At 54.4% G+C, this 57671-nt stretch carries 49 protein-coding genes, 8 tRNA genes and 2 riboswitches (1 of these 59 running past the window's edge); of the genes, 6 read left to right on the top strand and 51 right to left on the bottom strand.

Going from position 1 to position 57671, the window contains the following annotated elements; all coding sequences use genetic code 11:
- From rnr to HRQ63_RS25085, 5 genes are all read right to left on the bottom strand, one after another.
- On the bottom strand, positions 1–3001 hold the 5' portion of the coding sequence (gene rnr / locus HRQ63_RS25105) for a ribonuclease R (RefSeq protein ID WP_172247850.1). The gene continues 143 nt to the left of window position 1, outside the view; only the first 3001 of its 3144 coding nucleotides appear in the window; its start codon is at positions 2999–3001; the stop codon falls past the left edge of the window.
- Between the two features lie 252 nt (positions 3002–3253).
- A complete protein-coding gene (gene secG / locus HRQ63_RS25100) occupies positions 3254–3487 on the bottom strand; it encodes a preprotein translocase subunit SecG (RefSeq protein ID WP_172247849.1) in 234 nt (77 codons plus the stop codon).
- A 508-nt stretch (positions 3488–3995) separates the two neighbouring features.
- Positions 3996–4166, bottom strand: a riboswitch (cyclic di-AMP (ydaO/yuaA leader).
- A 672-nt stretch (positions 4167–4838) separates the two neighbouring features.
- Positions 4839–5612: a glutamate racemase gene (gene murI / locus HRQ63_RS25095; RefSeq protein WP_172247848.1), complete on the bottom strand. Its 774-nt coding sequence runs from the start codon at positions 5610–5612 to the stop codon at positions 4839–4841.
- A gap of 161 nt (positions 5613–5773) precedes the next feature.
- On the bottom strand, positions 5774–6628 hold the full coding sequence (locus HRQ63_RS25090; RefSeq protein ID WP_172247847.1) for an aminoglycoside adenylyltransferase domain-containing protein: 855 nt from the start codon (positions 6626–6628) through the stop codon (positions 5774–5776).
- Positions 6629–6663: 35 nt separating this feature from the next.
- Positions 6664–7548, bottom strand: a complete 885-nt coding sequence (locus HRQ63_RS25085; RefSeq protein ID WP_172247846.1) for an acetate and sugar kinases/Hsc70/actin family protein — start codon at positions 7546–7548, stop codon at positions 6664–6666.
- Between the two features lie 163 nt (positions 7549–7711).
- A riboswitch (purine riboswitch) is annotated at positions 7712–7809 on the top strand.
- A gap of 107 nt (positions 7810–7916) precedes the next feature.
- On the opposite strand from HRQ63_RS25085, the gene HRQ63_RS25080 reads away from it, so the two are divergent.
- Positions 7917–9128 (top strand): MFS transporter, encoded by a 1212-nt coding sequence (locus HRQ63_RS25080; protein ID WP_172247845.1) that lies wholly within the window; start codon positions 7917–7919, stop codon positions 9126–9128.
- Between the two features lie 215 nt (positions 9129–9343).
- Here the strand turns inward: HRQ63_RS25080 and eno are convergent, their stop codons facing one another.
- The 6 genes from eno to HRQ63_RS25050 all read right to left on the bottom strand — a co-directional run bounded on the left by eno (position 9344) and on the right by HRQ63_RS25050 (position 16996).
- Positions 9344–10642, bottom strand: a complete 1299-nt coding sequence (gene eno / locus HRQ63_RS25075; protein WP_172247844.1) for a phosphopyruvate hydratase — start codon at positions 10640–10642, stop codon at positions 9344–9346.
- A 120-nt stretch (positions 10643–10762) separates the two neighbouring features.
- The gene (gene gpmI, locus HRQ63_RS25070; protein WP_172247843.1) at positions 10763–12313 is read right to left on the bottom strand and encodes a 2,3-bisphosphoglycerate-independent phosphoglycerate mutase; all 1551 of its coding nucleotides are present in this window, start codon (positions 12311–12313) and stop codon (positions 10763–10765) included.
- Entirely contained in the window at positions 12313–13065 is a 753-nt protein-coding gene (tpiA, locus tag HRQ63_RS25065; protein ID WP_172247842.1) for a triose-phosphate isomerase, read from the bottom strand. Before tpiA ends, gpmI begins: the two co-directional genes overlap by 1 nt.
- Positions 13066–13450: 385 nt before the next feature.
- Positions 13451–14635, bottom strand: coding sequence for a phosphoglycerate kinase (locus HRQ63_RS25060; protein WP_172247841.1), 1185 nt, complete (start codon positions 14633–14635; stop codon positions 13451–13453).
- 206 nt (positions 14636–14841) lie between these two features.
- Complete coding sequence (gap, locus tag HRQ63_RS25055; protein ID WP_172247840.1) at positions 14842–15852, bottom strand: type I glyceraldehyde-3-phosphate dehydrogenase; 1011 nt, start codon at positions 15850–15852, stop codon at positions 14842–14844.
- Between the two features lie 106 nt (positions 15853–15958).
- A complete protein-coding gene (locus HRQ63_RS25050; RefSeq protein WP_172247839.1) occupies positions 15959–16996 on the bottom strand; it encodes a sugar-binding transcriptional regulator in 1038 nt (345 codons plus the stop codon).
- Positions 16997–17301: 305 nt separating this feature from the next.
- Here HRQ63_RS25050 and HRQ63_RS25045 point away from each other — a divergent pair.
- From HRQ63_RS25045 to HRQ63_RS25035, 3 genes are all read left to right on the top strand, one after another.
- Positions 17302–17376 (top strand) — tRNA-Arg (locus HRQ63_RS25045).
- 226 nt (positions 17377–17602) lie between these two features.
- Positions 17603–18205, top strand: coding sequence for an ATP-dependent Clp endopeptidase proteolytic subunit ClpP (clpP, locus tag HRQ63_RS25040; RefSeq protein ID WP_308809929.1), 603 nt, complete (start codon positions 17603–17605; stop codon positions 18203–18205).
- A 669-nt stretch (positions 18206–18874) separates the two neighbouring features.
- Positions 18875–19660 carry an AIM24 family protein gene (locus tag HRQ63_RS25035; RefSeq protein WP_172247838.1) on the top strand — a complete coding sequence of 262 codons (786 nt, stop codon included), beginning with the start codon at positions 18875–18877 and terminating at the stop codon, positions 19658–19660.
- A 215-nt stretch (positions 19661–19875) separates the two neighbouring features.
- Here the strand turns inward: HRQ63_RS25035 and HRQ63_RS25030 are convergent, their stop codons facing one another.
- Both HRQ63_RS25030 and HRQ63_RS25025 read right to left on the bottom strand, forming a co-directional pair.
- A complete protein-coding gene (locus tag HRQ63_RS25030; RefSeq protein WP_172247837.1) occupies positions 19876–20340 on the bottom strand; it encodes an Rrf2 family transcriptional regulator in 465 nt (154 codons plus the stop codon).
- A gap of 142 nt (positions 20341–20482) precedes the next feature.
- Positions 20483–21574 (bottom strand): branched-chain amino acid aminotransferase, encoded by a 1092-nt coding sequence (locus HRQ63_RS25025; protein WP_172247836.1) that lies wholly within the window; start codon positions 21572–21574, stop codon positions 20483–20485.
- Between the two features lie 110 nt (positions 21575–21684).
- On the opposite strand from HRQ63_RS25025, the gene HRQ63_RS25020 reads away from it, so the two are divergent.
- Positions 21685–22587: a LysR family transcriptional regulator gene (locus HRQ63_RS25020; protein WP_172247835.1), complete on the top strand. Its 903-nt coding sequence runs from the start codon at positions 21685–21687 to the stop codon at positions 22585–22587.
- 140 nt (positions 22588–22727) lie between these two features.
- Here HRQ63_RS25020 and HRQ63_RS25015 read toward each other — a convergent pair whose 3' ends face one another.
- The 5 genes from HRQ63_RS25015 to HRQ63_RS24995 all read right to left on the bottom strand — a co-directional run bounded on the left by HRQ63_RS25015 (position 22728) and on the right by HRQ63_RS24995 (position 28519).
- The gene (locus tag HRQ63_RS25015) at positions 22728–23840 is read right to left on the bottom strand and encodes a PdaC/SigV domain-containing protein (RefSeq protein WP_172247834.1); all 1113 of its coding nucleotides are present in this window, start codon (positions 23838–23840) and stop codon (positions 22728–22730) included.
- 169 nt (positions 23841–24009) lie between these two features.
- On the bottom strand, positions 24010–24633 hold the full coding sequence (locus HRQ63_RS25010) for a DUF4262 domain-containing protein (protein ID WP_172247833.1): 624 nt from the start codon (positions 24631–24633) through the stop codon (positions 24010–24012).
- A gap of 246 nt (positions 24634–24879) precedes the next feature.
- The gene (locus HRQ63_RS25005) at positions 24880–25635 is read right to left on the bottom strand and encodes an SIMPL domain-containing protein (RefSeq protein WP_172247832.1); all 756 of its coding nucleotides are present in this window, start codon (positions 25633–25635) and stop codon (positions 24880–24882) included.
- 202 nt (positions 25636–25837) lie between these two features.
- The gene (locus HRQ63_RS25000; RefSeq protein WP_229714245.1) at positions 25838–27961 is read right to left on the bottom strand and encodes a serine hydrolase domain-containing protein; all 2124 of its coding nucleotides are present in this window, start codon (positions 27959–27961) and stop codon (positions 25838–25840) included.
- A 288-nt stretch (positions 27962–28249) separates the two neighbouring features.
- Positions 28250–28519, bottom strand: coding sequence for an HPr family phosphocarrier protein (locus HRQ63_RS24995; RefSeq protein ID WP_018978064.1), 270 nt, complete (start codon positions 28517–28519; stop codon positions 28250–28252).
- 17 nt (positions 28520–28536) lie between these two features.
- On the opposite strand from HRQ63_RS24995, the gene HRQ63_RS24990 reads away from it, so the two are divergent.
- A complete protein-coding gene (locus tag HRQ63_RS24990) occupies positions 28537–28890 on the top strand; it encodes a hypothetical protein (protein WP_172247831.1) in 354 nt (117 codons plus the stop codon).
- Positions 28891–29035: 145 nt separating this feature from the next.
- Here HRQ63_RS24990 and whiA read toward each other — a convergent pair whose 3' ends face one another.
- The 33 genes from whiA to HRQ63_RS24820 all read right to left on the bottom strand — a co-directional run bounded on the left by whiA (position 29036) and on the right by HRQ63_RS24820 (position 57558).
- Positions 29036–29965 (bottom strand): DNA-binding protein WhiA, encoded by a 930-nt coding sequence (whiA, locus tag HRQ63_RS24985; RefSeq protein WP_172247830.1) that lies wholly within the window; start codon positions 29963–29965, stop codon positions 29036–29038.
- A 7-nt stretch (positions 29966–29972) separates the two neighbouring features.
- On the bottom strand, positions 29973–30968 hold the full coding sequence (locus tag HRQ63_RS24980) for a gluconeogenesis factor YvcK family protein (RefSeq protein ID WP_172247829.1): 996 nt from the start codon (positions 30966–30968) through the stop codon (positions 29973–29975).
- Positions 30969–31016: 48 nt separating this feature from the next.
- Positions 31017–31922, bottom strand: coding sequence for an RNase adapter RapZ (rapZ, locus tag HRQ63_RS24975; protein ID WP_172247828.1), 906 nt, complete (start codon positions 31920–31922; stop codon positions 31017–31019).
- Positions 31923–31950: 28 nt separating this feature from the next.
- Complete coding sequence (locus HRQ63_RS24970) at positions 31951–32898, bottom strand: ROK family glucokinase (RefSeq protein WP_172247827.1); 948 nt, start codon at positions 32896–32898, stop codon at positions 31951–31953.
- 663 nt (positions 32899–33561) lie between these two features.
- Positions 33562–35223 carry a DUF438 domain-containing protein gene (locus HRQ63_RS26100; protein ID WP_229714246.1) on the bottom strand — a complete coding sequence of 554 codons (1662 nt, stop codon included), beginning with the start codon at positions 35221–35223 and terminating at the stop codon, positions 33562–33564.
- 51 nt (positions 35224–35274) lie between these two features.
- The gene (locus HRQ63_RS24955; protein ID WP_172247826.1) at positions 35275–35502 is read right to left on the bottom strand and encodes a DUF1858 domain-containing protein; all 228 of its coding nucleotides are present in this window, start codon (positions 35500–35502) and stop codon (positions 35275–35277) included.
- A gap of 186 nt (positions 35503–35688) precedes the next feature.
- Positions 35689–36474 (bottom strand): AAA family ATPase, encoded by a 786-nt coding sequence (locus HRQ63_RS24950; RefSeq protein WP_172247825.1) that lies wholly within the window; start codon positions 36472–36474, stop codon positions 35689–35691.
- A gap of 124 nt (positions 36475–36598) precedes the next feature.
- The gene (gene trxB / locus HRQ63_RS24945) at positions 36599–37558 is read right to left on the bottom strand and encodes a thioredoxin-disulfide reductase (protein ID WP_172247824.1); all 960 of its coding nucleotides are present in this window, start codon (positions 37556–37558) and stop codon (positions 36599–36601) included.
- A gap of 69 nt (positions 37559–37627) precedes the next feature.
- Positions 37628–39352: a tetratricopeptide repeat protein gene (locus HRQ63_RS24940; RefSeq protein WP_172247823.1), complete on the bottom strand. Its 1725-nt coding sequence runs from the start codon at positions 39350–39352 to the stop codon at positions 37628–37630.
- A gap of 142 nt (positions 39353–39494) precedes the next feature.
- Positions 39495–40442 carry a ribose-phosphate diphosphokinase gene (locus tag HRQ63_RS24935; protein ID WP_172247822.1) on the bottom strand — a complete coding sequence of 316 codons (948 nt, stop codon included), beginning with the start codon at positions 40440–40442 and terminating at the stop codon, positions 39495–39497.
- 723 nt (positions 40443–41165) lie between these two features.
- Positions 41166–41990 carry a histidinol-phosphatase HisJ gene (gene hisJ, locus HRQ63_RS24930; RefSeq protein ID WP_172247821.1) on the bottom strand — a complete coding sequence of 275 codons (825 nt, stop codon included), beginning with the start codon at positions 41988–41990 and terminating at the stop codon, positions 41166–41168.
- A gap of 167 nt (positions 41991–42157) precedes the next feature.
- Entirely contained in the window at positions 42158–42898 is a 741-nt protein-coding gene (hisIE, locus tag HRQ63_RS24925; RefSeq protein ID WP_172247820.1) for a bifunctional phosphoribosyl-AMP cyclohydrolase/phosphoribosyl-ATP diphosphatase HisIE, read from the bottom strand.
- On the bottom strand, positions 42895–43653 hold the full coding sequence (gene hisF / locus HRQ63_RS24920) for an imidazole glycerol phosphate synthase subunit HisF (RefSeq protein WP_037285833.1): 759 nt from the start codon (positions 43651–43653) through the stop codon (positions 42895–42897). The genes hisIE and hisF overlap by 4 nt, the downstream gene beginning before the upstream one ends.
- Positions 43654–43697: 44 nt before the next feature.
- Entirely contained in the window at positions 43698–44432 is a 735-nt protein-coding gene (gene hisA, locus HRQ63_RS24915) for a 1-(5-phosphoribosyl)-5-[(5-phosphoribosylamino)methylideneamino]imidazole-4-carboxamide isomerase (RefSeq protein ID WP_172247819.1), read from the bottom strand.
- Positions 44433–44484: 52 nt separating this feature from the next.
- Positions 44485–45105, bottom strand: a complete 621-nt coding sequence (gene hisH / locus HRQ63_RS24910; RefSeq protein ID WP_172247818.1) for an imidazole glycerol phosphate synthase subunit HisH — start codon at positions 45103–45105, stop codon at positions 44485–44487.
- Between the two features lies 1 nt (position 45106).
- A complete protein-coding gene (hisB, locus tag HRQ63_RS24905; RefSeq protein ID WP_172247817.1) occupies positions 45107–45715 on the bottom strand; it encodes an imidazoleglycerol-phosphate dehydratase HisB in 609 nt (202 codons plus the stop codon).
- Between the two features lie 65 nt (positions 45716–45780).
- Complete coding sequence (gene hisD / locus HRQ63_RS24900) at positions 45781–47070, bottom strand: histidinol dehydrogenase (protein ID WP_172247816.1); 1290 nt, start codon at positions 47068–47070, stop codon at positions 45781–45783.
- A gap of 116 nt (positions 47071–47186) precedes the next feature.
- The gene (gene hisG / locus HRQ63_RS24895; RefSeq protein WP_037285842.1) at positions 47187–47825 is read right to left on the bottom strand and encodes an ATP phosphoribosyltransferase; all 639 of its coding nucleotides are present in this window, start codon (positions 47823–47825) and stop codon (positions 47187–47189) included.
- A 68-nt stretch (positions 47826–47893) separates the two neighbouring features.
- Complete coding sequence (locus tag HRQ63_RS24890; protein WP_172247815.1) at positions 47894–49081, bottom strand: ATP phosphoribosyltransferase regulatory subunit; 1188 nt, start codon at positions 49079–49081, stop codon at positions 47894–47896.
- A gap of 636 nt (positions 49082–49717) precedes the next feature.
- Complete coding sequence (locus HRQ63_RS24885; protein ID WP_342355264.1) at positions 49718–50938, bottom strand: acyltransferase; 1221 nt, start codon at positions 50936–50938, stop codon at positions 49718–49720.
- Positions 50939–51176: 238 nt separating this feature from the next.
- A complete protein-coding gene (locus HRQ63_RS24880; RefSeq protein ID WP_172247813.1) occupies positions 51177–51668 on the bottom strand; it encodes an acyltransferase in 492 nt (163 codons plus the stop codon).
- The gene (gene ppaX / locus HRQ63_RS24875) at positions 51665–52324 is read right to left on the bottom strand and encodes a pyrophosphatase PpaX (RefSeq protein WP_172247812.1); all 660 of its coding nucleotides are present in this window, start codon (positions 52322–52324) and stop codon (positions 51665–51667) included. Before ppaX ends, HRQ63_RS24880 begins: the two co-directional genes overlap by 4 nt.
- A 7-nt stretch (positions 52325–52331) precedes the next feature.
- On the bottom strand, positions 52332–53360 hold the full coding sequence (gene lgt, locus HRQ63_RS24870; RefSeq protein ID WP_172247811.1) for a prolipoprotein diacylglyceryl transferase: 1029 nt from the start codon (positions 53358–53360) through the stop codon (positions 52332–52334).
- Positions 53361–53376: 16 nt separating this feature from the next.
- Entirely contained in the window at positions 53377–54315 is a 939-nt protein-coding gene (gene hprK / locus HRQ63_RS24865) for an HPr(Ser) kinase/phosphatase (protein ID WP_172247810.1), read from the bottom strand.
- A gap of 157 nt (positions 54316–54472) precedes the next feature.
- Positions 54473–55600 carry an ABC transporter ATP-binding protein gene (locus tag HRQ63_RS24860; RefSeq protein WP_172247809.1) on the bottom strand — a complete coding sequence of 376 codons (1128 nt, stop codon included), beginning with the start codon at positions 55598–55600 and terminating at the stop codon, positions 54473–54475.
- A 119-nt stretch (positions 55601–55719) separates the two neighbouring features.
- Positions 55720–56844 carry a PucR family transcriptional regulator gene (locus tag HRQ63_RS24855; protein ID WP_172247808.1) on the bottom strand — a complete coding sequence of 375 codons (1125 nt, stop codon included), beginning with the start codon at positions 56842–56844 and terminating at the stop codon, positions 55720–55722.
- A gap of 92 nt (positions 56845–56936) precedes the next feature.
- Positions 56937–57009 (bottom strand) — tRNA-Lys (locus HRQ63_RS24850).
- 7 nt (positions 57010–57016) lie between these two features.
- Positions 57017–57101 (bottom strand) — tRNA-Tyr (locus HRQ63_RS24845).
- Between the two features lie 12 nt (positions 57102–57113).
- Positions 57114–57186: transfer RNA gene (locus tag HRQ63_RS24840), tRNA-Phe, on the bottom strand.
- A 31-nt stretch (positions 57187–57217) separates the two neighbouring features.
- A tRNA-Asp gene (locus tag HRQ63_RS24835) sits at positions 57218–57293 on the bottom strand.
- 12 nt (positions 57294–57305) lie between these two features.
- Positions 57306–57381: transfer RNA gene (locus tag HRQ63_RS24830), tRNA-Thr, on the bottom strand.
- A gap of 7 nt (positions 57382–57388) precedes the next feature.
- Positions 57389–57464: transfer RNA gene (locus HRQ63_RS24825), tRNA-Val, on the bottom strand.
- A 20-nt stretch (positions 57465–57484) separates the two neighbouring features.
- Positions 57485–57558, bottom strand: a tRNA-Met gene (locus tag HRQ63_RS24820).
- Positions 57559–57671: the final 113 nt, after the last annotated feature.

Here is a 57671-nt window from a genome sequence, read left to right as displayed (position 1 = left end):
CGCGGCTGCTGTCCGCGTCGCTGCCGCTCGACCCGCGGCCCGCGCCTTTGCTGGGCGCGCGCCCGCTGTCCGCGCCGCTTCTGCCTTCGGCCCCGCCGTTCCCGCCGCCTGCGCGGCTCGAACGGCCTTTCCGCCCGCCGGCTGCGCCAGGCGGCCGATTGCTCCACTCGCCCGCATCGCCCGGCGAGCCGTTAAACGCATCTCCGCCGCTTTGCCCGGCTTCGATATGAATGCCGCCGCCTTTACGCTTGCCGCGAGCCGGCTTTCCGGCTTCGCCGCCCGGCGCGACCGTGTCCGCGCCGCTTCTGCCTTCGGCCGCTACGCCGCCGAACGCCCAACCGCCATTCGCGCCGTTACCGTCGCCGCTTTTGCTTCGGCGCGGCGCACTTTGCGGCTCCGCTCCGGTCGCGGCTTCGCCGCCGCGTTTGCCTTTGCGCTTACGGCCTGCGCTTTCGACGCCTTCGGCTTGCGGCACCGCAGTCGTGCCGGCATCGCCGGCACTGCCTTTACGCTTCCGCTTGCGACCGCCGACCGGCGAAGCGCTCTCGCCGCTTTGCGCTTGCGGAACGCCCGCAGCTGCGACGACGTCGCCGTTTCCGCCTTTGCGCTTGCGCTTCCGTTTGCCGGAAGACTGCGCCGATCCCGTCTCCGAACCTACCGCGCTTGCTCCGGCAGCAGGAGCCGCTCCCGACGCGTCATTCGGACGGAACACTTCCGGCCGCTTCTTCTTATCCTTTTTCTTGCCTTTGCCTTTGTCGAACTTCTCTTTGCCGGTCTTGTCGCCGCGAGGACCGCGTTTGAACGCGTCGCCGCTTCCTCCGCCGTCGCGACGGCGTCCGCCGCCTCCGCGGTTGTTGCTCTTTTTCATATCGACCAGTTCGAAATCGATCGTATGCTCTTCCATGCTTACCTTCGCCACGCGGATCTCGACCACGTCGCCGATCCGGAACGTGCGCGACGTGCGCTCGCCGATCAGGGTCAGGCGCGATTCGTCGTAGTGGTAATAGTCGTCGGTCAGGTTGCTGATATGGATCAGGCCCTCGATGGTGTTTTCCAGCTCGATGAACAGGCCAAAGCTTGTCACGCTGCCGATTACGCCTTCGAATACTTCGCCGACCTTGTCCATCATATACTCCGCTTTTTTCAGCTGCGCCGTATCGCGTTCCGCGTCAACCGCCACGCGTTCGCGGATCGACGACTGCTGCGCGTAATCCGACATGCGGGCCGCCAACTGCTCTTCGCGCTGCTGGGTCAGTTTGCCCCCGTTTTCCGCCATCTCCCCGATCACCCGGTGAATGACCAAATCGGGATAACGGCGAATCGGCGAAGTGAAATGCGTATAATACTCGGCTGCCAGACCGAAGTGACCCAGGTTCACCGAGTCGTACTTCGCCTGCTTCATCGAGCGGAGCAGCAATGTGCTGATCGCTTTTTGCTCGGGCGTGCCTTGCACGTCGTCCAGCAGCGATTGCAGCTCTTTCGGCTGAATGGTGCCTCCGCGCGTGCCTTTGACCTGATGCCCCAGGTTGGCCGCGAAGGCCGCGAACAGCTCCAGTTTCTCCTGATCCGGGTCTTCGTGGATGCGGTACAGGAACGGTACTTTGGCTTTGCTGAAATGCTCGGCCACCGTCTCGTTCGCCGCCAGCATGAACTCTTCGATCAGACGCTCGGCCACCGAACGCTCGCGCGTCACGATATCGATCGCTTTGCCCTGGTCGTCGAGCAGCACTTTCGCTTCTTCGAAATCGAAGTCCACCGCGCCGCGCTTCATGCGGCGGGCGTTCAGCTTCAGAGACAGATCGCGCATCGTGCGGAACGTGTCGACCAGATAGCCATACCGCTCCATCAGCTCGGGATCTTCTTCCTCCAGAATCAGGCGCACGTTTTTGTACGTCATCCGCTCGACCGTTTTGATCACGCTTTTGAAAATGTCGTAACGGACCACGTTCATCGACGCGTCGAATTCCATTTCGCACGACAACGTCAGACGGTCCACGCGCGGATTCAAGCTGCAAATGCCGTTGGACAGACGCGGCGGCAGCATCGGAATCACCCGGTCCACCAAGTACACGCTGCTGCCCCGATTATAGGCTTCCTGGTCCAGCGCGGAGCCTTCCGGCACGTAGTACCCCACGTCCGCGATATGCACGCCCAGCACGTAGTGGCCGTTTTCCAGACGTTCCACGTTGACCGCGTCGTCCAGGTCTTTGGCGTCTTCGCCGTCGATCGTGACGATCTGCTTGCCCCGCAGGTCGCGGCGTCCCTGGCTGGTGATTTCTTCTTCCGTGATGCTTTCCGGCGCCGCTTCGGCTTCCGCGATCACTTCGTCCGGGAACGACTCCGGCAGTTGGTGTTTGCGGATGATCGACAGGATATCGACGCCCGGATCGCTGTTGTATCCGAGCACCTCGATCACTTCGCCTTGCGCCGCCGCCCGGCCGTCCGGGTACGAGATGATGCGCACGACGACTTTTTGCCCGTTGATCGCCCCGCCCGCGCGTCCGGCCGGGATAAAGATATCGCGCGTGATGCGCTTGTCGTCCGGCAATACGAATCCGAACGACTCTTCGTCCTGATACGTGCCGACGATCTGCGTGACCGCCCGTTTGACGATCCGAACGACCTCGCCTTCCATTCGGCCGTTCGAGGAACGGCGGGACGCGATGCGCACCAGCACCGTATCGCCGTTCATCGCGCTCAGCATATCGCTCGCGTTGATGTACACGTCAGCATGAGTGCGATCCTCGGGAATCAGGAACCCGAATCCTTTCGCATGCGTTTGCAATCTGCCGCGCAGCAGGTCCATCCGTTCGGGCACGCCATAGCGCTGGGTACGCGTGAGCACAACTTCGCCCGCTTCTTCAAGCGCGTTCAACATATTCATAAATTCCCGGAAAACTTCTGCATCCTCGATGCCGAAATGTTGTTCCAGCTCCTGATACGTCATCGGCTTGTATGCGTCTTCGCGCATGAAGCCCAGCAGCATCTCTTGCGTTATCATGATTATCACCTCAAAATGGCTCCGGCTGCCGGCAGACCGCTTGGATCGGCTTGCAGATCGCGAATGCTCGATTTTTTGCTTCTTCTACAACTCCATTATACGTTAAAAGTACCCGTGTCGGAGCCTGCTTAATCCGATGCCTTGCTCACTATCTTGATCCCATCCGCAGATACGCAAAAAAGCCTCCGTATCCCTTGAGTCCAAGGATCAACGAAGGCTTCCCCGAGCAGAAAAGCTGCCCGCAACGCGCATTTAGTTGGTCAGAGCCGTAGTCAGAAGCGCCATAACGACGAATCCTGCACCCAATACGATCGTAATACGCTCAAGCACCAAGTCCATACCGCGAGCTTTGGTTTTGCCGAACAAATGCTCCGCACCGCCGGAGATGGCGCCTGCCAAGCCTGCGCTTTTCCCTTTTTGCAACAGCACGACCGTGATCACACCGACGGAAAAGATCAAAAGAAGTACCTTCAGAAAGATTTCCATTGTAATTCCACCTCCTAAGCGTAAACCGCATATCCTGTATAATAAGTGGGTTACCCCTGTTGCTGCACTCTCAATGTCATTTAAACAAAACACCACTCTTATCGTATCACAAACGCCGTTATTTGGCAATCTGCTGCCTTGTCGGATTTAAATGGATAACTCCCGGCGCCAACTGAAGATCGAATACGTTCAACATGCAAGCAAAAACGTATTTCCGACTTCCCGTTCATATTAAAAAGCCGCACCGCGGTTGAATCCTCCGCGGCACGGCTTGGGTCAATGACAATAGGGAAACATACCTTTCAGCCAGCCTTGCTGCTTAACGGCGTTGTTCTTTGGCTTGAACGGTACGGTCGGTCCACAAAATGTATCCGGCGGATACGGCTGTAAGGACCAGAATGACCATGATAACCATGGCATCCGACATGCTCTCTTCCTCCTCTGCTGGCGTGAATCTGGATGATGTGCGAAAGTTGCCTTTTTTCGAAATGAAAGTAGAACGGAAAGGTCACTCTCCTGTTTCTGCTTACGAGGTTAGCTGACGGATTAGGGCGCAAGAGTCGCCCTGCCTGCCGCAAGACCGTGACCGGCTGCGCGAAAGGCTTCACCCCGTGAGAGCCGCGTGCGGACTCCCGATCGGTTCCCCCGTTTCCGAGTACAAATTCAGCAGTTGTAACTTCATGTGCGCGATCTATTAGATCGATTAAGTGACGAATCCCATCATCCTTTCCGAAAATGTAGGCGGCATGCCGGAACCTTCGATTTCCATCCGGAAATCCGGTGCCGTCGGAGGTCGGTCTACCCATTGGATAAACCGGAATAGCCAGCGCGCTTGACAACGATTACCCGTTGCGCGTTGCTTTTATGAACCGTATCTTAACTCCTGCTGACACTTTGTGTAAAGGATGAACTTTACCTGTTTTTGGGGGTTTGAGCGTTAATAAGTGAAATGCCAATCTTCCATGAAGTCCAATCTTTGATTATCGTTAAAAATCTCCCTTTATCTTCATTTATCTTCAAAATCGCAGCAAAGAAACTACGAATTTCGGATTTCTTGAACCTTCATAGAGCCGCATTTTTCAAAAACCTTTTTTGTTAACGCTTTCAACATATTTTAACCGCCTGTCCGATCAGCTTGACCAACCTTATATTCAACTTGGTCAAGCTGCTGGACATATTAGCCGCACTCCCGTATTCCTTTTCCCTGCCCATTCCGAAGCATTCAAAAACGTTAACCCGCTCCGGCACGAATACGTCCGAAAGAACCCTTCCGAATGCGCAAAGGGTCCTACCCGAGCGGATATGCAGATTCATTCTCGAACGTTGACCAACTTATGCGCATGGGCTGTTCTTATTCCGTCGGGGAATGCAAAACAGCCCATGCCCGCTCCAGCTTCTCGTTATATGCAGCGTCGTTCGCCGAGTTCATGAATCGGACTTTACCGCTTCCTCCGCCTGTGATGCCGCGTTCGTTCAGCACCGTACTGAGCCTGCGCACCGTGCCCGCGCTTCCGTCGATCACGCGGATATGCGACGGCAGCATCGATTCCAGCAGCGGCGCGTAGTACGGATAATGCGTGCAGCCGAGCACGATCGTCCCGTACGCGTTTAGATCAAAAGGCTCGAACTTGCGCCGAAAGTATTCGCCCAGCTCGACCGGATCGAAATTCAAACGCTCGCAGTATTCCACCAATTCCGGCATCGGCAGCGAATCCACGATGCCGTGATCATCCACGCGCGATACCAACTCCATATATTTGGCCTGGCTGAGCGTCAATTCGGTAGCCAGCACCAGCACCCGCCGTCCGCCCGCTCCGTTCATCTCGACAGCGGGCTTCACGGCCGGTTCCATGCCGATCACCGGCACCTCGTAGACGCGCCGAAGCTCGGTCGCCGCTACGCTGGTGGCCGTATTGCAGGCAATGACGAGCGCTTTGACCTTTTCGCCCAAAATTCGCTCCGCCGCCTCGCATACATATTCGGTTACTTGCTGCTTGCTTTTCGGCCCGTACGGCACATGCAGCGTATCCGCGAAAAAGATAAAATCTTCATCCGGGAGCATGCGGGCCGCCTCGCGCAGCACCGTCAATCCCCCGATTCCCGAGTCAAAAAAAGCGATGCTCATGCTGGTTCCCCTGCCGTTTCGTTGATTTATTCTGCTTATACCTTTAGAGCTGACAAGGCACTCGATCTTTTACCGATTATAGACCTCTCGCCGCCAAAACGCCAAGAATCACTCTCTATGCTTAAAAAGTATCCGTTACCGTCTGCTCGTCCGATACGCTCTTATTTCGGCTCTGTTTCGATCAGGCTCGCCGCTGCATCGATCCGATTCTGCATCTCTTTCGCGAACGCGGTCAGCCCGGCTGCCGGAATCTCGATATCCTGATGAGACGTCCCTTTATAAACGGCCAGCAACGGATCAATAACCTCTTTCCATTTCGGCAACGCCTTCGTTCCCCACTCGCCGCCTTCTTTTTTCGATGCGATATATCCTTCCTGCAAAAACATCAGTACGCGGCAGAGATTAAGCGTGAGATAGATCGGATTCTCCAAAATTTCGCTCTCCGCGTTCGATACGTCATTCAGGATAGAACGCATATAAGCTTCCCGGGGGACGGGAGGATAAAGGTCGCGCATAGGCAGACCATAGAGCGGGACTCCCCGTTCGTAGGCGACCGCGACCTGCGCAGCCAAGTCCGGATCTTCCCAACCTCCGCACACATAATCCGGATCGGTTGCGTATCGTTCCCGGTGAGCGGCCGAATAGTGATAAATAAACGGTGCCGGATGCAAAAATGGACGGAGTGCCGATTCTTCGATAACCGTAAACTCGATATGGCGACCTTCCGGCAACTGCTGATGAAGATCAAGAGCCTCGAGTGTCAGCTTCTGCAATTGAGTTCGTTCCGGCTGACCCTCTGTGACGACGAGCAGATCGATATCGCTCGTTGCGGGATTGAAGCCTCCTATCGCCAGCGAGCCGTGCAGATAAACGCCGACAACGCATTCGCCGAGGATCTGCCTGCATCGCGAAGACAACTCTTCCGCCGAAGCAAAAGCTTCGCGCGTTCGGGACGAGCTGCGCAGATCGGCTGCAAGAGCTTCAGGTTTGCTATGTTTAACGAATGGTTCGTGCATGAATATTACCTCCTCAGTGATAAAAGCCTGCATGCTTAGCGTTTAGCTAAGTGAAGTGCCCCGATCGCCCCGCTATACGGTCCCTGCTTCGGAATCTTCGCCGTTGCTCCCAACATCTCCGTAAAACGCAGCGTAAGCTCGCGCAGCAGGGCGTTGTCTTGATACGAAGAACCGATATATACGACTTGGTTTGTTTTTTGCAGCCCTGCCGCCTGAACGCCGACCGTCACGACGATCTCCGCGACCATGCCGATCACGGCTGCCGCGTAATCCTGCGGCTCCGCGCCGGTCGCGGGCGGAACCGGCCGCGCGAAATTCGCGGCGGTCAGGTCGCCGGCTATCGGCGGGATCGCCGGGGCATAAATCTGCCCCACCGTCAGATCCACCGCCTCCCGGCTCCCAAGCGGGGCCAGCCGCGCGATTTCGGCGTAATCGCGCACCCCGCACAGCAGTCCCGTCAGACCGACGATCGTGCCTCCGCCCAGACCGATCCCGCCGAGCCTCAGCCGCTCGCCCCCTTCGATCACGTGCAGCGACGTCCCCGTCCCGACGTTCACCAGCACAAAACGCCCCGACGCCGCAGCCGCTTCCTCCTTCTCCGCTTCGGCCTTCAAGATCCGCACGGCGCCTTCGGCCGTCGCTTCGAATTCCGGTACGTCGACCGCGGAAGCCTCATATTCCGGCAGCAAAGCGCGCAGCCGCTGCGCCTGCCCGCCCGTAAACCCAACCACGGTATCCCGCGGAACCTGTCTCCGCACCCATTCGACCGCCGCTTCGATCCGCTCGGTCGGAAATTTGACCAAGATCGGCAGGGATGCCGATAACAAACCTTCTCCCCCGCTGTCCGCGGCCGAGCCGTCGCTCAAATAAGCGATCTTGACCAACGTGCCTCCCGCATCGATGCCGGCATACCCTGTCATAGGCGCTTCCTCCTCCCGCTCGGCTCATGCTTTTCCTTGCATGCTTTGCCGCTTTGTTCGCCTGACCGTTCTTTTCTTTCTTCCATTATAAGCGCCGTATCGCCGATCGCCATTTTTTTTGAAAGTTTCGAAATTCCCGCTTGATTTTTCTCTGTCATTCCTTTAAAATAGGCCAAGTTGACATTGTATACCTCAATAAGACGGTTTGAGGGTATCTACCGGGGACCATACCTCCCGACTACAAAGTCGCGCCGAAGGCGCCTTTGCAGTCGGGATTTTTGCGTCCAACGCAACCTTTCGACTCCTAGCGCGCACTACGAGTACCTTGACCAAGGTACCACTTCCGTGAAAAGGAGCCCTGCCGCACCATGAATATCAAAGTTCTCGTTCTGACGATCGCCGCGTTCACCGTGGGTCTCGTCGAACTCATTATCGGCGGCGTACTGCCGCAAATCGCCGCGGATCTGGGCGTATCCGTCAGCACGGCAGGCCAATTGATTACCGCCTATGCGCTCGTGTATGCCGTATCCGGCCCGACGCTGCTTGCGCTGACCTCCAAGATCGAACGCCGTAAGCTCTACTTGTTATCGCTCGTCGTCTTTATTCTCGGTGCCCTGCTCGCGTTTTGGAGCCCGAATTTCGGCGTGCTGCTGATTTCCCGCTTCGTGACGGCAGCCAGCGGATCGTTAATCACGACGCTGTCGCTGACCATCGCTGTTAAAGTCGTGCCGGAAAACTTCCGCGCGCGCGTTATCGGGATCGTCTCGATGGGGATCAGTTCCGCGATCGTACTCGGCGTACCGCTGGGCGTTCTCGCTGCCGACAAGCTCGGCTGGCGCATTCTGTTCCTCTTCATCGCCGTATTCGCGCTGCTTGCGATGTTCGTGATCTACAAGTTGATGGAGCCGATTCAACCGCAGCAGGTGATGCCTTTGCGTCAGCAGCTCGCTTCTTTGAAAAACACCAAAGTCGCCGGCGCGCACTTGGTGACGCTGCTTCTGCTCGCAGGCCATTATACGCTGTACGCATACTTCACGCCTTTCCTGGAAAACGTGATGCACCTCAGCGCTTCCTGGATCAGCATCGTGTACTTCTTCTTCGGTCTTGCGGCCGTTGCAGGCGGCATGATCGGCGGGGTCATGTCGGACAGCCTAGGCGCGAAAAAGAGCATTCTGATCGTCGTCGGCGTGTTCGCCCTGTCGCTGTTCATTCTGCCGTTCACGGCATCCATGATTCCGCTGTTCGCGATCCTTGTCTTCGTGTGGGGCGCTCTGAGCTGGGCCTTGTCCCCGGCACAGCAAAGCTACCTGATCGAAGCCGCACCGGAAACGTCGGAGATTCAGCAAAGCTTCAACTTCTCCGCCCTGCAAGTCGGTATCGCGGCCGGATCGGCCATCGGCGGCGTCGTAATCAGCCGTGCGCCTTCCGTAACGTATAACGCTTGGGTCGGCGGCATTATCGTCGTTATCGCCTTCGGCGTAGCGCTGTACACGTTCTCCCGCAAGACCTCGACTCGCCGCTCGGGCGAGCAAGGGAAAAAGAACGGTTCGAAGCTGGAGCCGAACTTCGGCGGAGATTGATCCGAAGCTTGGATATGAAACCAATAGAAATAACTTAAAAAGCTCGATAGACAGCAGAACTGTCTATCGAGCTTTTTAGCATATACGAAAATCGTTCGCTCTGATTGAACGCAAGAAAAGAGACGCCGCGTCCGGCGTCTCTTTTCTTGTGCCTTCTACTTTTTCTCAAGCGTCCTTGGGCAAAAGTTTCCGGCTATCGTTTCGGATCAAAAATTCTATTGGAATTTCTTTTGATCCAGATTGTAGAACGATTTCAGGCCGTTGTATTGAGCCAGTTCGCCCAGTTGGTCTTCGATGCGAAGCAATTGGTTGTACTTCGCAACGCGGTCTGTACGGGAAGGAGCACCCGTTTTGATTTGGCCCGCGTTTGTAGCAACCGCGATGTCAGCGATCGTGCTGTCTTCGGATTCGCCCGAACGGTGGGAGATCACTGCTGTGTAACCGGCGCGTTTAGCCATTTCGATCGCGTCGAAAGTCTCAGTGAGCGTACCGATTTGGTTAACTTTGATCAGGATCGAGTTACCGATGCCTTCTTCGATGCCGCGGCTCAGACGCTCAGTGTTCGTTACGAACAGGTCATCGCCAACGAGTTGGACTTTGTCGCCCAGTTTGTCGGTGAGCAGTTTCCAACCTTCCCAATCGTCTTCTGCGCAAGCATCTTCGATTGTGATGATTGGGTACTTTTCAACCCAAGAAGCCATCAGGTCAACGAACTCTGCGGAAGTGTAGGATTTGCCTTCGCCCGCAAGTACGTATTTTCCGTCTTTGTAGAACTCGGTCGAAGCGACGTCCATGCCCAGGAAGATATCTTTGCCTGGCGTGTAGCCTGCTTTTTCGATGGCTTCGATGATTGTAGTCAGAGCTTCTTCGTTGGACGTGAAGTTCGGAGCAAAGCCGCCTTCGTCGCCTACTGCCGTAGCCAGACCTTTGCTGCTCAATACGGCTTTCAGGTTGTGGAAGATTTCCGCACCCATGCGCAGAGCTTCTTTGAAAGTAGGCGCGCCTACCGGCAGAACCATGAACTCTTGTACGTCAACGTTGTTGTCGGCATGCTCGCCGCCGTTAACGATGTTCATCATAGGAACCGGCAGTTGTTTAGCGTTGAATCCGCCCAGGTATACGTACAGCGGCAGATCAAGAGCGTCAGCCGCAGCGCGAGCTACTGCCATCGATACGGCCAGGATCGCGTTAGCGCCCAGCTTGCCTTTGTTAGCCGTTCCGTCCAAAGCGATCATCGCTTTGTCGATGCCCAGTTGGTCGAGAGCGTCCATGCCGATAACTTCCGGAGCGATCGTTTCGTTTACGTTTTTAACTGCGTTTTCTACGCCTTTGCCCAGGTAACGACCTTTGTCGCCGTCGCGAAGCTCAACTGCTTCGTGAACGCCTGTGGAAGCGCCGGAAGGAACGATAGCGCGGCCGATCGCGCCGGATTCCAGGTATACTTCAACTTCAACTGTAGGGTTACCGCGGGAGTCAAGGACTTCGCGTGCGTAAACGTCAGAAATAATCGTCATTTTAAGTAATCTCCTTTAAATTCGTTTTATTCAGGGAGCGGCGTCCGTTTGCCGAACGCCGACTCTCCATGTTAACACTTCTAAATGAATCTCCACCGTTAACTATGCCACATTTGCGGCTTAATTAGAAGTTTTGCGTCCCGAGATAACGGAAGTGCCCGTCATTTCGGCAGGTTGCGGAACTTGCATGAGGTCGAGGATCGTCGGAGCGATATCGGCCAAGATGCCGCCTTCGCGCAGCGTCACGTCTTCGCTCGTTACGATGAACGGAACCGGGTTCGTCGTGTGCGCCGTTTGCGGGCGTCCGAACTCGTCGATTTCCGTTTCCGCGTTGCCGTGGTCGGCCGTGATGATCGCCACGCCGCCCTTGGCCAGAACCGCGTCCACGACGCGACCTACGCACTCGTCCGTCGTTTCGACGGCTTTGATCGTAGGCTCCATCATGCCGGAGTGTCCGACCATGTCCGGGTTCGCGAAGTTCAAGATGATGCAGTCTTGTCTTTCCGCTTCGATCTCGGCTACGCAAGCGTCAGCCACTTCATAAGCGCTCATCTCCGGCTGCAAGTCGTAAGTCGCGACTTTCGGCGAGTTGATGAGTATGCGCGTTTCGCCTTCCAGCTCCACGTCGCGTCCGCCGCTGAAGAAGAACGTCACGTGCGGGTACTTTTCCGTTTCGGCAATCCGCAGCTGCGATTTGTTGTTTTGCACGAGCACTTCACCCAGTGTATTCGTCAGGTTTTTCGGCGCGTACGCCACCAGACCGCGAACATTAGCACTGTAAGTCGTGAACGATACGAAACTCAAGCTTTCCGGCTGTCCGGCTCCGCGGTCGAAACCGGCGAATTCCGGATTCGTCAGCGCTTCGGAAATTTGGATCGCACGGTCAGGACGGAAGTTGATAAAGATGATGGAATCGCCCGACTCGATCTTGGCCGTCGGTTGTCCGTCCTTCGTCACGACGGTAGGCAGGACGAATTCGTCCATGACTTCCTTCGCGTACGAAGCTTCCACAGCTTCAGTAGCGCTCGCTGCATATTCCCCTTCGCCGTAAATCATAGCGCGATAAGCCAATTCAACGCGTTCCCAACGCTTGTCGCGGTCCATCGCGTAGTAACGGCCTTGCACGGTCGCAATTTGACCTACGCCGATTTCGGCGATTTTATCGACCAGCTGCTGCATGTATTTCTTGCCGCTGTCCGGTGCTACGTCGCGGCCGTCCATGAAAGCATGGATGTACACGTCGTTGAAGTTTTCTTTTTTAGCCAGTTCCAATACAGCAAACAGGTGATCGATGTGGCTGTGCACGCCGCCGTCGGACAGCAGACCCAGTACATGAAGCTTTTTGCCGTTTTCTTTGGCTGCGTTGATCGCGGACAGCAACGTTTCGTTTTCGAAAAAGTCGCCTTCGCGGATCGACTTAGTAATTTTGGTCAGATCCTGGTATACGATGCGGCCTGCACCGATATTCAGGTGGCCCACTTCGGAGTTACCCATTTGACCTTCCGGCAGACCTACGGCTTCGCCGCATGCCGTCAGTGTCGTGTGGGGATATTTAGCCATGAACCGCTCATAGTTCGGCTTCTTCGCTTGAGCGACCGCGTTGCCTTCCGAGCCTTCGCGCAGGCCGAAGCCGTCCATGATGATCAGTGCTACCGGTTTTGGAGCCGTCATTACTTCGCCCCCTCAACCAGGGCAACGAAGGAATCAGGCTGAAGGCTTGCGCCGCCGACGAGTGCGCCGTCGATATCGCTTTGGCCCAGGTATTCCGTTACGTTCTCGGGCTTCACGCTGCCGCCGTATTGAATACGGATCACGTCAGCCGTCGCTTGATCGTACAGGTCTGCCAGTACGGTGCGGATGTAAGCCGTAACTTCGTTCGCGTCTGCGGAAGTCGACGATTTGCCGGTTCCGATGGCCCAGATCGGCTCATAGGCAACGACAACTTTAGCCGCGTCTTCTTTGGACAGGCCTTGGAACGCGCCTTCGGTTTGGACTTTGCAAACTTCTTTCGTTTGTTCGGCTTCGCGCTCTTCGAGCTTTTCGCCTACGCATACGATCGGAGTCAGGTCGTTGCGGAAAGCCGCCACGACTTTTTTGTTGACGATCTCGTCCGTTTCGCCGAAGTATTGACGGCGTTCCGAGTGACCGATGATGACGTAGTCCACGCCGAGTTCTTTCAGCATAACGCCGCTGATTTCGCCCGTGAACGCGCCGTTGTCTTCGAAGTGAAGGTTTTGTGCGCCGACTTTGATGCCTGTGCCTTTAACCGCTTCGGTCAGGGCAGGAAGGTTGGTGAACGGTGCACAGATGACCGTTTCCACGCCTTCTACGACTGCGCTGCCTTTTACGGCTTCCGCAAAGGCCAGCGTTTCGGATACGGTTTTGAACATTTTCCAGTTACCAGCGATGATTGGCGTTCTCACGAAATAATCCACTCCTTTTAATGACTTGTCTTGGAAAACAGCTGTCCTCGGCGTCCTGACGAGCTTGAGTGACGCTGCGAGCGGTAGAGGCCTCCGATCGCGTGTTGAAATTCGATTCCTTGGATTGAAGCATAACAGAGGGGGGAATCGAATTTCAAAGGCGAACGCTTCGCTTCTGCGGCTCTCTACCGCTCTCCGCTACTTCAAGCGCGTACGCCGACTTCAACCGTTTTTCAGAACTTCTTTAAAACTCGCTACGCAGGGAAAGGCGGCGGGGTCGGTTGAAGCGGCCCCGCTGGCTTTTCCGGTGCAAGCCGTATAACGAATCGATCTATGGTCGGGCTTGTTTCCGCGCCGTTTGGGGCGGGCGGAAGGCAAGCGGGTTTTACTTATCGTTCAGGGCTACGACGCCCGGGAGGGCTTTGCCTTCCATGAATTCGAGGGAAGCGCCGCCGCCTGTGGAGATGTGGTTCATCTTCTCAGCCAGGCCGAATTTTTCTGTTGCTGCCGCGGAGTCGCCGCCGCCGATGATGGTGTAGCCTTCGGTTGCCGCGCAAGCTTCGCCTACAGCACGAGTGCCGTGGGAAAATGGCTCGATTTCGAATACGCCCATAGGCCCGTTCCAAACAACCAGTTTGGATTTCGCGATGATATCGGCATAGATTTCACGCGTTTTCGGACCGATGTCGATGCCTTCCCAGTCAGCCGGGATGCCTTCTTCGACGTTGATGATCTTCGTGTTCGCAGTAGCGCTGAAGTCGTCGGAGATAACGATATCGACTGGCAGGTGGAAGTTCTTGCCGAGTTTTTTCGCTTTTTCGATGAAACCGAGAGCGACGTCGAACTTGCTGTCGTCGAGCAGGGATTGACCGATTTCATAGCCTTGAGCCTTGAAGAAGGTGTAAGCCAGGCCGCCGCCGATCAGAACGTTGTCCGCGATGTTCAGCAGGTTGTCGATCACGTCGATCTTGTCTTTTACCTTCGAACCGCCGACGATTGCCGTGAACGGGCGCTCCGGGTTCGACAGGGCTTTGCCCAATACGTCAAGTTCTTTTTCCATCAGCAGGCCGGATACGGCCGGCAGATGGTGCGCGATGCCTTCAGTCGAAGCATGGGCACGGTGAGCGGCGCCGAATGCGTCGTTTACGAACAGATCGGCGAGCGAAGCGAACTCTTTTGCAAGTTCCGAATCGTTCTTCTCTTCGCCTTTGTGGAAACGTACGTTTTCAAGCACCAGCACGTCTCCGTCTTTGAGCTCGGCGATTTTAGCCTTGACCGCGTCTCCGATCGACTCATCCGTTTTAGCAACCGGTTTGCCCAGCAGTTCGGACAGGCGTTCTGCCGCCGGAGTCAGGCGCATCGAATCAACGACTTCGCCTTTCGGACGTCCCAGGTGGCTCGCCAGCAGTACTTTTGCGCCTCTTTCGGTCAGGTATTCGATCGTCGGAATTGTTGCACGGATACGAGTGTCATCCGTAATTTTTCCATCTTCGAGCGGAACGTTAAAATCGACGCGCACAAACACAACTTTGCCGCTTACTTCTACGTCACGTACACTTTTCTTATTCATAAATTAATCCCCCATGCCCTCAAATTTAGAATTCAGGATTCCAAGGAATGCGCATCGCCCGCTTCGGCAACTTAGAAAAAGCGGAAACAAAGAACCTCTGTTTCCGCTTTGTCTGCGTGAAGTCCGTCGACCGAACCGGAATCGGCCGGCCAACGCAGCTTCATGATGCTATAAGTTTGCCGTTCTTCGTGCGAAAGTCTCCGGAATTACTGAGCTTTTTTCGCGAAGAATTCAAGCGTGCGAACGAGTTGAGCCGTGTAAGACATTTCGTTGTCGTACCAAGCTACTGTTTTAACCAGCTGCTTGTCGCCAACTGTCATTACGCGAGTTTGCGTAGCGTCGAACAGGGAACCGAAAGTCATGCCCTTGATGTCGGACGATACGATTTCGTCTTCTGTGTAGCCGTAAGTTTCTGGGTCGGCAGCAGCTTTCATAGCCGCGTTGACTTCATCAACCGTTACGTTTTTCTCCAGAACCGTTACCAGCTCAGTCAGGGAACCTGTAGCCACCGGTACGCGTTGTGCCGCGCCGTCAAGTTTGCCTTGCAGCTCAGGGATAACCAGACCGATTGCTTTAGCAGCGCCAGTCGTGTTAGGAATGATGTTTTCTGCTGCTGCGCGAGCACGACGGAAGTCGCCTTTAGGGTGCGGAGCATCCAGAGTGTTTTGGTCGCCAGTGTAAGCGTGGATCGTAGTCATGAGACCTTGAACGACGCCGAACTGATCTTGCAGCGTTTTTGCCATAGGAGCCAGGCAGTTTGTTGTGCAAGATGCGCCCGAGATAACCGTTTCCGAACCGTCGAGGATCTCGTGGTTAACGTTGTAAACGATTGTTTTCATGTCGCCTGTAGCCGGTGCGGAGATTACGACTTTTTTAGCGCCGGCCGTGATGTGCTTCTCAGCGCCTTCTTTAGTCGTGAAGAAACCTGTGCATTCCAGAACGATGTCAACGCCGAGCTCTCCCCAAGGAAGTTCTTCAGGGTTACGGTTAGCCAGGACTTTTACTTCCTTGCCGTTTACTTTGAAGAAACCGTCGTGTACTTCAACGTCGCCGTTGAATTTACCTTGAGTTGTATCATATTTCAACAGGTGAGCGAGCATTTTCGCATCGGTCAAGTCGTTGATTGCGACAACCTCGATACCTTGCACGTCTTGAATGCGGCGGAAAGCCAAACGTCCGATACGACCAAATCCGTTAATACCTACTTTTACAGTCATTGAACAGTTCCTCCTAAATAGATGGTTTTTGAAGAAATGTTTCATTTATTCAAGGCGCATACTTCTTCATATCGATGAAAAAGCCGCACCATGAGTAACAAATTCGTCAGGCGCTCTCCAGCTCCCGGACAATTTCGAGCGCAGCCGCTTCGTCGATCACCAGAATATCTTCCTGACCGAATCGCAGCACCGCGTGAATCGCCTTCGCCTTTGATTTGCCTCCTGCGATCCCAAGCACGACATCCGCCGCCTTGATATCGTCAAGTCTGAGTCCGAGAGTCAGCATGTTATGTACGAAACTGCCGCTCTCGTCGAAGTAATAACCGAAAGATTCGGCTACCGCCCCTTTTTCCTGAAGGCCGCTTGTCGTCTCTTCATCCAGTTTGCGTCGACGCGCCATGTCCACCGCATTGCCGATCCCGTGCACGATGACGCGGGCGGTGCGGATCTCGCGGACGATTTCCTGAATGTTCGGGTCGTGCACGAGCGATTCGTACGCTTCCCGGCTCAACAGATCGGGTACGTGCAGCAGCCGATAATCGGCTCCTACCCGCTTGGCCATGTTGGAAGCGATCGTGTTGGCCTGAATTTCCAGGCTTTCGCCCAATCCTCCCCGTGCGGGAACGAACCAACTGCCTTTAAGGGGACCATTTACCGGATAAGTCAACTGCTCAGCCATCTCGGCCAGGGTCGTGCCGCCCGTTACGGCTACCACATCCCCGCCTTGCATCACGCCCAGCAGCGCTTTGGCTCCGGCTTTGCCGAGTTCACGCTTGGATAGCGGCGATTCGTCACAGTTACCCGGAACCACCACAACTTTCTGCAGTCCGTAAAACTCACGAATCTTCTCTTCCAGGTTGGACAATCCCACTAATTCCTTCAATACCGGTTCCAGACGCTCAAGAAGGAGTTGTCCAGCATCACTGATCCGCATGCCCGCCGTGTCCGTCTCTATCAAGCCTTGTGCTTTCAGCAGATCGGTCTCGGCTCTCAGCACCCGTTCGGTCATTTGCAAGGAATTCGCCAGCGTGCGGCGCCCCGTCGTGCCCGTCAGCATGATCTGATGAAGGATCGTGTACCTTTTCTTGAGAGTTTCCATGAGATCGGGAAGCAGCTGCTGCTGGATTTCGAGAATGTTCTGCATGCGTTCCACCTCTGCAAACTTCGTCTGCCTGTATAATTTAAATCAGTGGACATTTATTGTCCCGGGAACACTTTTTTTGTCCCACACCCAGTTTAACCAATTTGACGTCGCTATGCAAGCTTTGACAAGCGGATATTTTATTCACGATCAAATGTGATTCAGCCCTACTATATATAGGTGAAATAAAGCTAGCGGGCTCATAATGTAGGGATCTTTTCGTTCTCTTTTTCACAGCTTGAAGAGGGCTTGCAATTCGCATCGCCGCCGAGTATAATAATGATTGCTGCTGTTTGCTTGCAATCTATGCGCCCGTGGTCCAATGGATATGACGTAGGCCTCCGAAGCCTGAGATCCAAGTTCGATTCTTGGCGGGCGCGCCATTATTATTTAACTGTATTTTTTGTTCATGACGCCGATATCGGCTATTTTTTTTGCAGAAAGTTTGACTTTCTTTGACTTTATGTTTGGAATTGTTTATCATATGGGTAATACCAGCTAGACGTTTACCGGACTCCTCTGCGTACAAGGGTTCGGCGGGCCATCCAGCCTGGCATCCATTCCAATTCTAAGGACGGAACACATCCGTTCACAAGGAGGTTTTTCACTGTGGGTTACATTCCTATGGTCGTTGAACAAAGCAATCGCGGCGAGAGAGCGTATGACATTTACTCCCGCCTGCTGAAAGACCGCATCATTTTCCTCGGCACCGAAGTCAACGACGTCGTAGCCAACGCAATCATTGCGCAACTCCTGTTCCTCGAAGCGGAAGATCCGGAGAAGGACATTTACCTTTATATCAATAGCCCGGGCGGTTCGATCACGGCCGGCATGGCGATTTTCGATACGATGCAGTTCATCAAAGCGGACGTCTCCACAATCTGCGTCGGCATGGCCGCGTCGATGGGCGCATTCCTGCTGAACGCAGGCGCGAAAGGCAAACGTTTCGCCCTGCCGAACAGCGAAATCATGATTCACCAACCTCTGGGCGGCGCTCAAGGCCAAGCTTCGGACATCGAAATCCGTGCCCGCCGCATCATCGCGCTTCGCGAAAAGCTGAACCGCATCATGTCCGAGCGTACCGGTCAGCCGATCGAACGCATCGACAAAGATACGGATCGCGACTACTTTATGGATGCTGCGGCTGCTGCCGAATACGGCATCATCGATAAAGTCATCGAGAAGCCGGTTGCCGAAATCGGCGCGAAGTAATATCCAACAGGCAACTCGGGAAAATTCGGCAGCGGATAAATCGCCGAATTTTTCCGAGAAGCGCCGAAAGCTCCTTTCCGTTCGCTGACGCAGCGAGCAGGAAGGAGCTTTTTTGCATGAGATACTTTCGTCCGGGAAAAAGCACTCGTTTGCGGCGACCGTAAGCTCGGCTCGGCTCGGCTCGGCTCGGCTCGGCTCGGCTCGGCTCGGCTCGGCTCGGCTCGGCTCGGCTCGGCTAACGGATCGTATGTCCTTTACAGCCGCAAATCAACCTCCTCCGGGATTTTAACGGATCCTATTACCGTTAGACGCTCATTTCCCTACTTTTCCCGCCAAAATCAAGCCGTTTTCTACTTTAAGCGTCACCTCAATCCGTTAAAACTTCAATACCGCCCCAAAACCTTCCTAAGCGTCGCCTCGATCCGTTAAAATGTCCAGTCTGCTCAAAATGCCGATCCCCCCGCAAACTTACCAGCCTTCTAACGAGTTTCTCACAGTTACAGTTCTCTCATAACTCCCCCTCGACTCCGTCTCAACCTTCTCGCAGCTCCTCTACAGCTCTTCTGCAGTTTTTTTCGCAGCCTTTTCGCAACCGTTTGTCCGGACCTCGCGTAATACGTGCAGATAACTATTCCATTACCGTGTACATACACCGAGGAGGAAACATCCATGCAGTTTCGCCATAACGATTTTCGCGTGTTCAGCTCGTTGAAAAGAGAAAATCTGGTCATTGAGGTTATTCAGGCAGGCGGATTACCGGAGAACTATAACGAAGATCTGGCGAAATCGATCAATCATCACGATCAGGAACGCTTTAGCTGGCAGCAGGTGCGCATTTTGCTTCAGGATACGTCGGTCGTGCTGGAAGCGGGCGCTTTGCAGTACATGATGGGCAATATCGAGATGGAAAACAAATCGGGCGGCGTAGGCGGGTTCGCGAAAAAATTCGTGGGCAGCGCGGTGACGGGCGAAACGGCGAGCAAGCCGATCTACCGAGGTACGGGCGAAATGTATCTGGAACCCAAGCGCAAAGACTTCACGTTGATCGAACTGTCGCCGGGCGAAGAAATCATCGTCGACGACGGACTCTTTTTCTGCGCGGAAAATACGGTCAAGGTCGGCGTCGCCAAACAAAGCAACGTTTCCTCGGCCCTGTTCGGCGGCGAAGGGTTGTTCCAGACCAAAATTACGGCGTCGGATAACGGGTATGTCGTGCTGGAGCTGCCGGTTCCGGAATACGAGCTGGTCCGTTACGAGCTGGACGGCACCGAGACGCTGAAGGTAGACGGAAGCTTCGCGGTGCTGCGCAGCAGCACGATCGATTTCTCCGTTGAAAAGTCGACGAAATCGCTGCTCGGCTCGGCTTCTTCCGGCGAAGGCATGCTTCAGACGTTCCGCGGACGCGGCGAAGTCTGGTTGGCTCCGACGCTTCCTTTCCGTACTCGGCCGTTTTAATCGGATCGGGGCGGCGAAGCCTTCTTTTGCCGACATAGCCGACCGAGCAAACCCGACATGCGGCTTCAGATTGCCTAATCCGTGCCGTTACGCCGCAAGCCTTGATCGGAAAAAGGCTGCCTCGAATCCGAATTGCGGATCAAAGGCAGCCTTTTCGCGTACGTGTATATGCGGATTTCAACGGCCTCTACAAGACAGGACCGCCTTCTTCGCGTTTAGCTGTTCGTCGGAGCAAAGTAATCCGGCAGCACGATGCCTTCCAGCTGCGAAATATCCCCGGCTACGTCGGCAACCGTCGTCTGCTCCAAAATCTGCTCCATCGCGCGCTGCGCGCTGATGAAGATCGGATTCATCGCGGCCTGAATATTGCGGCCGACTTCGCAGTTCGGATTCGGACTTTCATGTACGGCAAACAATCCGCCTTCGCCGACGGCATTCACGGCTTTATAGACTTCAAGCAGCGTAATTTCGGCCAACGGCTTTTTTAATCGCGCACCCGCAATGCCGGCTCTGGCCTCAACAAGACCAGCACGGCCCAGCATGCCCGTAATGCGCCGGATCACGACCGGATTGGTATTCACGCTCGAAGCGATCATGTCCGAAGTCGCTGTGCCGGGCTGCGAAATACTCAGCAGAATCAAGGTGTGCACGGCAACGGGAAATTTCGTACTGATATTCACTTCGCATTCCTCCCTTCCAGCGATCGAACTCGCGTATTGCGTCTATAACGAACTTCAGGCGCACATTCGGATTTGTGTTCCGAACGCGCACCTTTCATTTCGTTATTACGTGAAACCATTGTAGTTACATTAGATCCTGATGTCAACCTTGCGTCGTCTCCGCGCTGCATACCGTTTGCGTCCAGCCGAAACGGTCTTCGGACTCGCCGCGCTGCAGGGAAGTCAGTTCGTCGTACAGACGGCGCGTCCATTCGCCGGTTTCTCCGCCGCCGATTTGAACCGTTTTGCCGTCCCAGCCGATCTCGCCGATCGGAGAAACGACAGCTGCCGTACCTGTACCGAAAGCTTCGAGAAGCGAACCGTTCTCGGCGGCCGCGAACAGTTCGTCGATCGCGATCGGGCGCTCTTCGACTTCGAAGCCGAAATCGCGCAGCATATGGATCGCCGAATCGCGCGTGATGCCGTTCAGGATGCTGCCGCTGAGCGCAGGCGTCACGATGCGGTCTCCGATCCGGAAGAATACGTTCATGCTGCCGACTTCTTCGACGTATTTGCGGTGGACGCCGTCCAGCCACAATACTTGGGAATAACCGGCTCCGTACGCGTTTTCCTGAGCCTGCATGCTTGCCGCATAGTTGCCTGCCGTCTTGGCTTCGCCGACGCCGCCGGCTACCGCGCGAACGTCGCGAGTCTCGACGTGAATACGTACCGGATTCAAACCTTCCGCGTAATAAGCGCCGACCGGCGACAGGATAATCATCATCTTGTAGCTCAGCGATGGATTCGCGCCCAGATGATTCTCCGTCGCGATTGCGAACGGACGGATATAAAGCGACGTGCCCGGCTCGGACGGAACCCAGCTGCGATCGACTTTGATCAGTTCTTTCAGCGCATTCAGCACGAAAGCTTCATCGATCTCCGGAATGCTCATCCGGCGGCAGGAACGGTTGAAGCGCTCGAAGTTTTTCTCCGGACGGAACAAACGGATATCGCCGTCCGGACCGACGTAGGCTTTCATGCCTTCGAAGATCGTTTGTCCGTAATGGAACACTTTCGCGGCCGGGTCCATCGGGATCGGTCCGTAAGGAACGATCTTGGCATCATGCCAACCTTTTCCCTTTTCGTAGTCCATCGTAAACATATGGTCCGTCATATAAACGCCGAACGAAAGGTTGGCGGTATCCGGTTTCGTTTTGAGCTGCGTTGTCTTTTCGATCTTCAGTTCACCCTGCATGATGCACGCTCCTCTTTTTATATTGAATCATATCAGTCTCTTACCTATATTAATAATATCCTTTTCGTCGGTTCTGCATACCCCAAAAGTATGAAAGGAGAAGAAAAAAGATGGATTTGCGTCAATTACGCTATTTTTCCGCTGTCGTCAAAGAAGGTCAAATCACTTCCGCGGCCAAAAAGCTTAATATGGAGCAGCCTCCGCTCAGCCGCCAAATGAAGCTGCTTGAGGAAGAATTGGGTACGCCGTTGTTTGATCGCACCGGACGTAAGCTCGTTCCTACGGAAGCCGGATGGCGATTGTACGAACGCGCAGAAGAATTGTTATTTCGCTTGGAGGAAACGCTGTTGGAGATTCGCGAGCTTGGCGAAGGCGTCGGCGGCACATTGTCGATCGGGTCCGTCGTCTCCTGCGTCTCGCTGCTCCCGAGCGCGATCGAACGCTTCGGACGACAACACCCTGCTGTTACTTTTAAAATCCAGGAGGGCGATCATTTCCAACTGGCCGAGCTGCTGCGTAAACGCCGGATCGAGCTGATCGTCGCCCGCCTGCCGTTTGAAGCCCCCTCCGGCACGGACGATTACGGTATCGCTTCTTTGCCGGAAGACCCGCTCGCCGCCGCCGTGCCGACCGCCTGGATCGAATACGCCGGACGCGAAACCATTCGGCTCGATGAGCTGTCGGAGCGCCCTTTTCTCACGCTTAAGACGGATCGCACGACCGGGATGCACGAACGAATCATGCAGGAGTTCGCCTCGCGCGGTCAAGCCCCCCGCATCTTCTGCGAATGCTCCAGCGTCGCCGTTATTCTCGGCTTGGTTGCCCAAGGGCTTGGCGCTTCGCTGCTTCCTCGTTCGGTGCTCTCTTCCTTTCGTTCGGAAGACTTTCAGATCTTGGAGCTGGAGAATGCGGTTCTTCAAGCCGAAGTCGGCCTTGTGTGGCTGCAAGATCGCTATCTGTCGAGAAGCGCCGAACGCTTTATCGAAGAATTGGTCGGCCGGCTCGAATCTTAAGCAAGACCCACCATTTATAGTTTACCCGAAAAGTCTTCCGAAATCGAAAAGCCCGGAACCAAACCGCGCAGCATAACTTCGCGTCGGTTCGATTCCGGGCTTTCATCATTTATTTCCTACTTATAGCGGTTAATCGTAATTTACATACCTGCGAAAGGATTAGTTCCCTTCGGCAGCAAGGATGCGAAGGTGAAGTCAAAAGATGGAATACCTGCTGCATAAGGCGTGTATTCATACTGTTGGAAGAAGATCGTGAATCCGCCGTTTGTTACATAGAAGCCTGGCGCATTGCCGATTGTTTTAAAGCTGCCTTCTTCAAGCAATGAGCCTTGTTTTTTGAACTCCGCCGCAATCTTTTTGTCGATCGCGCTGCGGTGGTTCGGGTTGGCTTTCAGCAGTTGGGCCAGCGTCACTTCTTTGCCTGTTTTCACGTCGAAGTTGTAGCCGCTCTGAACCGTACCGCCGTGCGCGCCGCCGTAGAAGCCGTAATCTTGAGTTACTACGCTGAGCAGACCGTTTTTGTTGTAGGCGATCATGTAGCTGCCGTCGGCTTCGTAATGCATGTCCCGGCTGTCCAGCGGACCGAATTCTTCGACCTGCTTTTCGAAATCGGACAGGAACGTCTCGGCATGCTGCTTCAGCGTCGCGTTGATTTTGGCAATGCCTGCCGCACTGCCGGACAATTCAGGATAACGGATATCGATCACCGCGCCGTTATTCGTTTTTTTGAGCGTCTTTTCCGTAACTTTGATTCCCGTCGATGCCGCCGGCTTCAATGCAACGGTCTTGGTCGAAGCGTTCCATGCACCGTCGATTCCGGCGTAATCGCGCAGTACCGATAACGGCACGTACATCGTTCCGCCGCTCACGCGTCCTTGTGCTTGAAGTCCGACGCCGCCCGCGCCGATCCACACCTGACCTTCATACGGAGAAAGCGTCAGCTTGTTGGGCGAAGTTCCCAGCATATAAAGGCCTGTTGTTTTATCGTAAGTCAGCGACAGGCCGGCAGCCTTCGCCAACGCTTTTACCGGTACATAAGTATTGCTGGCAGCCTGGAAGGCGTTCGCTCCCACAGCTTTGCCGTTCCAAGTCACTTTAACATTCTTTGTCGCTTGCGCGCTTGCGGTCACGGTAGCGGCATTTGCATCAGTCGTGCCGAGAAGCGCCGTGGTCGGAAGCAGCAATCCTGCCGTAAGCACGGCGGCTGTCATCATTTTGGTTGTCTTCTTAAAAGTCGGGGTTACGCGTTTCATATCCGTTCAGCTCCTTCGCATCTTGGCGATCTCTTTGTTTGTCTTCCCTTTGTGATTATAAAGAGAGCCGACCAAGAATGGGTGACAACGAGCGTTACAGTATTGCAATACCCGGACAGGTTTTTTTACAAAATTGTCAGAGTCCTTGTTACCGTTTCCGACCCGCGGGTCAGACATCGGCAATCGTGTCCCACTTATTCGGCATGCTCATGATATTGGATAAACGTCCTCCCGGCGGTGCCGGGCTTACCGGGAAATCCAACTCCAGAATCAACATCGGCAGCTTGTTATGGTCCAGATTACGATCGGCAAAGTATCCGTAAAACGAATACAGGTAGCCGCATGGATAGTTATCGGCATCCGACTCTTCGTAAGGACGCAGGATCGCCGTATCGTCAAGGTCGCTAAAATCAGGCTGGATTTTCAGCTCGTCCGCATAGTTCGATCCGGCTTCGAATCGCTGTCCGACTTCCACCCGATCCGCAAACCATTCGATCATTTTGGCCAGTACGCGTGCCGGACGATTGGGGGAAGCAATCAGAATTTCGGGGTGCCCGAAGCTGTATTCCAATCCGATCGTGAACGCATAGTTCATTCCTTCGTCCGACAGGACGATAGGGACCCAACCTTTATGCATCAGCTCCGGAATGTAAGATAATCTTTTTCGGGCAAAATCGGTATACTCCTCGCAAAATAAAGAGTAGCGTTCGATCAAATTACGGCCGGGATTCTCTTGCAGAAGTCTTCGATAGTATTGTTTTCGGTTTTCGGGAATGTTCAATGTTTCGATCAATGGAATCACCTCTCTTTTCGGCTCCGAATAGTATGGTTCTGCGTACGTTTCTTACTCCTTTTATAAACCTCATGTGCAATTCAAAACATTCGGACGTTCTTTTTTCGTAAAATATTCATGGTTTGCACCTGCAGTTGCGATGTCGAAAAAAAGCCCTGCCTATAGGCTTTTAAGCAAGAAAGCCGCCTTCGCAAAAACGCGAAAGCGGCTCTCCTGGATGTTATTTTCGTTCCTGAGACTCGGAACTTATTTCATTTCATATTGAACGGTGACAAAGGTGTTGATGGTGATTTGCCCGGGGTTGATGGACGTAGCCGGGGCTTCTGCCGCCATAGAGGCCGATTCGGCACGGTCGTATTGCGCATACACGATCGGCGCATCGGCGTTATCCAAGCTGATCGACGTTGCCGCGCCCAATGTGCGACCTGCCGCTTTCGCGATCGCCGCTGCTTTTTTGTTGGCGCTGGCGATCGCTTTCGCAATCGCTTCTTCTTCATATTGATCCGGGTTCTCGGACGCGAAACTGATGTTCTGAATCCGGTTCGCTCCCGCTTCGGAAGCGGCATCCAGCAGTTGGCCGATCTTGTCGAGGTCGCGGTAAGTCACTTTCAACACATGGGTGGAGCCGTAGTCCTTGACGGTCTGACCGTTATTCTCGCTGTACGTGTAATTCGGCGATACGTAGAACTGCTCCGTCTCGATGTCTTTCGCCGCGATTTTCCAGTCCGTTTTGAGCAGGGTGTTCAATTTGCTCATTACGGCAGCTGTTTTCTTTTGCGCGGCCGCGGCCGTCGTTGCATTCGATTCCACGCCGACGTACAGATACGCGACGTCCGGTGTAACTTTAACCTCACCTTTGCCTGTTACGTTAATCACGTTCATCGGTACAACCTCCGCTGCTTGTGCTTGGCCGATTCCGAACGATGCGGGAAGCGCCGCGCCTCCTACCAGCAAAGATCCTGCGATCAATACGCTGCCTAACGGTTTCATCCACATTTTCATGTTTAACCCCTCCTGTTATTGTTGATTACCCTCTAAACGCCAACGATTCGAAAAAGGTTGCAGCTGCATGGATATGCGTCGATTTTTTTGAGAACCTTTGCGCAAACTTCTCTTTCGGTCGATAAAAAGCCTTTCCAACCACTCTTATACAGAGAATAGTCGAAAAGGCTTTGGTGAACTTAAACATTCCGTTTTTTAAAAATTAAGCAGCAGGCTCTTTTTCCGGCTCGGCTGCCGCATCTTCAAGCTGCATCGCTCCGGTGATCGTGCTGGTCAACAGCATATCGTTGATCGCCGCGTTTTCGGCACGGGTCAGCGCCTTTTTCGATTGGAAGTCGGCGACTCCTGCATCGGTAAACGTCACTTCCGGACCGTGGTAGCCCAGCATGACCGCCAATTTCACTGCCGGTTCCGCCCATTTGTCCGTGTTTCCGGTCAGCTCGACGACTTCCAACAGCTCAGGCGGATAGAGGCCGGCAGTCGAGTTGTAGATAATCACTGCCGCCTCCTGGCGGGTAATTGGACGATCCGGCTGGAACAACCCTTTTTCGTTGCCGGAAACGAGACCGTATTCATAGGCGGTCTGAATGGCTGCCGCATACGGATGTCCCTGAATGTCGGCGAATTCCGGTGTGTTTTCGGAGAACGGAATCGCAGAAGTGCGCATCAGCATATCGATATACTCACCGCGAGTCACAACCTGATCCGGGCCGAAAGATTGGTTCGGATCGTTCGGGTAGTAGCCCAGCGACTGGAGATCGAGAATGTATTTTGCGTACGGATGCGTCGATGGAATATCGTTGAATCCGGCCGGTTTCACGCCTTTTTGCTCATAGCCCATCGGATTAAGATACGGTTCCTTCAGGTACGAAACGTTGCCGGTTTCATCCGTTTTGAAGGCGACCAGCATTTTGTTCGCATCCATGAACAAACCAGGCGCGACCTGCTGCAAAGCACGTTCGCCCGTCAACGGGTCGGAGATGACCATCCGTCCGCGCGAACCCGGGCCTACTTTGGACACGATGCTTTCGACGCGAAGGTCTTTATACAGACCCGCGTAGCGGGCAAGCTGCTCCGGGGACTCTTCGGTAAAGGCCGGGAATTTCGCTTCGACCGCATACTGAGGGAAGAATTTGGCGATAAAGGCCGCGTAAAGCTGTTCGCGCAGTCCGCCATTTTGGTTATAGACGACAAATACGCCCGTGTCTTGCTCGGGAATCAGGAACATCAACGAGCTGGCGCCCGGCATGTCGCCGGCTTTCGTGATGACTTTGCTGCTGCTTCCCGCGCCGGGAAGCTGCGATGCCGCTTCGAAGCCATAGGTGGCATCAGGCAGCAGCGGGTGAATCGCCGAGCGATATTCCGTCATCGAAGCTACGGTATCCGCTTTGAGCAGTTGTGTACCGGAAGCCGTTTTGCCGTCGTTCAGGAACGCGATCATGAATTTGGAGATATCTTCCGTCGTGGACAGCATGCCTCCCGAAGGCATAACGGTCGGCCGAACCGTATACGGATCAACCGGTTCACCCGCCGCATAGCCGGTCACCGCGTTTTCCATGAGTTCGTCCGTCATCAGGAAGCCCGTGCTGTCCATGCCGAGCGGCGCAAAGACGTTTTTCTCCATGTAGTCTTCATACGGCGTTCCGCTGGCTTGCTGCACGATATAACCGAGCAGCAGGAACGCGAAGTTGTCGTACATGTAAGCGGTACCCGGTTCGCGCACCACGTCCGGCATGTATTTGGCAATATAGTCTTTCAAATCGACGTATTCGTCCAGATCCGGATTCAGGTCTTCCTGGGTCGGGTCTTGGATCTTGAAGCCGCTTCGGTGAGTCAACAGATCGGCGACGGTAACCGGTTCGGCGAACGGGTTATTAAACGCGATGTCGCCGAGGTATGTATGAATATCGGTGTCCAATCCCACTTTTCCTTGTTCGACAAGCTGCATGATCGCGGCTGCCGTGAAGGTCTTCGAGACGGACGCCATGCGGAATACGTCATTTTTCGGATCTACGGTACGTTTGCTGTCGACATCGGCGTAACCGTATCCTTTTTCCGCAAGAATTTGGCCGTTTTTGACGACGACGACCGCGGCGCCCGGAGCCATCTCTTGAATCGCTTCCTCCGCGAAAAAAGCGTCCAGGAACGCCGTGACCGAAGATGCGGTCAATGCGGTATTCTGGGCCGAAGCGGATGTTGCCGACGGTGCTGTTTCGGCAGCGGCCGAAGTCAATGACGGAGGCAGCAGGGTAAGCGCGAGCGCTGCGGCCATTGCGGCCTTGGTCCACCTGACCGATGCCGCTTTCCAAACGTTATTTGTTTTCAATCTGTTGATCTCCCTTCTCTCTATCCGTTGATGTTGTTCCGATGCCTTATGATGGACGTAGCAAGCGTATCGGTACTTTGTTTTTACCCTTGCCGCCTTGCCTCCCAAACATGCCCGAAGCGCTCTATTTAGCGGAAACGCGATTATTTTTTCTTCATATTGGTAATATTTGTTCTTACTGTGAAAACATCAAGAAGCCAAGGCCGAAAATTGTAAAAATACGTAAAAACCCTCTGAAGAAATCAGAGGGTTTCGCGTATGAAGCAAATATGGACGTACATGGAAAATTTATTGATTTTCCAATTCTTCCTTGCTAACAAGGCTGATTAAAGCGTTTACAGCCTGTTCGGCGTCCGCGCCTTCCGCACTGATGTGAATTTCGGTACCGGAACTAATGGCCAGGCTCATGATCCCCATGATACTTTTGGCGTTTACTTTTTTATCTTCCTTTTCTACGAAGATCTCGGAAGAATATTTATTAGCTTCCTGAACGAACAAAGCCGCAGGTCTGGCGTGCAGCCCCGTCTTCAGTCGAACGACTACCGGGTGCTTGGTCATGAGCAATCTTACCCCCTATGCAAAATGAAGTTCCTGTCGAAACGCATTATTATATTCAGTATAACATAACTTCGGTTGCTCACACTAGTCTAAAACCCGCCGTTATCAAAAGCGGGGGCGCTGCGGGAGGAATTCGTTTCGGTCGCGTGTTGCATTTGGGAAGCTGGATTGAATTTTATAAAGGAAGCTTCCCAAATGCAAAGGCGATCGCTAACGCTCCTACACTGAATTCCTCTCTCCGCTTGGGCTTTTGGGTAGAGTTTTTCTTTTCTTTTTTAAAAATAAAATTCGAGAAGGCTGAGTCTGCCTCAATTCTGTCGAGAAAATCTGCCGTAGCCGGAAGCGAGAAGACGGAGAGAGAAATTCAGTGAAAGACGCCTTTGAACTCGGAAAACTTCAACTAAAAATTTCAATCGACTTTTCCGAGTGAGACAGCGACTTGAACGAATTTCTCTCGCAGTCTTCTCGCTTCCCCCGCCGAAGTAACTTTCAAAGGCAGCCTTTAGGCAGTAGCATTCAGCTGCCCCGAATTTTCTCCGCCATGATGTCGAGTTTGCGCAAGCGGTGGTTCACGCCGGATTTGCTGACGGTGCCTTTGAGCAGTTCGCCGACTTCCTTCAGGTTGATTTCGGGATGGGCCAGGCGGACTTCGGCGACTTCACGCAGTTTTTCCGGCAGGCTTTCGAGTCCGACTTCTTTTTGCAGGAAACGGATATTGTCGATCTGACGCACGGCGGCGCCGATCGTTTTGTTGAGGTTGGCCGTCTCGCAGTTGACGATCCGGTTGACCGAATTGCGCATATCGCGCATGATGCGGACGTCCTCGAATTTGAACAGAGACTGGTGGGCTCCGATAATATTCAGCAGTTCAATGATTTTCTCGCCTTCTTTTAGGTAGAAAATGAAGCCTTTCTTCCGTTCGATGCAGCGAGCGTTCAAGTTGAATTCGTTGGCGAGGTCGACGAGCGCCTGGCAGTGCTCTTCGTACATGGAGGCAATCTCCAGATGGTACGACGAGCCTTCCGGGTTGTTGACCGAACCGCCCGCCATGAAGGCGCCGCGCAAATAAGCGCGTTTGCAGCAGGTCTTTTTCACGATCTCGGGACTGATGCCGGGCAGGAATTGGAATCCTTCCGACGTGATTTTAAGCGATCCGAGCAGTTCTTGCACGCCGGCAGGAATCCGCACGATGTAGACGTTGTTTTTTTTGAGGCGCATTTTTTTGCGTACAAGCAGTTCGGTATGCACGCTGAAATGCTTTTTGATCAACGAGTAAATGCGGCGAGCGATCGCCGCGTTTTCGGTCGAAATATCGAGACTGACTTTCTTGTTGGAGAGTTGGACCGAGCCGTTCATTCGAATCAATGCGGATAATTCCGCTCTTTCGCAGCAGGCGTCCGCCTCCACCATGGTCAGTTCTTTTTTGGTTTGAGCCGCGAACGACATGGACTATTCACCCCTTTCTCATCATCCAGTCTTCCACAAGCCGGTTAATATGCCGACTTAATTCTTCCGCGTCATGACGCAGATACGTGCCGTATTTGACGAAAGTATCCGCAATGACGGTACAATTGGTCCCCGCCATCTCCTCCAGGTCCAATCGGACCGGAGTCGCGCCTTCTTCGGCGTAACGAAGCTGCACGTCTTCGGGAATAAGTCCGCTGTTCACCAGCACGTAATCGAACAGATGGCTGCCGACATGATCGTGCACGGCCTGAAGATGATCCGCCACGCTAAACCCGTCGGTCTCGCCCGGTTGGGTCATGACGTTGCAAATGAACATCTTGACCGCACTCGACGCGACGAACGCTTCGGACAGCTGCGGCACCATCAGGTTCGGAAGCAGACTTGTATAGAGACTGCCCGGACCGAGCAGAATGGCATCCGCGCGCTGAATCGCAAGAACCGCTTCCGGCAGCGCTTCGACTTCCGAAGGCTCAAGGAAAATCCGCTTGATTTTGCCCCCGTATTCCGGAATATTCGATTCGCCGGTCACGATCGTGCCGTCTTCCATCTCCGCGTGCAAAATGACGCCTTCTTTCGCCGCCGGATACACGCGTCCGCGTACGGCGAATACCCGCCCGAGCTCGCGCACGGCGGTCACGAAATCTCCCGAAATATCCGTCATGGCAGCCAGGATCAGATTGCCGAGACTATGTCCCGCCAAGCCGTTTCCCGTCTTGAAACGATAACTTAACATCTCCGCCAACAACGGCTCCACGTCGGCCAGCGCCGTAAGCACGTTGCGGATATCGCCCGGAGGCGGCATCTGCATCTCGCTGCGCAGAATGCCGGAACTGCCGCCGTCATCGGCCACCGTAACGATGGCGGTAATATCGAGCGGCTGTTCCTTCAATCCCCGCAGCATCACGGACAGTCCCGTGCCGCCGCCCATTACGACAATGCGCGGGCGACGCACAGGACGCTGCGACGGTTGTTTCATATTCATGAATGTTCACTCCTCAGTACGTTGGACGCCTCAAATGTTAGGTTGCAGTCAGTGGCGGTCCCGATCGGCGTCCCGGTGATTAACGCGCACTCTTTCCGTCTCGCTCGCTCCCAGCATGCGGCCCAAATATTCGGAAATGGCGACCGAGCGATGCTTGCCCCCGGTACAGCCGATGCCGATAATCACCTGGCTCTTGCCTTCTTTTCGGTACTGCGGAATGAGAAAATGCAGCATATCCAGTAGTTTGGTCAAAAAGGTCTGCGTCTCCGGCCATTTCATCACATAATCATAGACATCGCTATTCTGTCCCGTAAGCGGGCGCAGGTTGTCGACATAATGCGGATTAGGCAGAAAACGCACGTCGAAGATCAGATCCGCGTCAATCGGCACGCCGTACTTGAAGCCAAACGACGTCACATTGACGGATAGCTGGTTGGTCTCCATATGCGCGAAGCGCGAAATGATCTTTTCTTTTAAAACGGCCGGCTTCATGTTGGTCGTATCGATAATCTGCGTCGCCGAGTTTTTCAGCTCCTCCAGCATCTTGCGCTCCAACCGAATGCCGTCGAGCGGCATGCCGTCCGGTGCAAGCGGATGCCGGCGGCGCGTCTCTTTGTAGCGCTGCACCAAAACCCCGTCATTCGCATCGAAAAACAGAATTTCGCTGTGAATGGTGAAGTGGTCCTTGATGTACGCAAGCGATTCGGACAACGCCGCGAAGAACTCGCGGCCGCGCAGGTCGATAACCAACGCAACCTTGGCGATCTTGCCATTCGACTGTTCGATCAGCTCGGCAAATTTCGGAATCAGAACCGGCGGCAGATTGTCTACGCAGAAAAAACCCAAATCCTCCAGGCTCTGCACGGCAATCGTTTTGCCGGCACCCGACATTCCCGTGATAATCATCAGCGTGGCGGTCGAAGCCGCCGCGTTCTCGTTTGGAATTTCGCTCATGCGACTTCCCCTCCCTGATTTACGATCGTTAGCGAATCAATAGCCCGGCAGCACCGATCATGCCGGCGTCGTTACCCAGCGTTGCCGGTACGATTTGCACGCCTTTTTGCAGCGGTTCCGGCGCCAGTTGAGCAAAAGTCTCGCGAATCGGATCGAACAGGATGTCTCCTGCTTTCGATACGCCTCCGCCGATGATGAAGCTTTGCGGATTCAGTACCGCCGCGACAGCCGCCATCGACTTGCCCAAATAAAATGCCGCACGCTTGACGATGCGCAGCGCCACTTCGTCGCCGGCTTTGGCCGCGTCGAAGACGGTCTTCGCCGTAATCTCGCTTGCGTCGGCGATGAACGTGCGCTCGCCGCGCTCTACCGCTTCTTTTGCCATGCGAATGATGCCCGTCGCGGAAGATACCGTCTCCAGGCAGCCTACTTTGCCGCAGCCGCACTGAATGGCTTCCAAATCCGGCACGACGTCGATATGCCCGATTTCTCCGGCCATGCCCGAGAACCCTTGGTAGATGCGGCCGTTGATGATAATGCCGCCGCCCACACCCGTTCCCAGCGTGTAGCATACGCAGTTCTCGATGCCGGCTCCCGCACCGCTCCAGGCTTCGCCGAGCGCGGCTACGTTGGCATCGTTATCGATCTTGACAGGCTTGCCGAGCCGCTCTTCGAGAATGGCGCGGATCGGAACGTCTTTGAAGCCTATGTTCGGCGCCATGACGATGATGCCGTCACGGACATTCGTGAATCCGGCGACTCCGGCTCCGACTCCGGCCAGTTGTTCCCAGGAATAAGGCGATTCTTCAACGACTCGACGAACGTAATCCGCCATGTTGGAAATTACGGTCTCGGGTCCTTCCGCCACTCCCGTGGGCCCTTCATACGTATGCAGCAGAACGCCGCTCTCGCTGCACAGACCGACTTTGATCGTGGTGCCGCCCAGATCCATACCGACGTAGACATTTTCAGACATGATACAAGCCACCTTTTTTCTTCTGATATTATAGAAAATCGAAAATGATGAATCCGTTTGCTTAAGTCCACCTTCGTATCCCACTATAAGCGAACGCCCCCATCCGGTCAAGCGAGGCACCACACCGCAAAGCCTTGCCCCGCAAGGGTCGAAAGCCTTTTTTGTAGCGCGGCACGCCCGGGGGCGTTGAAACCCTTACGGGACGCGGGTTTGTGTCGCGGGATGAGTTTTAGCGCCCTGCTTGTTGCGTTTTGTGAAATCGCGATGAATTTATGAAAAATCGAAAAAACCTTGTCTGCATGATGTAGACAAGGTGAGGTTGCCATTGAAAGTTACGTTGGCGGGGGAAGCGAGAAGACTGCGAGAGAAATTCGTTCCGGTCGCGTGTTGAAATCGGGAAAAAGGATTAAATTTAAAGTAGAACTTTCCCGATTTCAAAGGCGAACGCTAACGCTCCTTCACTGAATTTCTCTCTCCGTCTTCTCGCTTCCAGTTACGCTGGGCGTTCTCGACACGTCAACCTAATCTACAACCTATAGACAAGGTATACAGAACTATAGCTTTTCCTCCTAAAAATATAAACTTAAAAGCATGAATCCGCATTCGGATCAGAGCACGTCCGTTCTCGCAATCTGCCCATACGCTCCCTTTTTACACTTAAACTCACGCTTCCGACAATATCCGCTTCTGCCCTTCCAGCTCCCGAATCGGCGCCACGTTTTGGGTAAATTCCAGCGTTCCCAGATAGGTGCCTTGCTCGTCGCGAATCGCAAAGTAGCGGATATACACGAACTTGTCTTTAAACGGAATCCAGAAGTCTTCGTGATCTTTGCGGCCCGATCTGAAGTCCCGCAGCAGGTCTTCGACGACGTGCACGCTTTGCGGCGGGTGGCAATTTTGTACCGAACGGCCGATGACCGCTTTCGTACGGGCGAAGATGCGTTCTTTGCCGTGCGAGAAATATCGGACAATATCGTTCTCGTCGATGTACGTCAGGTCAACCGGGAGGTGGTTCATGATCAGCTCCAACTGTTGCACAGACAGAATGCCCGTATTGAAACGGACGTAACCGTCGGAGATCGGTGCTGCGGAGGCAGCAGATTCCGGTGAAGCGGATGCTGTTCCAACGCCGACCGGACGCTGCGGCTGCGCATGTTGAACGGTCTTCATGCTTCCGTTAACCGATGCCGCCATCTCTGCCGCTTGCCGTGCCATCTCCGCGGCCTGAACCGCCATTTTCGCCGCTTGTTCCGCAATGCTGACCGCCTGATCCTGCGCCGGCGATGCTGTAGGCACAGGCGTCGATGCTGCTTGTTCCTCCTGCTGCTGTTGCCGCAGCATATCCGCGACCCACTGCGGCATCCCTTCCGGCTTCTCTCCCCCTGCCAAAAACGGCGGCATAGCTGCTGCATCTTCACCGTGGGCGTGGCTAGCTTCCAAATGACCCTCGAGTCCGCGAGATATCGGTGCAGGTTGTTCGGCTTCCGACATAGCTCCAGGCTCCGCTGCCCGCGTCGGAACCCAACGAGCCGTACCGGGAATCAAGCAGTAGCCGATCTCTTCCGTCTCTTCCGCGATTTTTACCCATTCGTCTTCCGTCAGCTTTTTAAGCGCCATCGGCAGCAGGATATTTTCTTCCTTGAAAATCATTTCTTCGACTTCCCGCACGGCGACTTCGATCCGCGTCTTCACCGCTTCGCGATCGCCTTTGTAATCGGCCAGCAGCTCTTTCGCCGCTTTGATCTCCGCGCGAATGCCGTCATCCACGCCCCACATCACCTGAGTGGGGCCGTAGATGCCGTAGCGCTCCAAATACGGGAACAGCAGATTTTCTTTTCTCGAATAATGCTTATCCGCGTCCAGCAGCAAATTCAGGTCTTCCAACAGCTTGTAACGGTTCGCGTCGGAATCGTCTTTCATGAACTTGTCCAGATGCAGCGAGATGGAGAAGCCCGTCAGACGCTCCAGCTCCCGGTTTTCCAGCTTGAACGTGTGTACCGGATGACCGGGCTGCGACTCGGGCGCCGACGAGGAAGAACCGTGAATATCCGAGATCGCCCCGTCGAAGATCGAAGCGTGGACCGAGCACAACCTCTGCACTTCGGATACGGGAATGCCTTCCTCGCGCATCAACGATTCCTCAAGCAGCGAAATCTCCTCGACTTCCACGCTGCCTACCGCCGCACGGAAACGTTCTTTGACCTGCGCCGGATCGACGCCTTCATGCAGCTGCTTGATAATGGCCTTCAATTCTTCTCTCCGGCGCAGCTGCTGTTCATCCATCTGCCCTGCCGCGTGCTCCCGGTTATTAATCAGTTCGCTCATCTTCGGTTCCTCCTTATTTACATTCAACGCTGAACGCCCACTCTATATGTCCTAACCTTCAACCTCATAACCATGCGCTTCAAAAGCCTGCCTCATCTGTTCCGGGTCGATCCGCTTCATTTTGGCACCCTTCAGGGGCGTCATGAATTTGCCCATCGTCTCCAGCATGGCCGGTTCGACGATCTTTTTAAAACCAAGCGCAAACATAATCGTCGCAACCTCCGGCTCCTCGCTCACCAGCTCATGCACGCTCCGGTTCAAATCGATCTTTTTGCCCATTCGCGATACGCCCCTTTCCGACTGCTTTAAATTTTTCTGAAAACAATTCTCAATCAAAATGTAGCATGCCGTTATTCGCCGACTTGTGATTCTACGCACAATCTTTTTATTCATGAAAAAAAGAGCCTCGAAGACGTCTTCGGCGGCTCTTTCTGTTCACCTTTTACACGGTCTATACGCTTGCCTTCACTCTTCTTCGTCGTTCAGCAAACGCTCCAGCATCTGCTCCCGATTGTTCAAAAACTCCCGGGTTACGATATAATGCTCCGTCTCCTCAAGCCCGCATTCCTGAATGCCGCCTGCCGTCAGGTTATACAGCCGACAATGCGGATACGCCATCAACAACGGAGAATGCGTCGAGATAATAAACTGCCCGCCGCTGCGCGCCAGCTCATGAATACGAGTCAACATCGCCAACTGCCGCACGGGAGACAAGGCCGCTTCCGGCTCGTCGAGGATAAACAGTCCGTTAGATCCGAATCGATGCATGAACGTAGCAAAAAAAGCTTCGCCGTGCGACTGCTCGTGCAGCGAACGTCCGCCGTAGCTGTCGATGATTCTAGTTCTGGGTTCTGAATCTTGGTCCAGCTCGTCGATCGCCGTCGCCACGTTGTAATAACTCTCCGCCCGAAAAAAGAAACCGTCTTTCGGACGCGCCGTTCCCCGGATCAGCCGCAGATGCCGATGCAGCGGAGAATGGGTCTCCGCCGTAGCAAAGTTGAAGTTCAGCGTCCCGCCTTCCGCGTTGAACCCCCAAGCCACCGCAATCGCTTCAAGCAGCGTAGACTTGCCGACTCCGTTTTCCCCGATGATATACGTCACCCGATCATGGAAATCAATACTCTCCAGTTCTTTTACCGCAGGCAGGTTGAACGGATACATCTCGGGTTGCTCAATCTTTTCTCGCAGCAGCTCCGCCCGGCGCAGATACCGACGATCCGCTCCACCCGGATTTCTTCCGATTTTGCTCATGAACATCCTCCGATCTTTTTCCTTGGCCAAGAGGCTTCTATAAAAAGAACGCGCAGGCGAAAGATTCCGTTGGCGGATTCTTGTCTGCGCGTTCTTGGATTTAGATTGAGGTTTCTTTTAAAAATTAACGATCGAGCGTCTCGCTCCAGTCGTGCACGATGCTGCCTTCGAGATACTTCTCGCAGTCCATCGCCGCTTGGCAGCCGCTGCCCGCAGCCGTGATTGCTTGACGGTATTTCGTGTCCTGTACGTCGCCGCAAGCAAATACGCCGTCGATATTGGTTTCCGTCGTGCCCGGTTTTACCACGACATAGCCGTGACCGTCCAACTCAACATGCCCTTGCAGGAACGTCGTATTCGGCGTGTGGCCGATCGCCACGAATACGCCGTCCGCTTCCAGCAGTTCTTCCTGGCCCGTCTCGTTGTTGAACACTTTCAGTCCTTGGAGACCCGTATCGCCGGCAACCACTTCCAGCGGCTTACGGTTGAGCGCCCAAGAGACTTTCTCGTTTTCGCGCGCGCGATCCTGCATGATCTTCGATGCGCGCAGCTCGTCACGGCGGTTAACGACCGTAACTTCCGTCGCAAAGCGCGTCAAGAAGCTGGCTTCTTCCATTGCCGAGTCCCCGCCGCCGACCACGATGAGCTTTTTGCCGCGGAAAAAGAATCCGTCGCAAGTCGCGCATGTGCTGACGCCGCGTCCAATATTATCCTGCTCTCCCGGAATGCCGAGGTAACGGGCGGATGCTCCTGTCGAGATGATGACCGAATCCGCTTCGATCGTTCCTGTGCCTTCGACCGTGATTTTGAACGGACGCTGCGAAAAATCGACGGCATCTACCCAACCGTTCATGAACTCGGCACCGAAACGCTCGGCCTGCTTGCGCATATTATCCATCAGTTCCGGTCCCATGATTCCGTCAGGGAAACCCGGGAAGTTCTCGATTTCGGTCGTTGTCGTCAATTGTCCGCCCGGTTGAAGCCCCTCGATCACGAGCGGGTTCAGGTTGGCACGAGCCAAATAAATAGCCGAGGTCAGGCCCGACGGACCTGTTCCGATTACTACAGTCTTGTATTTCTGCATCTAGGCATCCTCCTCAGGACAAGTTTGAGTGTTATGAAATCATGCCGGAGTACAATCATTGCCGGACGGTTACAGTCCTTTGCGATGATCTATTCCGTGCATGGTCATACGTTCCTTGATATTGCATACTTGATCGATTCGTTTGACATAGCGGCCGACCGTCGAAGCGGATACGCCGTAGCGTCGGCCCGTTTCTTCATAGGTCGACTCTCCGCGGCGCAGCTTGTCCGTCAAATAATCAAGGGCTGCGGCCCAACCTTCGGCATACGACAGCACCGGAACATTCGGATAAAGTCTACGCAAAAAGTCGGTCCATAACGCTTCCAAATCACGCCGAAGACCAAAGTCGCCCGGTGCGCACGAGGCGCGAATCGCCGTATCCAGCACGTCCTGCCAACGCTTTTCCCAGACGGGCAGTTCAGCCGGTTCCCTGGAGAACTTGAGTTCCGGCAGTTCGTCTTCTTCGGGCGGATCATAAGCGATCTCGCCTAATGCGGCACGAGCGAGTTCGCGCAGTCCTTCTGCTTCGTTTTCATTTTCAGCCAACTCTCGCAATGCTTTCGTCATCTCGTCATCCACCAAGGGACGACAAGCCTGCAGCGCATGGCGTTTTTCCTCTTCGGTACCGGAGCGTAAGGTGCGAAGCAGCGCTTCGCGAATAGCCGGCGAGTCCTCAGGCAGACGTTCTTCCCAACGACGCCAAAGTTCGGAGCGCTTAACGGCCTCCAATCGGTAATGGTAACTTACTGTCTCGGAAACGCCGTTTTTTCTCCATTCCGGCAAGCGCGTCAAATAATGTTCGGCCGCCTCGGCGTCCGGATCAAGCTTCAGCGTCTGGTTCCACAATCGCTCCGCCGTATCGATCCGTCCGCTAAGCAGCGCAGCTACGGCGCAGTAATGGTGAACGGAAGGATCAGCCGACGACTCGTCGCCCGCCAATAATCTGCGAAAATGCTGATAGGCCGCTTCATGCTCCCCCAAAATGCCCAGCGTAGTCGCCAGTTTGAAGGCATGCTCGCGATGGAACGGTACAATCGTAGCAAGACGGCGGCCCAGCAGCGCCGCTTCTTCCGCTCCGGCCGGACCGGAATGACGACGAAAAATAGCCAAGTTACACAACCCGTGCAAATTGCCGGGTTCGTTCCGAAGCACCTCTTCTACCGTCGCAAGCGCCCGATCCGTCATCCCCATATAGTAGTAGGCCAGTGCCAGATTGTTGGCTGCTGCAGCAAAGCCCGGATACTCCTCCAGCAGTTCCTCCAGCAAATCCGCCGCTTCGGAAAACATGCCTTCTTCCAACATTTTCCGCGCACGTTCATGACGATCCGATCCCCGGCGCGCCAGCACGCTATGATCGCGAATATTTCGCTGCAGTTCTACCTGAAGCAGTTCGATCAACTCTTCCGCCTCGTGCAAGAACTGTCCGGAAGCATCCGCTTCCAGATAGGCAAGCAGGGCTTCTTCGGCCTCTTCGAACCGTTCCATATTGGCAAAGTTATTGGCCATATAGAACCGGCACTCCGTCATGGACGGGTCAACTTGTTCGAGCACGTGCAGCAGCACCTCGTTCGAAGCTTCATAGTCGCCCATCTCTGATAATATACCCGCCATGTTGCAATGGTTGACCGGATTGCCCGGCTTCAACTCTACCGCTTTTCGAAAATATTTTAACGCCTTGTCATATTGGTAGCGATCCAGCGCCCGGACGGCTCTTTCGAAGAAAAAGCTTTCGTCCATGGTCAAAGAAACCACACGACTTTGCGGCTTCTCTTCACGCCGATAATTCCCGTTCACCTGAGCAAGGCCCCCTTTGTTAACTGCTTAAAATCGAACATCCAGATCAGTATAACACACTTGCATAGGCCTCCCAAGAGAAAGGCCGCCCCTGCCGAACCTCTGCCGCAGACGGCCTCCGTGCTTATTGCATGGGCTACTATTAAATACCCGAATCGCTGAATAATGTCGCAAGCGATCCGCCTTCCAAAATAATATGAATCGCCCGAGCCAGCATGGGAGCAACAGGCAATACGGTAAATCGCTCCGAGTGATCCTCCGGCAGCGCGATCGAGTCCGTGATGACGACTTCCGAGATACTCGGATGGTCCAGACGCTGAAGGGCTCCATCAGAGAATACCCCGTGCGTGGCGCATACAATCGGGTCTTTCGCATTTCGTTCTTTCAGGCCTTCCACGACTTTAAGAATCGTCGATCCGGTATCGATCAAGTCTTCCATGATGATCGGCGTGCGTCCCTCGACTTCGCCGATCACATGCGTGATCATCGCCTCATTATGGGACGGACGTTTTTTGAGCATGATCGCGACCGGCGAGTCGAGTCGGTTCGCCAATTTTTCGGCCAGCTTCGCACGGCCCGCATCGGGAGACACGACAACGGGGTCTTTAATGTTTTTACTGCGCAAATAATCGGCAATCAAATCCAGCGTCGTCAGATGATCGACCGGAATATTGAAGAATCCTTGGATTGCGGCAGCGTGAAGCTCGATCGTGACCACGCGGCTGGCACCGGCCGTAGTCAACACATCCGCCACCATCTTGGCCGAGATCGGCTCGCGCGGAGCGGCTTTGCGTTCCTGACGGGCATATCCGTAGTAAGGGATTACCACGTTGACCGTACGCGCCGAAGCACGCTTGGCCGCGTCGATCATTACGAGCAGCTCGACAAAATGCTCATTGATCGGGTGAGAAAGCGATTGGACGATAAATACGTCCAAGTTGCGAATGCTCTCTTCGTAATGCACATAACTCTCGCCGCTCTTAAATTTGGTCAACTTCACTTTACCGGGCGTAACGCCCAGATCACCGCAGATCCGGTCCACCAGACCCGGATTGGACGACCCCGAAAATATACGCATCCTGTGCTGCATGGCACCCTCCCGCATGTTCTTTTTCTTGACTTTGTATGGATCTTTCATTGATCTTTCTTGGTCTGCTTTTGATTATACCCCAATCGCGGGGAGCGCAAAAGCAAAGAGACGCCGATTATGGCGTCCCGAAATTCTCTGGAAAGTTTTCTATGTTGGGGAAGCTGGGCGCTGCGGGGAAATTCGTTAGTAAATGCTTACGAAGTGCCTTTCTTCGAAAGGCTTTAGGTCGCGTGTTGAAATCGAGAAAAAGGATTGAAACTGTTTATAGGTTTTTTCTCGATTTCAAAGGCGAACGCTAAGCATATGCTCCCGAAGTGGCTTTCTACGAAAGCCTTCACCTTCACTGAATTCCCCCTCCGCTATTGCTTCCCTGCAATAGAAATGACTTGCTTGATCATATCGGCTTTTGTTAGAAAGCCTTAAATTACGCTAAATCGCTCTGCTGTTTATACGCTTTACTTTTTCAAAAAACTTTCGACGGTCTTTAGCTTTCTTCGAAAGCTTCAATGGGTCGAGAAAGCCCAACGTAACTGGAAGCGAGAAGACGGAGAGAAAAATTCAGTGAAAGACGCCTTTGAACTTGGAAAACTTCAACTCAAAATTTCAATCGACTTTTCCAAGTGAGACAGCGAATTGAACGAATTTTTCTCGCAGTCTTCTCGCTTCCCCGCGCACACGTGACTTTCAACGACGGCCTTTAGCTTTCTCTTTTCGAAAGCTTCCCTACACAACCAACGGGATCATGATTCTTTTACGGCGGTCAAAAGTCGCGACTTCCCGCACGCCCAGATCGCGAAGCTGCATGCGGGCTTTGTCGAGGTTTTCGGACAGCTTGGCCGGATCGTGGGAATCGGAACCCAGGGTCAAAGGAATATCCTTTTGCAAAATGCGGCGCAGGATCGATTCGGAAGGGAACATTTCGGCGCAAGGCTTGGTCAGGCCGGAAGCGTTCAGTTCCATGGCGATGCCGCTGGTTGCGATATGCTGAAGAGCGGCTTCTTCGAAGGATTCTTTTTCTGCGGCTTGCTCGGGCTTGGGCGCATAACCGAAGCGTTTGATCACGTCGAAGTGGCCGATGATGTCGTAGAATCCGGTTTGGGCGGCTTTGCCGATCGCGTCGTAATAGGTTCGGTAAACTTCAAGCGGGTCGCGGCCTTCCCAGCCTGCGGTTTGGCGGAAGTCGGTAATGTCCCATTCGCCGAGAAAATGAACCGAGCCGATGACGTAGTCCCACGGATAGGCTTCGACGATCTTTTGAATTTCGGTTTCGTAGCCTTCGATATAATCGCCTTCGAGACCGAGCTTGATGTCGATTCGGTCGCGGTACTTCTCCTTGAGCGTCAGCACTTCTTCCACGTAGCGCGGCAGCTCGTCCATCGGCATCGCCATTTCCGGATAGTATGTCGCCGGATCGACGTGGATCAACGGCATATGGTCGGACAGGCCGAGTTGGCCGAGACCCAGTTCGATGCCGCGCTGCACGTACTCTTCCAGCTTTCCTACCGCGTGGCCGCAGCGTTCATGGTGCGTGTGGTAATCGATCAACATAGAGATTCTCTCCCCTCGTGTAAAAAGCAAAACGACGAACTATCCGGGGATATCGTTCTCCCAGCGTCCGCCGTTCGTCTTTCAGGCAGCTTCACGCAACCTCTTCACGCAAAATGTCCCAACAAATGATCCGAAACGGATAGGAAACGTTAAACGTGATCCAACCTCTAATCCCGGCGCGGACGCTCGTGACGACGAGCCAGCTCGTCCATGATCTCGTCCAACGGCAGCTTGCGTTCTTGCAGCAGCACCAGCAGGTGATAGATCAGATCGCTAACTTCGAGACGCAGCTCGGCGTTGTCGCCGTTTTTGGCCGCGATGATCGACTCCGCCGTTTCCTCGCCGACTTTTTTCAAGATTTTGTCGATGCCTTTTTCGAACAGGTAAGTGGTGTAGGCGCCTTCCGGGCGTTCGCGGTCGCGCTCTGCGATGATGCCTTCCAACTCGCCCAAAACGTCGAAGCGACCGGCTGCGTTCTCCGGCTCCTGACCCAGCACGCGCTCGCTTTCCGCGCCGGCGCCTACTGATCCGCCTTGATCCGCCGATCCGTTTTCCAATGCCGCTTTGTTGAAGAAGCAGCTTACGCGTCCTGTGTGGCAGGCCGGTCCCGCCGGCTCCACGCCGACCAACAGTGCGTCTCCGTCGCAGTCGTAGCTGAGCGAGACGATCCGCTGCACGTTGCCGGACGTCGCGCCTTTATGCCAGAACTCCTGCCGCGAACGGCTCCAGAACCAGGTTTCGCCCGATTGTACCGAACGGCGCAGCGATTCTTCGTTCATGTAGGCGAGCGTCAATACTTCTTTCGTGTTATGGTCTTGAACGATCGCCGGAGCCAGCCCCTGCGCGTCCCATTTGACGTTGGCCGCGAATTGTTCCGGCGCAACGATTACGTCGCTTTCTCTGCTCATCTGATTTCGACTCCTTTTTGCTTCAATTGATTCTTAAGGTCCGGAATCGCGATCTCTTTATAGTGGAAAATGGTCGCCGCCAAGCCCGCATCCGCCGTGCCTTCCGTAAACACGTCGTAGAAATGTTCGCTTGTGCCCGCGCCGCCCGAAGCGATAACCGGAATCGATACTTCGCGGCATACCGCGCGAGTCAGCTTCAGGTCAAAACCGTCCTTCGTGCCGTCCGCGTCCATGCTGGTCAGCAGAATTTCTCCCGCCCCCAACGATTCCGCGCGTTTGACCCATTCCAGCGCGCGGATACCCGTCGATTTGCGGCCGCCGTGCGTATACACTTCCCACTCCTGCCATTCCGGATTGTACTTGGCGTCCACCGCCAGCACGATGCATTGCGAGCCGAAGCGGCGCGCGCCTTCCGCGATCAGTTCGGGACGCAGCACCGCCGCCGTGTTGACCGCCGTTTTGTCCGCGCCCGCGCGCAGAATCCGTTTCATATCGTCCACTTGCGAAATGCCGCCGCCGACGGTGAACGGGATCGTGATCTCCCCTGCCGTCTGGCGCACGACCTCGACCATCGTCGCTCGGCCTTCGACCGAAGCGGAGATATCGAGGAACACCAGCTCGTCCGCGCCTTCGCGGTCATATACCGATGCCAGCTCCACCGGATCGCCGGCATCGCGTAGATTGACGAAATTGACTCCTTTGACTACGCGTCCGTCTTTGACATCCAGACACGGAATAATTCGTTTTGCGAGCATGCCGTTCCTCCTTTTACCCTTGTTGGTCCTTTGACGACCCGCTGTTACCGCTTGACCGCAGCCAATGCCGATGCCAGATCGATATTGCCCGTGTACAAGGCTTTGCCGACGATCGCTCCGCCGATGCCGTCGTCCGCATGCGCCGCCAGACGTTCCAGATCGCCCTGTACCGTCACTCCGCCCGAGGCGATGACCGTTTTGCCGGATGCTTTTGCCAGGCTCAGAATCGCTTCCACGTTCGGTCCCTGCATCATGCCGTCGCGCGAGATATCGGTAAAAATGAACGTTTCCGCTCCTTTGGCCGCCAATTCCTTCGCCAGGTCTTCCGCGCGGACTTCCGACGTTTCCAGCCAACCCCGAGTTGCCACGAAACCGTTGCGGGCATCGATGCCGATCGCCGCTTTATCGCCGTATTCGGCCAGTACCTTTTCCGTAAAAGCCTTGTCCTCGATCGCCGCAGTCCCCAGGATAACCCGGCTCACGCCGAGCGACAGCAGCAGCTTCACGTCTTCGAACGTCCGCAATCCGCCGCCGATCTGTACCGGTACGTTCAGCGAGGACGCGATCCGGCCGATCAGCTCGTGATTGACCGGACGGCCTTCTTTTGCTCCGTCGAGGTCGACCAGATGCACGAACTGCCCGCCGAGATTTTCCCACTGCTTGGCCGCATCCAGCGGACTTTCGTTGAATACCGTTTCCTGCGCGTAATCGCCCTGAAGCAATCGGACGCATTTGCCGCCGCGGATATCGATTGCCGGATAGATCGTAAATGCCGTCATATACCATTCTCCTTTTTCGCCGTATCCCTATGGATTATATTCGTGAAGTTCCTTATGCCCGTCCTTCCGACAGCTTCAGGAAATTGCGTAACAGACTCATGCCCAGCTCGCCGCTTTTTTCCGGGTGGAACTGCATGCCGTACACGTTGTCCCGTCCGACGATCGCCGTGACCGGAAGTCCGTAGTCGGCCGACGCGATCAGATCGCCAGGTTCGCTCAGCTCCACATGGTACGAGTGAACGAAGTAGACGTGTCCTTCCGCAAGGCCGCCTAGCAGCGGTTCGTTCGGACGCGTGAAATCAAGACGGTTCCAGCCCATATGCGGAACTTTCAGCTCGCCGGCTTCGAATCGCACCGCGCGGCCCGGGAGCAATCCCAACCCTTCATGGTCGCCGTGCTCCGCGCTTCCGTCGAACAACAGCTGCATGCCGAGACAAATGCCGAGCAGCGGTTTGCCTTCGGCCGCGACGCGGCGCGTGACCAGATCAAGACCCGTATCGCGCAAATGGCTCATCGCGTCGCCGAACGCGCCGACGCCCGGCAGCAGTACGCCGGACGCCTGCATGATCTCGCGTTCGTCGCCGGTGATGAGGTACTCGTAACCGAGCCGCTCGACCGCTTTGCTGACGCTATGCAGATTGCCCATTCCGTAGTCGACGATCGCGATCGTCATGCTACAGCACTCCCTTCGTGGAAGGGATGCCGGTCACGCGCGGATCGATCGACGTCGCTTCGTCGAGCGCGCGTCCCAGCGCTTTGAACACCGCTTCGATCATATGGTGCGTGTTGCGGCCGTAGTGAACGATGACGTGCAGCGTAATCCGCGACTCCAGCGCGAATTTCCACAGGAACTCGTGCACCATCTCCGTTGAAAACGTACCGACCAGATTCGACGGATACTCCGCGCGGTACTCGAAGTGCGGGCGTCCGCTTACGTCGATCACGACCTGCGCCAGCGCTTCGTCCATCGGGATAAACACGTTGGCGTAACGCTTGATACCGCGTTTGTCGCCCAGTGATTCCAACAGCGCATTGCCCAGGCAAATGCCGATATCTTCAACGGTATGGTGGTCGTCGATGTCGATATCGCCGTCCGCATCGACTTTCAGGTCGAATTGTCCGTGCTTGGTGAACAGATCCAGCATGTGGTTGAGAAAAGGAACCCCTGTCGAGATTTCCGAGATGCCCGTACCGTCGATGCCGTAGGACAGCTTAATGTCGGTTTCATTCGTTTTGCGAGCGATGCTTGCGCTGCGCGTGCTTGCTTGGTTAGCTTCCGTCATGGTATTGCCTCCGTTCGGTTAGTCGTTCTTTCTTCTTTTGCATTCGCGCTCTTGTCCAAACGAATCTACTTGCCGCTCTCTTTTTTCACGCGAACCTCGATCGCGCGCGCATGGCCTTCCAGACCTTCGCGGCGCGCCAGCTCCATGATGGTGGAAGCGTTTTGCAGCAGCGCTTGTTTGCTGTATTGGATCAAGCTTGATTTTTTGATAAAGTCGTCGACGTCGACCGGCGATGCGAAACGCGCCGTGCCGTTCGTGGGAATGATGTGGTTCGGTCCCGCGAAATAATCGCCGACCGGCTCCGAGCTGTAAGGGCCGAGGAAGATCGCTCCGGCGTTCTCGATCAGGCCGAGATAATCGGTCGGATTCTGCACCATCACTTCCAAGTGCTCCGGCGCCAGCCGATTCACGACTTCGATGCCTTCCTCGATACTGCCTGTCACGATGATTGCTCCGTAGTTCTCGATCGAAGCCCGCGCAATAGTCTCGCGAGGCAGCTCAGACAGTTGGCGCTCCACTTCGGCGGCCACATACTCTGCCAGACGTTCCGACGTCGAGACCAGAATTGCCGAGGCTAATTCATCATGCTCGGCCTGCGACAGCAGATCGGCCGCTACATATTCCGGATCAGCGGTCTCGTCAGCCAACACGACGATCTCGCTGGGTCCCGCCAGGCTATCGATGTCGACCAGGCCGTATACCTCGCGCTTGGCTAGCGCGACGTAGATGTTGCCCGGACCGCAGATTTTATCTACCCGAGCAATACTTTCCGTGCCGTAAGCCAGCGCCGCAATCGCCTGCGCACCTCCGACCCGATAAATCTCGGTTACGCCTGCTTCGGCGGCAGCGACCAGAATATAAGGGTCGATGCCTTCCGTACCGCCCGTCGCCGGAGGCGTAACCATCACGATCTCCGGCACGCCCGCTACCTGAGCGGGAATAACGTTCATGAGCACCGAAGACGGATAAGCCGCTTTGCCCCCCGGCACATATACCCCGACCCGGCGCAGCGGGCGAATGATCTGTCCCAACATTCCTCCGTCCGGTTGAAGTTCCATCCAGGAATTGCGCTTTTGCCGTTCATGGAAAGCCCGAATGTTAACGGCCGCCGCCCGAATCGCGGTTACGAAGGATTCTTCCACTCGTCCATATGCGTCTTGCAGTTCTTGAGCGGTCACTCGAAGCTGCGAAGCTTCCAGTCGGGTACGATCCAGGCTCTCCGTGTAACGAAGCAATGCCGAATCGCCTTCCGCCTTGATATCGCCGACGATCCGCTTGACCGTCGCCACCTGTTCTTCCGAGCCGTATTCCACGTCCCGACGCAGATCGAACTGCGCCGCCGGTACAATCTTCATAGTCGTTCCTCCGCATGCCGGACGTTCTTGCATCGCCGCCCGATTTTCGTTTCTGTTTCCGTTTGTATTTTATTTCTGTTTTCGTCGCTTTTTTTGCCTCTATATTTCGTGCCCGTTCAGGATTTCACCGCGCCGGGCATTACTTTCTCCAGCTTGTCGCACAACTGCTGAATCGCGTCGTTTTTCATCCGGTAGCTGACCCGATTCGCGATCAGGCGGCTCGTGATGCCGAAGATGCTTTCCAATTCGACCAACCCGTTGTCTTTGAGCGTCTGGCCCGTTTCCACCATGTCCACGATCCGGTCCGCCAATCCGATCAGCGGAGCCAATTCGATCGAGCCGTTCAGCTTGATGACTTCGACCTGCTCTCCCTGTTCGCGGAAATAACGCGTCGCCACATTCGGATATTTGGTCGCCACGCGCAAATGAATGCCGGGTTGACGATCCGGCAGCGCGATGACCGACATCCGGCAGCGCGCAATGCCCAGATCCAGCAGCTCGTATACATCGCGATTTTCTTCGAGCAGCACGTCTTTGCCGACGATGCCTATATCCGCTACGCCATACTCGACGTATGTCGGCACATCGACCGGCTTCGCCATAATAAATTCCATATTCGCTTCCGGAATCGGAATAACCAATCGGCGCGAATCGTCGACGTCGTCCGGAATAACGATGCCGGCGGCACGGAACAGTTCCGCAGCTTTTTTGTAGATTCGACCTTTCGGCATCGCTACTTTCAGCACTTCTCCCATGCGTCTCTCCTCCTCTTGTTTTCAACTTTTATCGTTACCGGACCGTTGCTGCCCGGATCGTCTATTCTTTATTTGGCTGGAGTATTGGCTTCGACAAAGCTTACTACCCGACTATAGCGGCCGCTCTCCGAAACATCTTCGCCATTGCCGCTCTCCGCCAATCGCGTCACTGCCGCTCCGCCCCCGTCGCGAATACGTGCGGCTTCGGCCAGTGCTTCGGCGCGCCGGTTCGATTCATAGACGATCAGCACGGGACGCTCTTCCTCGCCCTCCGGATCATCCACGCCGTCCAGAATACGCGTCGTCTTCAACGCGAAGCCCGTAGACGGAACATCGCGGCCGAACTGTTTCAGCAGATTGTCGTAGCGACCGCCGCTGCACACCGGGAATCCCAATTCCGCGGCATAGCCTTCGAACACCATGCCCGTATAATAGGAGAAATCCCCGATCATCGTGAGGTCGATCAGCACATGCTGCGACACCCCGTAATCGCTCAGCGCTTCCCATACCTTGCGCAGATGGTCAAGCGACTCCAGCGCAAGCTCATGACTGCTGAGTCCGGCTGCCTGACTGCAAATCTCGACACCGCCGCGCAGTCTCAGCAACCCTTCGAGTTCCTGCTGCTGCTCCGATCCGAGTCCGAGCGACTCGGCTTTTTCCCGGAATCCGACATAATCCCGACGCAGCAAGCGTTCTTTCAGTGCCTGCTGATCCTCTGTGCGGTTCGGCAGTGCTTCGTCGAACAGTCCGTTCAGGAAGCCTACATGCCCCATCGCGAATTTGAACGTCTTCACCCCTGCCGCTTGCAGCGAAGCAATCGCCAGCGCGATCACTTCCGCATCCGCTTCCGGGGAACGGTCGCCAACCAGTTCAACGCCCGTCTGGAAAAATTCCGCTTCCCGTCCGGCTTCTTCCTCGATCGCGCGGAACACGTTCGCGTGATACGACAAACGCAGCGGCAGCGACTCTTCGCGCAGCAGCGACGACGCGACGCGCGCGATCGGCGCCGTCATCTCCGAACGCAGAACCAGCGTCTGCCCGCGGTTGTTGAGCAGCTTGTACAGCTTGCGGTCCGGCGTCGAACTTGCGAGGCCGACCGTATCGTAATATTCCATCGTCGGCGTTTTGATCGGATCATAACCCCAGCGCGCCATGCAGTCGAGCACGCTGCGCTCGATGCGGCGCAATCTGCGGGTCGCACGCGGCAGATAATCGCGCACGCCGACCGGCTTTTCAAAACCTTGCGGTTTGGACATATCGTTCACCTCTGTAAGTTTGTCTATGGATTTTCTCCAGCTTCGTTCTTCATCTATATTGTATTCACCATATCGGAAAGCCTGACCCGCGGCAACCGCGATTTATTCCGTGCATGCACGATTTTTCAGGTTCCGAAGCAGAGCAGATTGATGATCACTCGATCGCTTTATTGTGGTACAGTGATAACATGGTAGTAAAATAAAGCATACGACTATATTAGCATTTTCGCTGTCTTACAGTCAATGCGGGAGTTTTGTTTGAGAGGACGGAACGGCATTGCGGGATAAATTTCCAGCGCATGCTTCCAAGGATGTTATCATTAATTGCCGATCAGCAACAATGTATCGGGCTTTGCTTCAATTCAGTAGTTATTGTTGCCCATACGCAGGAACGGCTCCCTCATTTCGCTCAAAGCCTTAAATTCTTGCTTATTACAACAAAGGTGTCCCAAAATTCAAGTCTTGAAAGCTTCGCTTTATTCTTATAAAAAAAGACTGCCCGAAGCCATAACCATCATGGCTTTTGGGGCAGTCTCTTTCATATTCGGGAAAATAAAAGTTTTCCGCTCAAAATCCGTTCCCTGCATCTTCCGCCCGTGACCGAAGGTTACAAACGGAAACGGGCGGCGCATAGGACTACACGCTGCGATCGGTCGATGCAGCAGGTGCGGGCGGCGCTTTTTTCTTTTTACGCAGAGAACCAGGGACGTTGCCCAGAAGCACCCAAGCTCCCGGAATCCAGCGGAGAATGGCTTGCGTCACGATCCAGGATGCGATGAGCGCAGAGAGAAGCCCCCCGTACACCCAGGCAAAATACGTTACCGATCCCATTTGGAAATGGCTAAAGAACCAATCTTCCGTGTCCCGGTAATAACCGAGAACCAGCGGGTGGACCAGATACACGGCAAAGGACAACTCGCCGAGACGGGTCAGCATTTTGATTAACCATTTCGGCCCCTTGCGGTATAACAAGAATGAAGCCCGCATCAGAACCAGCGCCGTCAGCATCGTATGCACGTTCCATAGAAGTTCGTACCACAGCGAGTTGGCCGTAAAGTGCTTGAGGCGAATCTCTTGATAAAACCACACGTGCACGACGACGACGGCCGCCCAGGAGATCCACAGCATCCCGTTCCAAAACCAGACTTTGGTCGGCAGTTTTTTGGAATCATTCATCAGCCAGCCGCGGATCTTGTCAAAATGAATCGCCAGGAATGCGCCGATCATGTAATAGGACAAATATGTAATCGCAAGGCTTCCTTTTGTCGCGTAATGAAGATCGTATTTATTCCAGAACACGAATGCCCATTGCAAAACCAAACCGATCGGAATCGCCCAACGGGCCACCCATTTGGAAGACTTGAGCAGAAGAAGCATCAGCGGGAACAAAATGTAGAACTGAACGCTGATATACACAAAGTACAAATGCGTATACGCCGTGCCTTCCTTCAGATTTTTCCAATATCGGGCCAACATGTCGCCGTACGTCTCTACGCCTGTCCCCAACGTGCCTGCCACATGCATCTTATAGATGAAGTAAATCGCCGAGAACAGCACATAGGGCAGCAGGATGTACAGCATCCGCTTCTTATAGAAGCCTCCCACCAGCTTGGCGTCTACCGGACGGTTGTAGTAATTGTAGAACAGAACGAAGCTGCTCAACATGATAAACGAAGGCGTACCGTATCGGAAAAACACATTGATGAAGTTAATGAGGTAAAAAGCTTTCAAATGGACCGATTCGATCGTCGCGAATGACGTGGAATGTACATGCAGCACGCCCAAAATTGCCAGCGCCCGGAACGTGTCCAGCTGCGGCAGTCTTTCTTTCTTGATTGACACAGAACTCAATTTCATTGCTCCCTTCCCAGGCCGCTTCGCTAAGCGATCCGGTTACTCTTCAGGCCTTACGGGCCTTCTGCCACGAAGCGAAAAACGGGATAGCATCGCTGCTTCCCGCCGTGCGCTTCCTTTTGCATTATACCCGACTAAATCCTTACAAAGGTCATTTTCCCGTAACTTTCAGAAAATGTTAAGCATTTGAGACAGGTTTTGTGAAGAATTTGTTCAAAATAAGGGCTGCTTCGGACGCGCCTTAGGGACTTTTTCGCTCAATGACCCGCAGCGGATTCCCGCCGACGAACGTACCCGGCTCCACATCCCGATGCACCACCGATCCGGCGGCCACGACGGCTCCGTCCCCGATCGTGACGCCCGGCAGAATCGTGGTGTTCGCGCCGATCATGACCTCGTCCCCGATGATTACCTCGCCGAGGCGATACTCGCGAATCAAATACTCATGCGCCAAAATGGTGGTATTGTAGCCGATCACCGTGTTGCGACCGATCGTAATCTTTTCCGGAAAAAAGACATCCACCATGACCATAAGCCCGAAAGCCGTATCCCGGCCCACTTTCATGTGGAGGATACGGCGATAAATCCAGTTTTTCAATTCAAGAATCGGGCAGTAACGCGCAATTTGTATAAACACGAAGTTCTTGACGCCCTTCCATGGGCTAACGGTCTTGTAGATCTGACGCAAGGAGTTCGGGCCGTCCTCAACGAAGTGGCGCTCCGTTTTTCTCATGCTTCCCGACGCTCCGTTCCGGTCAGTTCATACAAGTCCCGCATGTCATGCAGCATGTAGTCCGGACCGTACCCCGACAACGCCGCTTCGCCTTTGAGCGACCAAGCAACAGCCGCGGCGCGAACGCCCGCATTTTGCGCGGATTGAATATCGGCCGGACTGTCGCCCACCATCAGCGCCGAAGCCGGGTCTGCTCCCATTTTATCCAACGCCATCAGCACCGGTTCCGCATGCGGCTTCGGATTGCTTACGTCGGTTACCGTTACGATCGCCTCCATATAGCGCGACAGATCGAACATCTCCAGAACTTTCATCGTGGTCGGACGAATCTTGGTCGTAACGATGCCGAGACGGATGCCGGACGCATGAAGAGCTTTGACAACCTCCTGCACATGCGGAAAAGGCTTGACCATGGAATCATGATGCGCCAAATTGTATTTGCGATACGCTTGCTCCAATTCGCGTACGTCCTCCAGCCCCGAGAAAACTCGGAGCTGGTTTTGCAGAGTCGTACCCATATGCGGAATGATCGTTTCCCGCGTCAGCGGAATATCCGTCATCGCGTTCATGAAGGAATCGATGATGAGTTGGTTCGTATCGATGATGGTGCCGTCCAGATCGAACAGCACCGTCCGGATTGCCGGATTTGGTTTCATAACAAAATCACTCCTTGCGCAAAGGGTCGTCGCCCGAAGGCTTCTTATCGTTTCCGGCCGAAGGGGCTGCCCCTTCTACGCGATGCGTTTCGTCTACTGCCGGCAAAGCCGTCGACAGTTTCGAAGAAACAATCGGATCGGAATAGCGGATATTGGCTTGTCCGTTTTTGCGGCGAATAATAATCAACGCGATCGCAATCACGAAGAACAAGATCGCGACCAATTGCGAAATGCGCACATTACCGTAAGCCGCATCCAGATATCCCTCTTCAAATCCAAACCAGGTCATCGGCGTCCACATGCCATGGATCAGCGAAGCCAGCCAGTTCGGCCCTTGGAAGGCCAGACTATCCGTACGCAGTGCTTCGATAAAGAAGCGACCGATCGCGTACCAGATAAAGTAACCGATGAAGATTTCGCCCGCACGCACGAACTTCCGGCGGCGAATGACAAAGATCAGCAGGATGCCGACCACATTCCACAACGACTCGTACAAGAATGTCGGATGATGGAATACGCCTTCGATGTTCATTTGGTTCACGATAAAATTCGGCAGATGCAGCGTGTCCCGCAGGAAGCTCTCGCTCACCTCGCCGCCGTAAGCTTCCTGATTGACGAAATTGCCCCAACGTCCGATCAACTGCCCGGCTAGCAATCCCGGCGCGCATAGATCCGCAATTCGCCAGAAGCTGTAGCCTTTGATTCGCGTGTAGATGACGGCACAGATTACCGCGCCGATCAACGCGCCGTAAATAGCGATGCCGCCTTCCCAAATCGCGAATACTTTGAGCGGGTTATCCTTGTACTGATCCCATTGGAATGCCACATAGTAAATCCGCGCGCAAATGATAGCCGATGGCACGCCGAACAGCAGAATGTCCATGAACAGCTCCTGCGGCAGGCCGAATCTTTTGCCTTCGCGCATCGCGATCAGCATGCCGATTACGGCACCGAGTCCGAGAATCAGTCCGTACCAGTGCACCGCCAGCGGACCGATACTGAACGCGATCGGATTGATTGCCAGTAATGCCCCCATTCGTTAACCCTCCCAATTAATCCAAATCGTCCATATCATCCGCGATTGTCGCAGTCAGCTTATGCGTAAACTGCTGCGCCGCGTTATAGCCCATACGCTTCAGACGGAAGTTCATCGCGGCCACTTCGATAATGACGGCGAGATTTCGGCCCGGGCGAACCGGAATGGTGACCAACGGAACGTCGGTGTCGATAATCCGCGTGGTCTCCTCGTCCAGCCCCAGACGATCATACTGCTTGTCCGGCTGCCAATTTTCCAAACGAACGACCAAAGTGATCCGTTTGTGATTGCGAATCGCTCCGGCGCCGAACAACGTCATGACGTTGATAATGCCCACGCCGCGAATTTCAAGCAGGTGGCGAATCAGTTCAGGTGCCGTACCGTCGAGCTGGTTATCCGCGCTTTGACGGATTTCGACGGCATCATCGGCGATCAGACGGTGTCCGCGTTTAACCAGTTCCAGTGCCGTTTCGCTTTTACCGATGCCGCTGCTGCCCGTGATAATGATACCCACGCCGTATATGTCCACGAGTACGCCGTGAATCGTCGTTGTCGGCGCAAGCTTGCGTTCCAAGAAACCGGTTACCCGACTGGCCAAGCTGGTCGTGGACATTCCGCTGCGGATAATCGGAATCTCGCGCTCGTTGCCGATGGCAATCAGTTCTTCCGGCACGTCAAAAGACCGGGTGACAATAATACACGGCGTCTCTTCGTTGCAGAGCCGACTCATCCGGTCCAGCTTGTCTTCTTTCGAGAGCATATGATAAAAAGTCAGCTCAGTCTTGCCCAGTAGTTGAACCCGCTCCGGCGTATGATATTCGAAATATCCGGCCATCTCCAGCCCCGGCCGATTCAAATCGTCAACCGTAATCGGACGGCGCAACCCCTGTTCGCCCGCTACGACCTCAAATTGAAACTGCTGGACCAGCTCGGCTACTTTTACCTTTTTAGCCATTCTGTATTCTTCCCTTCTTCTGTCTCTTGGTCGTTCCATCTTATTCATCGTAAAGGAAATGCCCGTTGAAAGCAATGCTGCTTCTCTCGTACATGGACCACGCGAAAAAGCCGCCCCGAAGGACGGCCCTTTATGATCGCTTAGACAGTAAACGGAATTATTTCGCGTCGTAGAAGACGTTGATTTCCGATTCTCTCTCGAAGATGTGTGCTTTGTTCATGTCGATCGCCAACTGTACTTGCGAACCTTCGCGTACGCTCGAACGACCGTCTACGCGGGCAATCGTCGTGTCGCCGCCAAGTCCTGTCAAGTAAAGCAGCATTTCGTGACCGAGGTTCTCGGTAACTTCAACACTGGCCGTGAAGACCGTTTTCGGCGAAGCTTCCAGGAATACCGGCTCTTCGTGCACGTCTTCCGGACGCAGACCCAAGATCACTTCTTTGCCGACCATCGACTTTTCGCGCAGGATTTGAGCTTTGCCGCGCGGAATTTCGACGTGAAGATTTTGAGCCTGGAAGTACAGACCGTCAGCTTCATCGATCAGCGTGCCGTTGATGAAGTTCATCGTCGGGGAACCGATAAAGCCGGCAACGAAGATGTTCGTCGGATTGTTGTACAGATCTTCCGGCGGAGCAGCCTGTTGAATGATGCCGTCTTTCATAACGACGATACGATCGCCCATGGTCATGGCTTCGATCTGGTCGTGCGTTACGTAGATACAAGTGGTTTCAAGGCGCTTAACCAGCTTCGTGATTTCCGCGCGCATCTGACCGCGCAGTTTCGCATCCAAGTTGGAAAGAGGTTCGTCCATCAGGAAGACTTGCGGATCGCGGACGATCGCGCGGCCCAAGGCTACCCGTTGACGCTGACCGCCGGAAAGTGCTTTCGGTTTACGCTCAAGCAAGTGCTCGATATCGAGAATTTTCGCAGCTTCGCGAACGCGTTTCTCGATTTCGTCCTTTTTCACCTTACGCAGTTTCAGACCGAATGCCATGTTCGAGTATACGTCCATGTGCGGATACAGGGCGTAGGATTGGAATACCATCGCGATGTCGCGGTCTTTCGGAGCTACGTCGTTGACGACGCGGTCGCCGATGTACAGTTTGCCTTCGGAGATTTCTTCCAGACCCGCGATCATGCGCAGCGTCGTCGATTTACCGCAGCCGGAAGGACCGACTAGCACGAGAAATTCTTTATCTTTAATGTCGAGGTTAACGTCGATTACGGTTGCTTTGTCGGAACCTGCATATTTCTTGTAGATATGTTCTAAGCGTACACCAGCCATTGAATGTTGCCTCCCTGTATTGAGGATATGTGTATGGAGCTGAACTGCTTTCTTTTACCTGCTCTCATATTACCCTGAATACGCTTTCCTGGCTATTCGCAAACTGCACAAAAATCCACCTAGTCTTTTGTGACTTTATCTAATAGTAATGCAAGCTTCATCAAAACGGCGTCTGCGAAGTTGCGAACATCCAATCCCGTCTCCTGTTTAATCTTGTCCAATCGGTAGATCAACGTGTTCCGATGGATGTACAATCGCTTCGCCGTCTCGCTGACATTACAGTTCATTTGGAAAAAAGTCTCCAGCGTCGTCAACGCTTCTCCATCCTCCAACACAACGTCCAATCCTTCAACTTCTTCAATAAACCGTTCGCGCTGCGCTGCCGGGATACTGTACACCAACCGCTCCAGTCCCAAATCCCATGGAAGATGAACATTGCGAGTCACATGGAACGTTTTCCCGAGAAATACGCTCTCTCGCAGCAGCCGCACTGCCCGAACAAGACCGTGCGCAGGCTGCAACGGATCCGTGACGGACAGATTAAAGATTCCGGTCCATTCGCTCGCAATCAGTTCATACAGACCCAATCCGAAGGCTTCTAATAATTCGCGGTCCGATTCCTCTTCCTCGCCGCGCTCCTCCGAGACCTCCAGCACATCCAGACGATCGACGAGCAGCAACCACTCCCGTCCGTGCAGGGGAATAACCAGAACGTCCCTTTCCAGGAACGTGGACAACAACTGATGCAGCTCCTCGTATCCTCCAAGCGTATTCTGAGCACCTTCACAGATCAAAAGAAACGGGATCATCTCGGTAAAAAGGCGGCTTTTCAGCAGTAATGTATCCGGTAGCTCTTGGGGGGAATCATCATGCTCCAGCTTCTCTGCCAACCAGCGGCCAAGCTGTTGTACTTCGCTCTCATCCTCCTGGGGTCGCGTCGCGACTTCCGAGGTTACCGTTCGAACGAGCAAAGCAATCAATTCTCGCATTGCAGGTACCAAGTTAGTGTCGAAAATACGGACAGCCCACTGTTCTTCTTCATCGGCAAGTTCCGGATTAGCTGTAAAAAACCAAGTCGAGTCTGCATCTGTCCAGCCTGTCGATAACAAAGTATTTGTTTTTATGGCATTTTGGTATTCGACAGACTTCGATCGCTGCTGTCCTTTCCATTCTCCGATCTCGATCAGCTCAACCGGTCGGCTGACAATACTCTCTAACCGACTCCGGATATCTTGCACATTCATAGCGAGCCCTCCAACACCGTTTTCTTTTATCTTAACATAACCTTGAATACGCAAAAAAGCCGCATCCCGCTTACACGGAATACGACTTTGGATGAGCCATGAAGGACTCGAACCTTCGACACCCTGATTAAAAGTCAGGTGCTCTACCAACTGAGCTAATGGCTCGTAAAACTGGTGGAGGCTGATGGATTCGAACCACCGAACTCGGAGAGAACAGATTTACAGTCTGCTGCGTTTGGCCACTTCGCTAAGCCTCCACAATATAAAGATGGCTCGGGACGGAATCGAACCGCCGACACAAGGATTTTCAGTCCTTTGCTCTACCAACTGAGCTACCGAGCCATACTCCATAAAACCAGTTATTTAATTAAAATGGCGGAACCGACGGGATTTGAACCCGCGATCTCCTGCGTGACAGGCAGGCATGTTAACCCCTACACCACGGTTCCAGGCCATTAAAATGGTGCCGGCGAGAGGACTTGAACCCCCAACCTACTGATTACAAGTCAGTTGCTCTACCAATTGAGCTACACCGGCGTATGAATGGTGGAGGCTGAGGGGATCGAACCCCCGACCCTCTGCTTGTAAGGCAGATGCTCTCCCAGCTGAGCTAAGCCTCCATGGGAAGTGAATCTAAAAGTAGCGGCGGAGGGGATCGAACCCCCGACCTTACGGGTATGAACCGTACGCTCTAGCCAGCTGAGCTACACCGCCATATTCATTTGCCATATTCCTTCTATTAAAGAAGGGAATGGCGGAGAGAGAGGGATTCGAACCCTCGCACCGCTAACGCAGTCTAACCCCTTAGCAGAGGGTCCCCTTATAGC

The organism is Saccharibacillus endophyticus, from assembly GCF_013185185.1.
In the GTDB taxonomy this organism is placed as follows: domain Bacteria; phylum Bacillota; class Bacilli; order Paenibacillales; family Paenibacillaceae; genus Saccharibacillus; species Saccharibacillus endophyticus.
This window is presented reverse-complemented; position numbering and strand designations above follow the sequence as displayed.

Coding starts and splice junctions, on each gene's coding strand:
- HRQ63_RS26100 (WP_229714246.1), bottom strand. CDS start 35,223: ATGAGCGAACTGATTAATAACCGGGAGCACGCGGCAGGGCAGATGGAT.
- HRQ63_RS25090 (WP_172247847.1), bottom strand. CDS start 6,628: ATGCACGAACCATTCGTTAAACATAGCAAACCTGAAGCTCTTGCAGCC.
- hisH (WP_172247818.1), bottom strand. CDS start 45,105: ATGACGATCGCGATCGTCGACTACGGAATGGGCAATCTGCATAGCGTC.
- HRQ63_RS25050 (WP_172247839.1), bottom strand. CDS start 16,996: ATGCAGAACATTCTCGAAATCCAGCAGCAGCTGCTTCCCGATCTCATG.
- HRQ63_RS25025 (WP_172247836.1), bottom strand. CDS start 21,574: ATGCAGGGTGAACTGAAGATCGAAAAGACAACGCAGCTCAAAACGAAA.
- eno (WP_172247844.1), bottom strand. CDS start 10,642: ATGACGATTATTTCTGACGTTTACGCACGCGAAGTCCTTGACTCCCGC.
- HRQ63_RS25020 (WP_172247835.1), top strand. CDS start 21,685: ATGGATTTGCGTCAATTACGCTATTTTTCCGCTGTCGTCAAAGAAGGT.
- ppaX (WP_172247812.1), bottom strand. CDS start 52,324: ATGAAACCAAATCCGGCAATCCGGACGGTGCTGTTCGATCTGGACGGC.
- HRQ63_RS24860 (WP_172247809.1), bottom strand. CDS start 55,600: ATGGCTGGTGTACGCTTAGAACATATCTACAAGAAATATGCAGGTTCC.
- gpmI (WP_172247843.1), bottom strand. CDS start 12,313: ATGACGGCTCCAAAACCGGTAGCACTGATCATCATGGACGGCTTCGGC.
- HRQ63_RS24990 (WP_172247831.1), top strand. CDS start 28,537: ATGCAAAATGAAGTTCCTGTCGAAACGCATTATTATATTCAGTATAAC.
- hisJ (WP_172247821.1), bottom strand. CDS start 41,990: ATGTTGATCGATTACCACACGCACCATGAACGCTGCGGCCACGCGGTA.
- hisIE (WP_172247820.1), bottom strand. CDS start 42,898: ATGAGCAGAGAAAGCGACGTAATCGTTGCGCCGGAACAATTCGCGGCC.
- hisA (WP_172247819.1), bottom strand. CDS start 44,432: ATGACGGCATTTACGATCTATCCGGCAATCGATATCCGCGGCGGCAAA.
- HRQ63_RS25015 (WP_172247834.1), bottom strand. CDS start 23,840: ATGAAACGCGTAACCCCGACTTTTAAGAAGACAACCAAAATGATGACA.
- gap (WP_172247840.1), bottom strand. CDS start 15,852: ATGACTGTAAAAGTAGGTATTAACGGATTTGGTCGTATCGGACGTTTG.
- HRQ63_RS25085 (WP_172247846.1), bottom strand. CDS start 7,548: ATGACAGGGTATGCCGGCATCGATGCGGGAGGCACGTTGGTCAAGATC.
- HRQ63_RS24950 (WP_172247825.1), bottom strand. CDS start 36,474: ATGAGCAAAATCGGAAGAAATCCGGGTGGAGCGGATCGTCGGTATCTG.
- hisG (WP_037285842.1), bottom strand. CDS start 47,825: ATGGGAGAAGTGCTGAAAGTAGCGATGCCGAAAGGTCGAATCTACAAA.
- HRQ63_RS24890 (WP_172247815.1), bottom strand. CDS start 49,081: ATGTCCAAACCGCAAGGTTTTGAAAAGCCGGTCGGCGTGCGCGATTAT.
- HRQ63_RS24855 (WP_172247808.1), bottom strand. CDS start 56,844: ATGAATGTGCAAGATATCCGGAGTCGGTTAGAGAGTATTGTCAGCCGA.
- HRQ63_RS25035 (WP_172247838.1), top strand. CDS start 18,875: ATGCAGTTTCGCCATAACGATTTTCGCGTGTTCAGCTCGTTGAAAAGA.
- whiA (WP_172247830.1), bottom strand. CDS start 29,965: ATGTCGTTCGCGGCTCAAACCAAAAAAGAACTGACCATGGTGGAGGCG.
- HRQ63_RS24995 (WP_018978064.1), bottom strand. CDS start 28,519: ATGACCAAGCACCCGGTAGTCGTTCGACTGAAGACGGGGCTGCACGCC.
- HRQ63_RS25005 (WP_172247832.1), bottom strand. CDS start 25,635: ATGAAAATGTGGATGAAACCGTTAGGCAGCGTATTGATCGCAGGATCT.
- HRQ63_RS24885 (WP_342355264.1), bottom strand. CDS start 50,938: ATGAAATTGAGTTCTGTGTCAATCAAGAAAGAAAGACTGCCGCAGCTG.
- HRQ63_RS25060 (WP_172247841.1), bottom strand. CDS start 14,635: ATGAATAAGAAAAGTGTACGTGACGTAGAAGTAAGCGGCAAAGTTGTG.
- murI (WP_172247848.1), bottom strand. CDS start 5,612: ATGAGCATCGCTTTTTTTGACTCGGGAATCGGGGGATTGACGGTGCTG.
- hisB (WP_172247817.1), bottom strand. CDS start 45,715: ATGACGGAAGCTAACCAAGCAAGCACGCGCAGCGCAAGCATCGCTCGC.
- hisF (WP_037285833.1), bottom strand. CDS start 43,653: ATGCTCGCAAAACGAATTATTCCGTGTCTGGATGTCAAAGACGGACGC.
- HRQ63_RS24955 (WP_172247826.1), bottom strand. CDS start 35,502: ATGGGCAAAAAGATCGATTTGAACCGGAGCGTGCATGAGCTGGTGAGC.
- HRQ63_RS24880 (WP_172247813.1), bottom strand. CDS start 51,668: ATGAGAAAAACGGAGCGCCACTTCGTTGAGGACGGCCCGAACTCCTTG.
- lgt (WP_172247811.1), bottom strand. CDS start 53,360: ATGGGGGCATTACTGGCAATCAATCCGATCGCGTTCAGTATCGGTCCG.
- HRQ63_RS24935 (WP_172247822.1), bottom strand. CDS start 40,442: ATGCAGCACAGGATGCGTATATTTTCGGGGTCGTCCAATCCGGGTCTG.
- secG (WP_172247849.1), bottom strand. CDS start 3,487: ATGGAAATCTTTCTGAAGGTACTTCTTTTGATCTTTTCCGTCGGTGTG.
- hisD (WP_172247816.1), bottom strand. CDS start 47,070: ATGAAGATTGTACCGGCGGCGCAGTTCGATCTGCGTCGGGACGTGGAA.
- HRQ63_RS25080 (WP_172247845.1), top strand. CDS start 7,917: ATGAATATCAAAGTTCTCGTTCTGACGATCGCCGCGTTCACCGTGGGT.
- hprK (WP_172247810.1), bottom strand. CDS start 54,315: ATGGCTAAAAAGGTAAAAGTAGCCGAGCTGGTCCAGCAGTTTCAATTT.
- HRQ63_RS24980 (WP_172247829.1), bottom strand. CDS start 30,968: ATGAATATGAAACAACCGTCGCAGCGTCCTGTGCGTCGCCCGCGCATT.
- HRQ63_RS24970 (WP_172247827.1), bottom strand. CDS start 32,898: ATGTCTGAAAATGTCTACGTCGGTATGGATCTGGGCGGCACCACGATC.
- rapZ (WP_172247828.1), bottom strand. CDS start 31,922: ATGAGCGAAATTCCAAACGAGAACGCGGCGGCTTCGACCGCCACGCTG.
- trxB (WP_172247824.1), bottom strand. CDS start 37,558: ATGCAGAAATACAAGACTGTAGTAATCGGAACAGGTCCGTCGGGCCTG.